Origin of the sequence: Mycobacterium basiliense (genome assembly GCF_900292015.1) — a bacterium.
Classification (GTDB): domain Bacteria; phylum Actinomycetota; class Actinomycetes; order Mycobacteriales; family Mycobacteriaceae; genus Mycobacterium; species Mycobacterium basiliense.
This window is the reverse complement of sequence record NZ_LR130759.1, coordinates 2,879,761-2,935,096: the sequence shown is the minus strand read 5'-3', so window position 1 is coordinate 2,935,096 and position 55,336 is coordinate 2,879,761. Positions and strand designations below refer to the sequence as shown.

The 55,336-nt window shown below is 64.2% G+C and carries 60 protein-coding genes and 1 pseudogene (2 of these 61 running past the window's edge); 33 read left to right on the top strand and 28 right to left on the bottom strand.

Annotated features, from left to right (window positions below; all coding sequences use genetic code 11):
- Positions 1-137, top strand: partial view of an SRPBCC family protein gene (locus tag MB901379_RS12535; RefSeq protein WP_158016991.1) — the final stretch only. 307 nt of this gene lie to the left of the window's left edge; the window shows 137 of its 444 coding nt (coding positions 308-444); the start codon falls outside the window, past its left edge; it ends in the stop codon at positions 135-137.
- Positions 138-232: 95 nt separating this feature from the next.
- Here the strand turns inward: MB901379_RS12535 and MB901379_RS12530 are convergent, their stop codons facing one another.
- Positions 233-1,855 carry a phytoene desaturase family protein gene (locus MB901379_RS12530; RefSeq protein WP_158016990.1) on the bottom strand — a complete coding sequence of 541 codons (1,623 nt, stop codon included), beginning with the start codon at positions 1,853-1,855 and terminating at the stop codon, positions 233-235.
- Positions 1,856-2,201: 346 nt separating this feature from the next.
- Here MB901379_RS12530 and MB901379_RS12525 point away from each other — a divergent pair, with 346 nt between their 5' ends.
- The 4 genes from MB901379_RS12525 (at position 2,202) to MB901379_RS12510 (ending at position 5,413) form a co-directional block, all read left to right on the top strand.
- Positions 2,202-3,161, top strand: coding sequence for an NAD(P)H-dependent flavin oxidoreductase (locus tag MB901379_RS12525; protein ID WP_158016989.1), 960 nt, complete (start codon positions 2,202-2,204; stop codon positions 3,159-3,161).
- 93 nt (positions 3,162-3,254) lie between these two features.
- A complete protein-coding gene (locus MB901379_RS12520; protein ID WP_158016988.1) occupies positions 3,255-3,854 on the top strand; it encodes a TetR/AcrR family transcriptional regulator in 600 nt (199 codons plus the stop codon).
- A 91-nt stretch (positions 3,855-3,945) separates the two neighbouring features.
- The gene (locus MB901379_RS12515; protein WP_158016987.1) at positions 3,946-4,419 is read left to right on the top strand and encodes a hypothetical protein; all 474 of its coding nucleotides are present in this window, start codon (positions 3,946-3,948) and stop codon (positions 4,417-4,419) included.
- A 28-nt stretch (positions 4,420-4,447) separates the two neighbouring features.
- Positions 4,448-5,413, top strand: coding sequence for an FAD-dependent oxidoreductase (locus MB901379_RS12510; protein WP_158016986.1), 966 nt, complete (start codon positions 4,448-4,450; stop codon positions 5,411-5,413).
- Positions 5,414-5,427: 14 nt separating this feature from the next.
- Here MB901379_RS12510 and MB901379_RS12505 read toward each other — a convergent pair whose 3' ends face one another.
- The 3 genes from MB901379_RS12505 to MB901379_RS24590 all read right to left on the bottom strand — a co-directional run bounded on the left by MB901379_RS12505 (position 5,428) and on the right by MB901379_RS24590 (position 7,030).
- Positions 5,428-5,871, bottom strand: a complete 444-nt coding sequence (locus MB901379_RS12505; RefSeq protein ID WP_232021823.1) for an anti-sigma factor antagonist — start codon at positions 5,869-5,871, stop codon at positions 5,428-5,430.
- Between the two features lie 316 nt (positions 5,872-6,187).
- Positions 6,188-6,589: a phage holin family protein gene (locus MB901379_RS12500; protein WP_158016984.1), complete on the bottom strand. Its 402-nt coding sequence runs from the start codon at positions 6,587-6,589 to the stop codon at positions 6,188-6,190.
- A gap of 15 nt (positions 6,590-6,604) precedes the next feature.
- The gene (locus MB901379_RS24590) at positions 6,605-7,030 is read right to left on the bottom strand and encodes an amidohydrolase family protein (RefSeq protein ID WP_232021822.1); all 426 of its coding nucleotides are present in this window, start codon (positions 7,028-7,030) and stop codon (positions 6,605-6,607) included.
- 3 nt (positions 7,031-7,033) lie between these two features.
- On the opposite strand from MB901379_RS24590, the gene MB901379_RS12490 reads away from it, so the two are divergent.
- Positions 7,034-8,344, top strand: coding sequence for an MFS transporter (locus MB901379_RS12490; protein ID WP_158016983.1), 1,311 nt, complete (start codon positions 7,034-7,036; stop codon positions 8,342-8,344).
- A 93-nt stretch (positions 8,345-8,437) separates the two neighbouring features.
- On the opposite strand, the gene MB901379_RS12485 is transcribed toward MB901379_RS12490, so the two are convergent.
- The 3 genes from MB901379_RS12485 to MB901379_RS12475 form a co-directional block, all read right to left on the bottom strand.
- Positions 8,438-8,605: a hypothetical protein gene (locus tag MB901379_RS12485; protein ID WP_232021821.1), complete on the bottom strand. Its 168-nt coding sequence runs from the start codon at positions 8,603-8,605 to the stop codon at positions 8,438-8,440.
- Between the two features lie 183 nt (positions 8,606-8,788).
- The gene (locus MB901379_RS12480; RefSeq protein ID WP_158016981.1) at positions 8,789-10,072 is read right to left on the bottom strand and encodes a competence/damage-inducible protein A; all 1,284 of its coding nucleotides are present in this window, start codon (positions 10,070-10,072) and stop codon (positions 8,789-8,791) included.
- 104 nt (positions 10,073-10,176) lie between these two features.
- On the bottom strand, positions 10,177-10,617 hold the full coding sequence (locus MB901379_RS12475) for a hypothetical protein (protein ID WP_158016980.1): 441 nt from the start codon (positions 10,615-10,617) through the stop codon (positions 10,177-10,179).
- Positions 10,618-11,262: 645 nt separating this feature from the next.
- Between MB901379_RS12475 and MB901379_RS12470 the strand changes: the two genes are divergently transcribed.
- Entirely contained in the window at positions 11,263-11,757 is a 495-nt protein-coding gene (locus MB901379_RS12470) for a macro domain-containing protein (protein WP_158016979.1), read from the top strand.
- Positions 11,758-11,762: 5 nt separating this feature from the next.
- Here MB901379_RS12470 and MB901379_RS12465 read toward each other — a convergent pair whose 3' ends face one another.
- A complete protein-coding gene (locus tag MB901379_RS12465) occupies positions 11,763-12,080 on the bottom strand; it encodes an MTH1187 family thiamine-binding protein (protein ID WP_158016978.1) in 318 nt (105 codons plus the stop codon).
- Between the two features lie 63 nt (positions 12,081-12,143).
- Between MB901379_RS12465 and dtd the strand changes: the two genes are divergently transcribed.
- Entirely contained in the window at positions 12,144-12,575 is a 432-nt protein-coding gene (dtd, locus tag MB901379_RS12460) for a D-aminoacyl-tRNA deacylase (protein WP_158016977.1), read from the top strand.
- Between the two features lie 16 nt (positions 12,576-12,591).
- Positions 12,592-13,500, top strand: a complete 909-nt coding sequence (locus MB901379_RS12455; protein WP_158016976.1) for a class I SAM-dependent methyltransferase — start codon at positions 12,592-12,594, stop codon at positions 13,498-13,500.
- Here MB901379_RS12455 and MB901379_RS12450 read toward each other — a convergent pair.
- Both MB901379_RS12450 and MB901379_RS12445 read right to left on the bottom strand, forming a co-directional pair.
- A complete protein-coding gene (locus MB901379_RS12450; RefSeq protein WP_158016975.1) occupies positions 13,497-14,522 on the bottom strand; it encodes an alcohol dehydrogenase catalytic domain-containing protein in 1,026 nt (341 codons plus the stop codon). The genes MB901379_RS12455 and MB901379_RS12450 overlap by 4 nt on opposite strands.
- A gap of 10 nt (positions 14,523-14,532) precedes the next feature.
- Positions 14,533-16,464: a flavin-containing monooxygenase gene (locus MB901379_RS12445; protein ID WP_158016974.1), complete on the bottom strand. Its 1,932-nt coding sequence runs from the start codon at positions 16,462-16,464 to the stop codon at positions 14,533-14,535.
- 376 nt (positions 16,465-16,840) lie between these two features.
- On the opposite strand from MB901379_RS12445, the gene MB901379_RS12440 reads away from it, so the two are divergent.
- Positions 16,841-17,251 carry a hypothetical protein gene (locus tag MB901379_RS12440; protein WP_158019132.1) on the top strand — a complete coding sequence of 137 codons (411 nt, stop codon included), beginning with the start codon at positions 16,841-16,843 and terminating at the stop codon, positions 17,249-17,251.
- A gap of 140 nt (positions 17,252-17,391) precedes the next feature.
- Positions 17,392-18,519: a nitronate monooxygenase gene (locus tag MB901379_RS12435; protein ID WP_158016973.1), complete on the top strand. Its 1,128-nt coding sequence runs from the start codon at positions 17,392-17,394 to the stop codon at positions 18,517-18,519.
- A gap of 38 nt (positions 18,520-18,557) precedes the next feature.
- On the opposite strand, the gene MB901379_RS12430 is transcribed toward MB901379_RS12435, so the two are convergent.
- The 3 genes from MB901379_RS12430 to MB901379_RS12420 form a co-directional block, all read right to left on the bottom strand.
- Positions 18,558-18,776, bottom strand: coding sequence for an Rv1893 family protein (locus MB901379_RS12430; protein ID WP_158016972.1), 219 nt, complete (start codon positions 18,774-18,776; stop codon positions 18,558-18,560).
- Between the two features lie 93 nt (positions 18,777-18,869).
- Positions 18,870-19,163, bottom strand: coding sequence for a hypothetical protein (locus MB901379_RS12425; protein ID WP_158016971.1), 294 nt, complete (start codon positions 19,161-19,163; stop codon positions 18,870-18,872).
- 18 nt (positions 19,164-19,181) lie between these two features.
- Positions 19,182-19,586: a hypothetical protein gene (locus tag MB901379_RS12420; RefSeq protein ID WP_158019131.1), complete on the bottom strand. Its 405-nt coding sequence runs from the start codon at positions 19,584-19,586 to the stop codon at positions 19,182-19,184.
- Positions 19,587-20,008: 422 nt separating this feature from the next.
- Between MB901379_RS12420 and MB901379_RS12415 the strand changes: the two genes are divergently transcribed.
- Genes MB901379_RS12415 through MB901379_RS12405 form a run of 3 tightly spaced genes read left to right on the top strand, consistent with a single transcriptional unit; the run spans position 20,009 to position 22,911 of the window.
- A complete protein-coding gene (locus MB901379_RS12415) occupies positions 20,009-21,295 on the top strand; it encodes a cytochrome P450 (protein ID WP_158016970.1) in 1,287 nt (428 codons plus the stop codon).
- A 21-nt stretch (positions 21,296-21,316) separates the two neighbouring features.
- Positions 21,317-22,330: an alcohol dehydrogenase catalytic domain-containing protein gene (locus MB901379_RS12410; protein WP_158016969.1), complete on the top strand. Its 1,014-nt coding sequence runs from the start codon at positions 21,317-21,319 to the stop codon at positions 22,328-22,330.
- 29 nt (positions 22,331-22,359) lie between these two features.
- Positions 22,360-22,911 (top strand): YceI family protein, encoded by a 552-nt coding sequence (locus MB901379_RS12405; RefSeq protein ID WP_158016968.1) that lies wholly within the window; start codon positions 22,360-22,362, stop codon positions 22,909-22,911.
- 66 nt (positions 22,912-22,977) lie between these two features.
- Here MB901379_RS12405 and MB901379_RS12400 read toward each other — a convergent pair whose 3' ends face one another.
- Complete coding sequence (locus tag MB901379_RS12400; RefSeq protein WP_158016967.1) at positions 22,978-24,117, bottom strand: DUF7159 family protein; 1,140 nt, start codon at positions 24,115-24,117, stop codon at positions 22,978-22,980.
- 639 nt (positions 24,118-24,756) lie between these two features.
- On the opposite strand from MB901379_RS12400, the gene ag85B reads away from it, so the two are divergent.
- Entirely contained in the window at positions 24,757-25,728 is a 972-nt protein-coding gene (ag85B, locus tag MB901379_RS12395; RefSeq protein WP_158016966.1) for a diacylglycerol acyltransferase/mycolyltransferase Ag85B, read from the top strand.
- 79 nt (positions 25,729-25,807) lie between these two features.
- Here the strand turns inward: ag85B and MB901379_RS12390 are convergent, their stop codons facing one another.
- Positions 25,808-26,365, bottom strand: coding sequence for a hypothetical protein (locus MB901379_RS12390; protein ID WP_232021820.1), 558 nt, complete (start codon positions 26,363-26,365; stop codon positions 25,808-25,810).
- A gap of 249 nt (positions 26,366-26,614) precedes the next feature.
- On the opposite strand from MB901379_RS12390, the gene MB901379_RS12385 reads away from it, so the two are divergent.
- The 8 genes from MB901379_RS12385 to MB901379_RS12350 all read left to right on the top strand — a co-directional run bounded on the left by MB901379_RS12385 (position 26,615) and on the right by MB901379_RS12350 (position 32,379).
- A complete protein-coding gene (locus MB901379_RS12385; RefSeq protein WP_158016965.1) occupies positions 26,615-27,460 on the top strand; it encodes an alpha/beta fold hydrolase in 846 nt (281 codons plus the stop codon).
- 9 nt (positions 27,461-27,469) lie between these two features.
- Positions 27,470-28,099, top strand: coding sequence for a chorismate mutase (locus tag MB901379_RS12380; protein ID WP_158016964.1), 630 nt, complete (start codon positions 27,470-27,472; stop codon positions 28,097-28,099).
- 107 nt (positions 28,100-28,206) lie between these two features.
- Positions 28,207-28,623 (top strand): transglycosylase family protein, encoded by a 417-nt coding sequence (locus tag MB901379_RS12375; RefSeq protein ID WP_158016963.1) that lies wholly within the window; start codon positions 28,207-28,209, stop codon positions 28,621-28,623.
- Between the two features lie 51 nt (positions 28,624-28,674).
- Positions 28,675-29,133, top strand: coding sequence for an SRPBCC family protein (locus MB901379_RS12370; RefSeq protein WP_158016962.1), 459 nt, complete (start codon positions 28,675-28,677; stop codon positions 29,131-29,133).
- A gap of 21 nt (positions 29,134-29,154) precedes the next feature.
- Positions 29,155-29,985 (top strand): SDR family oxidoreductase, encoded by an 831-nt coding sequence (locus MB901379_RS12365; protein WP_158019129.1) that lies wholly within the window; start codon positions 29,155-29,157, stop codon positions 29,983-29,985.
- 42 nt (positions 29,986-30,027) lie between these two features.
- Positions 30,028-30,450 carry a lipoprotein LpqH gene (locus tag MB901379_RS12360; protein WP_158016961.1) on the top strand — a complete coding sequence of 141 codons (423 nt, stop codon included), beginning with the start codon at positions 30,028-30,030 and terminating at the stop codon, positions 30,448-30,450.
- A gap of 97 nt (positions 30,451-30,547) precedes the next feature.
- The gene (locus MB901379_RS12355; RefSeq protein ID WP_158016960.1) at positions 30,548-31,864 is read left to right on the top strand and encodes a cytochrome P450; all 1,317 of its coding nucleotides are present in this window, start codon (positions 30,548-30,550) and stop codon (positions 31,862-31,864) included.
- A gap of 56 nt (positions 31,865-31,920) precedes the next feature.
- Positions 31,921-32,379, top strand: a complete 459-nt coding sequence (locus MB901379_RS12350) for a nuclear transport factor 2 family protein (protein WP_158016959.1) — start codon at positions 31,921-31,923, stop codon at positions 32,377-32,379.
- Positions 32,380-32,586: 207 nt separating this feature from the next.
- Here MB901379_RS12350 and MB901379_RS12345 read toward each other — a convergent pair whose 3' ends face one another.
- The 5 genes from MB901379_RS12345 to bfr form a co-directional block, all read right to left on the bottom strand.
- On the bottom strand, positions 32,587-33,714 hold the full coding sequence (locus tag MB901379_RS12345; protein ID WP_158016958.1) for an amidohydrolase family protein: 1,128 nt from the start codon (positions 33,712-33,714) through the stop codon (positions 32,587-32,589).
- 1 nt (position 33,715) lies between these two features.
- Positions 33,716-35,068, bottom strand: a complete 1,353-nt coding sequence (locus MB901379_RS12340; protein ID WP_158016957.1) for a type I glutamate--ammonia ligase — start codon at positions 35,066-35,068, stop codon at positions 33,716-33,718.
- A 48-nt stretch (positions 35,069-35,116) separates the two neighbouring features.
- Positions 35,117-35,611: a carboxymuconolactone decarboxylase family protein gene (locus tag MB901379_RS12335; RefSeq protein ID WP_158016956.1), complete on the bottom strand. Its 495-nt coding sequence runs from the start codon at positions 35,609-35,611 to the stop codon at positions 35,117-35,119.
- A 56-nt stretch (positions 35,612-35,667) separates the two neighbouring features.
- Positions 35,668-37,740: an MDR family MFS transporter gene (locus tag MB901379_RS12330; protein WP_158016955.1), complete on the bottom strand. Its 2,073-nt coding sequence runs from the start codon at positions 37,738-37,740 to the stop codon at positions 35,668-35,670.
- An 83-nt stretch (positions 37,741-37,823) separates the two neighbouring features.
- On the bottom strand, positions 37,824-38,303 hold the full coding sequence (gene bfr, locus MB901379_RS12325; protein ID WP_158016954.1) for a bacterioferritin: 480 nt from the start codon (positions 38,301-38,303) through the stop codon (positions 37,824-37,826).
- A 335-nt stretch (positions 38,304-38,638) separates the two neighbouring features.
- On the opposite strand from bfr, the gene MB901379_RS12320 reads away from it, so the two are divergent.
- Positions 38,639-38,878, top strand: a complete 240-nt coding sequence (locus tag MB901379_RS12320; protein WP_232021819.1) for a (2Fe-2S)-binding protein — start codon at positions 38,639-38,641, stop codon at positions 38,876-38,878.
- Here MB901379_RS12320 and MB901379_RS12315 read toward each other — a convergent pair.
- Genes MB901379_RS12315 through MB901379_RS12300 form a run of 4 tightly spaced genes read right to left on the bottom strand, consistent with a single transcriptional unit; the run spans position 38,875 to position 41,777 of the window.
- On the bottom strand, positions 38,875-39,633 hold the full coding sequence (locus tag MB901379_RS12315; protein WP_158016953.1) for an enoyl-CoA hydratase/isomerase family protein: 759 nt from the start codon (positions 39,631-39,633) through the stop codon (positions 38,875-38,877). The genes MB901379_RS12320 and MB901379_RS12315 overlap by 4 nt on opposite strands.
- A 9-nt stretch (positions 39,634-39,642) precedes the next feature.
- Positions 39,643-40,086, bottom strand: a complete 444-nt coding sequence (locus MB901379_RS12310) for a TIGR03618 family F420-dependent PPOX class oxidoreductase (RefSeq protein ID WP_158016952.1) — start codon at positions 40,084-40,086, stop codon at positions 39,643-39,645.
- 11 nt (positions 40,087-40,097) lie between these two features.
- On the bottom strand, positions 40,098-40,793 hold the full coding sequence (locus MB901379_RS12305) for an EthD domain-containing protein (RefSeq protein WP_158016951.1): 696 nt from the start codon (positions 40,791-40,793) through the stop codon (positions 40,098-40,100).
- Positions 40,794-40,841: 48 nt separating this feature from the next.
- Positions 40,842-41,777: a hydrogen peroxide-inducible genes activator gene (locus MB901379_RS12300; protein ID WP_174237014.1), complete on the bottom strand. Its 936-nt coding sequence runs from the start codon at positions 41,775-41,777 to the stop codon at positions 40,842-40,844.
- 111 nt (positions 41,778-41,888) lie between these two features.
- Between MB901379_RS12300 and MB901379_RS12295 the strand changes: the two genes are divergently transcribed.
- The 3 genes from MB901379_RS12295 to MB901379_RS12285 are packed head-to-tail and all read left to right on the top strand — an operon-like array spanning position 41,889 to position 44,364.
- Positions 41,889-42,476 carry a peroxiredoxin gene (locus MB901379_RS12295; protein WP_158016950.1) on the top strand — a complete coding sequence of 196 codons (588 nt, stop codon included), beginning with the start codon at positions 41,889-41,891 and terminating at the stop codon, positions 42,474-42,476.
- A gap of 33 nt (positions 42,477-42,509) precedes the next feature.
- A complete protein-coding gene (locus MB901379_RS12290; protein ID WP_158016949.1) occupies positions 42,510-43,046 on the top strand; it encodes an alkyl hydroperoxide reductase in 537 nt (178 codons plus the stop codon).
- Positions 43,047-43,056: 10 nt separating this feature from the next.
- A complete protein-coding gene (locus MB901379_RS12285; protein ID WP_158016948.1) occupies positions 43,057-44,364 on the top strand; it encodes an alpha-amylase family protein in 1,308 nt (435 codons plus the stop codon).
- Here the strand turns inward: MB901379_RS12285 and MB901379_RS12280 are convergent.
- Positions 44,361-44,798 (bottom strand): annotated as a pseudogene (locus MB901379_RS12280) (DUF1810 domain-containing protein). The gene MB901379_RS12285 and the pseudogene MB901379_RS12280 sit on opposite strands and share 4 nt — an antisense overlap.
- Before the next feature lie 60 nt (positions 44,799-44,858).
- Here MB901379_RS12280 and MB901379_RS12275 point away from each other — a divergent pair.
- From MB901379_RS12275 to MB901379_RS12250, 6 genes are all read left to right on the top strand, one after another.
- A complete protein-coding gene (locus MB901379_RS12275; protein WP_158016947.1) occupies positions 44,859-46,094 on the top strand; it encodes an alpha-hydroxy acid oxidase in 1,236 nt (411 codons plus the stop codon).
- A 116-nt stretch (positions 46,095-46,210) separates the two neighbouring features.
- Entirely contained in the window at positions 46,211-48,544 is a 2,334-nt protein-coding gene (lon, locus tag MB901379_RS12270) for an endopeptidase La (RefSeq protein WP_158019127.1), read from the top strand.
- 146 nt (positions 48,545-48,690) lie between these two features.
- Positions 48,691-49,080: a nitroreductase family deazaflavin-dependent oxidoreductase gene (locus MB901379_RS12265; protein WP_158016946.1), complete on the top strand. Its 390-nt coding sequence runs from the start codon at positions 48,691-48,693 to the stop codon at positions 49,078-49,080.
- Positions 49,081-49,086: 6 nt separating this feature from the next.
- Entirely contained in the window at positions 49,087-49,419 is a 333-nt protein-coding gene (locus MB901379_RS12260; RefSeq protein WP_158016945.1) for a TfoX/Sxy family protein, read from the top strand.
- 43 nt (positions 49,420-49,462) lie between these two features.
- Complete coding sequence (locus MB901379_RS12255; RefSeq protein WP_158016944.1) at positions 49,463-50,107, top strand: endonuclease; 645 nt, start codon at positions 49,463-49,465, stop codon at positions 50,105-50,107.
- Positions 50,108-50,177: 70 nt separating this feature from the next.
- Entirely contained in the window at positions 50,178-51,410 is a 1,233-nt protein-coding gene (locus MB901379_RS12250) for an NAD(P)/FAD-dependent oxidoreductase (RefSeq protein ID WP_158016943.1), read from the top strand.
- 3 nt (positions 51,411-51,413) lie between these two features.
- Here the strand turns inward: MB901379_RS12250 and MB901379_RS12245 are convergent, their stop codons facing one another.
- From MB901379_RS12245 to MB901379_RS12235, 3 genes are all read right to left on the bottom strand, one after another.
- Positions 51,414-53,513, bottom strand: coding sequence for an NAD-dependent epimerase/dehydratase family protein (locus tag MB901379_RS12245; protein ID WP_158016942.1), 2,100 nt, complete (start codon positions 53,511-53,513; stop codon positions 51,414-51,416).
- A gap of 100 nt (positions 53,514-53,613) precedes the next feature.
- A complete protein-coding gene (locus MB901379_RS12240; protein WP_158016941.1) occupies positions 53,614-55,098 on the bottom strand; it encodes an acetyl-CoA acetyltransferase in 1,485 nt (494 codons plus the stop codon).
- A gap of 68 nt (positions 55,099-55,166) precedes the next feature.
- A protein-coding gene (locus MB901379_RS12235) for a CoA transferase (protein WP_158016940.1) crosses the window boundary here: on the bottom strand, positions 55,167-55,336 show its final stretch. Its footprint extends 2,248 nt past the window's final position; 170 of the gene's 2,418 nt are visible here — the last part of the coding sequence; its start codon lies off the right edge, out of view — the gene reads right to left on this strand; its stop codon occupies positions 55,167-55,169.

Genomic DNA, 55,336 nt, shown 5'->3' with positions numbered 1-55,336 from the left:
GGGTCCATTTTGAACTGACCGTCGAGCCACTCGTGCCACTCCCGGGATTTTTGGTTAAAAGAGGAGCCAAAGGCATCATGCAAACGGCCACCGACGGCTTGCGTAAGCGGGTGCTGCAGGTCGCTAAGAACACGTAGTACGGCGCACACGGCATGCTGTTTAAGGCGCTGAATCTGATGTGACTAAAGACTTCATTTCTGGGCCAAAGTTGAGGAAACGTTTCCCCATGTAATCAACCGCATGTAGGCCGTGGCACGTCGCGTTGGCCACCGCGGGTGCAACTCTGGTGGTGGCGCTGGCCGTCTTCGAGCACCTGATATGCGGCGTTGTAGCCGGGAATGAATGTGATGCCTGGACCACCATGGCATCCGGCGCCGCAAAGGTATAAGCCGTCAATCGGAATCGGACAGCCGAGAAATCCCTTGGGCCCAGGACGATTGGGTCCCATGAGATCCGGGTGCAACAGCCCGTGGCAGAAGTCGCCCGCGGGTGCCCCAAACATGGTTTGCATGTGGTAGGGCGCAAAGGTGATGTGGCGTATCACGATGTCTTTGAAGTTGGGTGCTAATCGGGCGATCTTGGCGATAACACGCTGTGCCATAACATTTTTCAGGTGTCCGTGCTGGTCTCGGCTGACCTCGACCGGAAACGCGTAGGCGTACGCGCTTGCGGCGTGCTTGCCCGGTGGCGCCATGCCGGGATCGTGCGCGGAAGGGATTTGCATCCCCATCGACGGGTTGTTCGGAACGATCCCACGTCGGCAGGTTTCCCACTGCAATTGCTGCTCCTCGGGCGATCCGAAGATGCCGACCGATTGTTGCATGCCGGCTTCGTTCAAGAATTCATAGGGTGATGCGAATTCGGGCAGTCCGTCCAGCGCAAAGTGGATCTGCACGAAGGAGGCGCGATGATCTCGCCCCGATACACGTGAGATAAATTCTGCCGGAATGTATTCGGGGGCTATGAGCTGGGTGAGCGTGATATCCGGCGCCAGGTTGGAGACCACGATCGGTGCCGTGATGGTGGAACCATCACGGAGCCGGACACCGGCCACAGCTCCGCGGCCGACGAGAATCTGGTCAACCTTGGCGCGGAATCGGATCTCCCCACCGTGGTAGACGAAAAGCTCATGCAGGTGTTCGGTGAGTGCGCCGATGCCCCCCTTGAGTTTGGTCATCATCGCGGTGCTGTCGTCGGGCACGGCGAGGGCGAAGGCTAAGCAGGCGGCGCTGCCCGGCGTGTATGGCCCGCGATAAGTGGAGTTGACCGCCAGGAACGCGAGCATCCCCCGCATCACCGCGTGCTTGTTCTTATCCGGCAAGAAGCGGTCGATCACGTCCATCGCCGAGCCGAACAGCATTTCGTGAATCGCCCGACGTTCGGCCGCGTTGCCGGCACTGGCATACATTTCGTCGAGGGTCTTGGGCGGTTTGCGGACGTCAAAGCGGCCCAGAGCCTTCGCGGGACCCTGACTCCAGCTGATCAGCTCGGCCATGCCGGTAACGGCGTCCATTCCATGCTTCTCGCCGAGGTGCGTCATCAATCGCAGTGGATCACGGTAGAAAATCATTGGTTCTTCGCCGCATTCACCGATGTTGGTCGACATCACTTCGGGTTCGACGGTAGGCAGCGTATCCAACGCTAGTTCCTTCGTGATCTGGCTGGCCGTCGGAAACTGCACCGAACCGGCGATCTCGAACCGGAACCCATCGATCAATTCGACTGTCGCCGCCATGCCTCCCGCATAGGTATTGGCCTCGAGACACAGCGTGCGCAGACCCGCACGTTGCAAAATCGCCGCGGCGGTCAGGCCGTTGTGGCCGGCCCCTACCACAATCACGTCATAGTCCGTCATGGCCCAGACCTCCTCGTCGGGTTGCCTGCGCGACAAGATTATGTCAGTACTGACATGATTGGAAGGGCGGTTGCTGACCGATGTCGCCGGTGCGGGTCCGCACGGGCCGGTCAGCGCAACTCTCCTACCGTCCGGTGGTTGTGGCGGTAGCGATTTGGAACTGCGATCTGTACGCGGCGACGGTGGCGGACTCGGTGCCGGAGCGCCCACGGTGCTCGCCTACCGCGCCGGTGGTGGACGGATCCGATCCTGCTTCGCTTCGGCGCACGTCGCGGGACCAACACCACGTTGGTTGCGATGCCCAGGTGGCCCGGTAGGTTCTGGTGGCAAAAGTCGAGGAGTCGCTGTGTCGTTGAGTACTCGTCTCACCGAATTCTTCGGGATAGCTCACCCGATCCTGCTTGCGCCGATGGCCGGGATTTCGGGTGGTCGGCTCGCGGCGACGGTGAGTAGCGCAGGTGGACTCGGTCTGATTGGTGGTGGCTACGGTGACGCCGACTGGCTACGGCGGGAATTCGACCTTGCTGCCGGTGCACGGGTTGGCTGCGGATTCATCACCTGGAGCCTCAGCCGCAGCCCCGAGCTGCTCGAGCTGGTGTTGTCCTGGCGACCGGCGGCGATCATGTTGTCCTTCGGTGATCTGCGGCCCTTCGCCGGTCGCATCCACCAGGCCGGCATTCCGTTGATCGCCCAGGTGCAGACCCTCGACCAGGCGCGTCAAGCCGTCGCCGTTGGCGCCCAGATCCTCGTGGCGCAGGGTGGTGAGGCCGGCGGGCACGGAATGGGCATCCGCTCGACCTTCACCTTCGTGCCCGACCTGGTGGACTTCGCCGCCGAGCGATCGGCCGAAACGCTTGTGCTGGCTGCCGGCGGTGTGGCCGATGGTCGCGGACTCGCGGCAGCAGTGGCGCTCGGTGCTGACGGCGTGCTCGTCGGCACGCGGTTCTGGGCCAGTACGGAGGCGCTGGTATCACCGCTGGCTCAGCAGCGGGCGATTCAGGCGAGCGGCGACGATACGCTCCGTACCCGAGTCTATGACGTTGTGCGGCAGCTGGATTGGCCAGTCGAATATGACGAACGTGCGTTGCGGAACGCATTCGTGGACACCTGGCACGGCAATGACGCCGCATTGTTGGATGGGTTGCCGGGTGCCATAGACCTCTTCGAAAAGGCCGTCGCAGCCGAGGACTTCGATATCGCCGCAATGTTGGTGGGCGAGGCGGTAGCACTCATTCACCAAGTGCGCCCTGCCTCGGAGATCGTGCACGAGATGGTCGGTGAGGCCGCGCGAATCCTGAATCGGTAGCGCAGCTAGTCGTCTCCAAACACCGCGGCGGCGCCTACCGCACAGCTGTCAGTGCTGACGCATTCTGGCCCGCTGGGATACCATTGGGGCGCCATGACCGCGCCGATCAACCGTCATGAATTGCGTCGACGATCCACCCATGAGGCATTGCGTCAGGCTGCGCTGAAAAGCTTCGCACGCAAGGGATTTACCAATGTTACCGTCACCGAGTTGGCGCGAGACGCCGGCGTTACCGAGCGCACTTTCTTCCGGCACTTTCCGACCAAAGAGGCGGTGCTGTTTCAGGACTATGAGACTCACTTGGAATGGTTCGCCGACGCCCTTGCCCAGCGGCCGGCAGCTGAGTCACTCTTTGATGCGGTCCTGGCTAGTGTTGCCGCATTCCCCCACGATCTTGAAGTGGTGCGCCAGGCCGCAACCGCCCGGACCGAGTTGATCAGCGCGGACCGCGTTGCCAACCACCTGCGAGTGGTGCAGTCATCATTCGCCGCGGTGCTGACCGAGTTTGTCAGACGCCGTCACCCGGACGTGGCGAACCTCGACCTCGTTGCGGAAGTCGCGGGCGCCGCCATCGCGGCGGCCCTGGTCGTGGCGGTTGAGAATTGGGGGCGCAATGGTTGTACCGATGACCTCGGTCAGCTGGTGGCGGCTAGCCTTGCGTTGGTGCGCTCCGGGTTCGCGGCGCTGCCCTAGCAACGGTTTTCCCGTGGGCAGCCCGGCGCCGCTGGGCGGCCCCGGGTTGGCTGGTCGAATTACCGCGTTAACCCCGGTAAGCTGCTGCTCTATGCGCACGATGGAAAGTGGACCGATCGCGGCGCGCTTCGTCGCCGCGGGGCTGCTGCTGGCGGCTTGGTCCGGTGCGGTGGGGGTTGCCGGGGCCGATCCGGAACCCGCTCCTTCACCCGCACCCAAGACAACGATCGACCACGACGGAACCTACGCCGTAGGCACTGACATCGCGCCCGGCACGTACAGCTCCGCAGGGCCCGTGGGCGACGGCACGTGTTATTGGAAGAGAACGGGCAATCCTGACGGCGCCCTCATCGACAACGCCATGACCAAGAAGCCGCAGGTAGTGACGATCGAACCGAGCGACAAGGCTTTCAGGACAAATGGTTGTCAGCCCTGGCAACTCACCCCTGACGCAAGTGCGCCCGGCGAGATGCCAGGTCCGCTAGCGGGAGCGCAACTGCAAGTCGATCTCGGAGTGCTAAACGGTCTGCTCGCCCCGAATGGGCAGCAAGTACCGCGGTCGTAGCTGACGCTGATCGGGGTAACTGTCCGCCGTGGCTGATGGTGTGCGCCAAGTCGTCGTAGTTGGCGCTGGCGTCAGCGGGCTAACGTCGGCTCTGTGCCTCGCCGAGGCGGGCTGGCCGGTGCGCGTGTGGACCGACCGGTTGCCTCAGCAATCCACGTCGGCGGTGGCCGGAGCGGTGTGGCGACCGCGGTCATTAGCACCGGTTGCCCAGACCCTGATGTGGGCCCAACACTCGCTGCGCGAGTTTGGTGAACTCGCCAAGGAGCCGACAACTGGTGTGCGGATGTCACCGGCGCTCAGTGTCGGAGAACTCGCGGACGCCGACGCAACAAGACCGGGTTCAGACCTCATCCCCGAGCTGCGGCCGGCCGACCCCGCCAGCCTCCCCGGTGGTTTTTCCTCTGGTTCTCACTCCACCTTGCCGATGATCGACATGCCCCGCTACCTGGATTACCTGGTAGGGCGGCTGGCCAAGGCCGGCTGCGAAATCGAAATACATCCAGTGCGAACGTTGGCCGAGGCCGCAGACTGCGCACCGGTCGTGATCAATTGCGCCGGCCTAGGCGCCCGACAGCTCGTTGGCGATGACACACTTCGGCCGCTGTTCGGCCAGCACGTTGTCCTTGCGAACCCCGGTTTACAACAACTATTTGTGCAACTGACCGACGACCCGGAATGGATTTGCTACTTCCCCCACCCGCAGCGGGTGGTCTGCGGCGGCATCAAGATCGTCGACCGCTGGGACCTCACCCCAGACCCCGAGGTCACCGATCGCATCCTGCAACGCTGCTACCGGATTGAGCCGAGGTTGGCCGCAGCGGCCGTGGTCGAGACGATCACCGGATTGCGGCCCGATCGGCCGTCGGTCAGGGTAGAGATCGAGGATCTAGGGACGGCCCGATGTGTTCATAACTACGGACACGGTGGCGACGGCGTGACGTTGTCGTGGGGCTGTGCGCGCGAAGTGGCACGGCTGGTCGGAGCCGAGCGCTGACCCGGAAAGCTCGCTTAGTGGCCGCTGGGAGCGGGCGGTGACAATGCGGCCTCGACAGTCGAATACATGGGCAGGAGACGCCGCAGTCCGCAGGCGGCGATGGTGCGCGCCACGATCGGCTGATTGCTAACCAACCGCAGGTTCACGCCGCGACGGCGACACCGGACAGACTCTTGCGCCAAGACGGCATAGGCACAGGACCCCATGAAATCGAGGTCCCGAACGTCGATCACGAACGGACCTGGCGCGATGGCGATGGCGGCGCTTCGGCTCACCAGACGCTGCCAGGCAACCTCGTTGCCGGCGTCAACGTCGCCTCCGACATGAACAACCACCGCCGAGCCGGTGCATTCGGTGACCGCTCGTAGACCGTTATGCGGGTCATTAAGGTGCGAATTCAGCCGCGTGCTAGAAGGACCGGGATTTGATCCGATCGCGACGGTGTTCGTTTTTTGCACTATCCCGTCCTCGTGTGCTGTGAAGTAATGCCGTCCTGTTTGTCCGAGGGTGAGCAAGCCATGGTCGTCATGCCGCAGCGAGGGTCCGTCTTCGAGCATGTTGGCGAGCGGTCCTAGTAAGCATATGTGGAAGAGCCGTGACAACCTAGGATGTCGCCGACGAAAATTTCCCGGTATTGGGCGTGCCGCCGCAGGTCCGTCGTCGTCGATGGGAAGCAAAACCGCCAGAATTGCGCACGGCGTTCGGCTTTACTGCTGACACCGCTCCGGTCCCACGGCGGCCGCGGCCGCAATGGTAAAAACGCTGGTGACACCCCTAGGCGCGGGTGACGCGGCGGAAATCACGCGTCAACAGCGACAAAATCCAGCTCACAATCGACAACAAGATTGCGGCCCAGATCGCGGTCCACCAGAAGTGGTCGATCTGCAATCCCCATCTGGTGGTGTCCTCGGTGATCCGGGCGGTGATCCACAGCATGAACGCGTTGATGACGACGTGAATCAGGCCGAGCGTCAGGATGTACAGCGGGATCGACAGAAATTGCACAATGGGCTTGATGACCGCATTCACCACGCCGAAGATCACCGCTACCACGAAGATGATGCCGATCTTCTGCCACATGGTGTCGCCGCCGACAAAGCGAATGCCTGAAACGCACTGAGTGACGACCCACAACGCAAACCCGGTCAACGCGGCGCGCACCAAAAAAGGTCCCATGCGCAGATCTTGCCATTAATTCAGCGCGTAGAAGCGCTGGGCGTTCAATCCGCCGATCTTTTCCCGCGATTCGTCGCTGATGTCAGATCGGGTGCGCAAGTGCTTGGTGCTATCCGGCCACTCGCCGTCCCAGTGCGGGTAGTCGCTGGCGAACATGATGAGGTCGTCGCCGAGCATGTTGATCGCACCCGGCAGGATCGGCTCGTAGGGCTCACAGGTCACCCAGATATTTCCGGCCTGCAGGTATCGCGGCGCCAGCCGCCCTCGATCCAATCGCCGCGCTTCTCGGGTCCTTCGATCGTCAGCCCGGGCCGACTGTCTGCAGTGATTTTCACGTGTTCTGGCCAGCGCCGAACGGCTTCGATGGCCAGCGTAGGGTTGTCCGCGACGTGTCCATCGGCATCGATGATCCGCATGTAGGCCGAACCTACTCCCGCGCACGCCATGTACCCCAGGTGTGTGCCGCCGCACCCGGTGCGCCACGATGCACACGTGAAGACTCCTTGGCTCAACGCTGACCAGCGGAATTCGTTTATCGCGGCGTTTTTGGGCTGGACGATGGACGCGTTCGACTACTTCATCGTGGTGCTGGTCTATGCCGACATCGCCAAAACCTTCCACCACAGTAAGACCGAAGTTGCGTTCGTGACCACGGCCACGCTGGCCATGCGTCCGGTGGGCGCCCTGATCTTCGGGATGTGGGCCGATCGGGTCGGCCGACGGATTCCGCTGATGGTCGACGTCGTGTTGTACTCGGTCGTCGGTTTCTTGTGTGCGTTCGCGCCCAATTTCACCGTATTGGTCATCCTGCGACTCCTCTATGGCATCGGTATGGGCGGCGAATGGGGGTTGGGCGCGGCGCTGGCGATGGAGAAGGTTCCGGTCGGACGCCGCGGATTCTTCTCGGGTCTCTTACAAGAGGGCTACTCGTTCGGCTATCTGCTAGCCACCGTCGCAAGCCTGGTGGTGATGAACTGGCTTGGCCTGTCCTGGCGCTGGTTGTTCGGGCTGTCCATCATCCCGGCACTGATCAGCCTGATCATCCGGTACCGGGTGAAGGAATCCGAGGTGTGGGAATCCGCGCAAGACCGGATGCGCGTCACCAAGACCCGCATCCGTGACGTACTGCGCAGTGCGACGATCATCCGGCGATTCGTCTATCTGGTGCTGCTGATGACCGCTTTCAACTGGATGAGCCACGGCACCCAGGACGTGTATCCGAGCTTTTTGACCGCGACCAACGACCACGGCGCCGGGTTGTCCAGTACCACCGCCAGGTGGATCGTGGTGGTCTACAACGTCGGTGCCATCATCGGTGGGCTGATCTTCGGCACGCTGTCCCAGCGTTTCAGCCGCCGCTACACCATTGCGTTTTGCGCCGTGTTGGGGCTGCCGATCGTGCCATTGTTTGCCTACTCGCGGACTGCCGCAATGCTGTGTGTCGGTTCGTTTCTGATGCAACTGTGTGTGCAGGGCGCGTGGGGGGTGATCCCTGCCCATCTGACCGAGATGTCACCGGACATTATTCGGGGCTTCTATCCCGGCGTGACTTATCAGTTGGGCAACCTGCTGGCGGCGATGAACCTGCCCATTCAGGAGTACCTGGCTGAGACGCACGGCTATCCGTTCGCGCTGGCGGTCACCGTTGTTCCGGTATTGAGCGTGGTCGCGCTGCTGGCGCTGGCGGGCAAGGATGCTACCGGAGTCCGTTTCGGAACGTCCGAAAGTGCTTTTCTCCCAACGAAAGTGAGATGATCTCGAATGTGCAGCCGCGGTGTTGGAGACGATTCCCTTGCTGCGTAATGCTTGGCTCGCGTTGAGGGCCATCGGCGTTCGCCGGTTGAGCGCTCAGCAAATTGTTCCGTCGTTGCCGCCGGTACCCCCGGCGCCGCCGGTATTGGCGAGGGAACTGTCGCCACCGTCGCCGCCGGTGGCCACACCCGTCCCATTGTGAGTGCCGGTTCCGCCGATCCCGGGTGCTGTCACCAGCAGCGGTTGCGTTGAAGGGGAGGCCACCACCACCGTTCCCGCCGGTGACCGCGCTTTGTCAATTTTCCTCGGCCGTCGAATGACCGTGCTTGGTGCGGGTTTGTAAAGGCATCGATTGTGCTGGTACGCGTCGATTTGTTGCCCCTGCATTATTGTGCCCGAGCTATCGTCCGTTGAAAATGTCGGTGGCGGCTAGGTCACCAGAGTCCGCTACGGGCGTCGCTCGCTGCTCAACGTACGGCGCAGCAGGTGCATCGCCACCGTCGTTGAGCGTTCGCGGATATCCGACCGATTCCCGGGGAGCCGGAGGGTGCGAATGGCCGTGCGGCCATCGTCAATCAGCACCGCAAAGCAGACCGTTCCCACCGGCTTTTCCGGTGTTCCCCCGCCGGGGCCGGCGACCCCGGTGATCGCGACGGCGGTGTCGGCGCCGAAGCGTTGCAGTGCGCCGATGGCCATCGCGTTCGCTACCGGTTCGGAGACCGCCCCGTGCGCCTGGATCAGCGCCGGGTCGACGCCGAGCACTGCCGCTTTGGCCTCATTGGAATAACTCACCACACCGCCCATCACGTAGGCCGATGAGCCTGCCCGGTCGGTGAGCCGTGCCGCCAACAAACCCGCGGTGCACGATTCCGCGGTCGCTATCCTGCGGCCGGTAAGCAACTCGGCAACCTGATCGTCTACCTGCGAGCCGTCTTCGGAGTAAATCTGTTCGCCGTGCCTGTCGCGCAGTACCTCCGTGAGTCGGGCGTATACGTCCGTGGCGTCGGGCTCATAGCGGGTGACCATCTCGATTTCGCCGCGCCGCAGGCAGGTGGTGATCTCCAGGGCGTCAAAGCCGTCGATGGCGCCTTCGGCACCGCGTAGGGTGTCGGCCAACGCGGACTCGGGCAGCCCGAACATGCGCACGGTCTGCTGCTGGTAGATCGTTCGGCCAGCGATCGCCTCTTGCGCCGCAGGTGTCTGAATTGCTTTGCGCCACATGGGCTGAAGTTCGCGCGGCGGCCCGGGAAGCACCATCACCGCCGGCTTTCCCGGTACCACCACTCCCGGCGCGGTGCCCACCGGATCGAGCACCTGCGCACCGGCGGGAATCATCGCTTGCTTGCGGTTGGCGACCCGTATCGAGTCGAAGTTGCCCGGATCAAAGCCGGGGTTGCGCGCCATCAGGGACTTCAAGATATTGGCGATTCTGTTTTCCAGTTCAACATCCAGCAGCAGCTCCCGCCCGCAGAATCGGGCCACCACCTCGACGGTCATGTCATCGGCCGTCGGGCCCAGACCGCCGCTGGTGATGATCAGGTCCACACCCTGGGCCGCCAGGAAACGCAGTTGCGCCTCGATGTCGGCGGGGCGGTCTCCGCAAATGGTGATGTGTCCCAGCTCGATGCCCAGCTCAAGCAGCCGGTCGGCGAGCCACGGACCGTTGCGGTCTTGGACCCGCCCGCTCAAGACCTCGGTTCCGGTGACTACGATGCCCGCGCGTGCGCTCACGGCATGAGCCTACGCATCGGTGGTCCGGGGGCTGTCGCGCAGGCGTCTCGAATCAGCGCACTTGATGCGGTCCGCGCGGGATTTGGCTACCAACGCCGGTGGCGCTACCACAAGATGGCCTGGCCGCCCACGGTCGCGCCCGTCATCGGCCACCGCTGGTGGCCCTGGCGATCCGTGACGATCGGCGCCATGATCTGCTCGATAACGTTGGCGGCCAGAACCTTTCGGAAAGCTGGCGGCGATCGGGAGCTATTAGGCTCCGGTGCCTGAACCGCCCGGTTGTCCGGGCTGTCCCGGTTGTCCCGGTTGTCCGGGTGTTCCTCCGGGGCCGGGCTCTCCGCCGGCACCACCCTCGCCGCCCTGTCCCGGTTGACCGCCGAAGCCGGGCGCCCCACCTGGGCCGCCGTCGCCGCCTCGGCCGCCGGCTCCGCCTCGGCCGCCGTCGCCGCCTCGGCCGCCGGCACCACCTCGACCGCCCGCACCGCCTCGACCTCCTGCGCCGCCGGCGCCGCCCGGGCCGCCAGCTGCGTCGTCGATGGGAGCATCCCCGGTCATGCGGTTCGCCCCGGTGTCAGAGCTGGGCAACGCTTCATCAGTCTTCCTTCCTTCGGCTCGTGTCAAGTTACCGCGATGCGGCGCGCATGCTGATCGGAACTGCCTAGCCCCTGCCGCAGCGTGGAGTTGTCGCTCGTCGCTGCCCGGCCGTCGCCTAGGCGACGAGACCGGCGATCCGCACACGTGGGCGAGGCCCTTCTCCGCGTTCGCCGCCGCGTCGGCACGGTCGGCTCGTCCTGGCTAGGCCGGATCGTGCCGGCAGACTGGCTACAGTACTTGTCCGTCCTGGCCCGGTGAATCGTCGGTGCCGCCCGGGCCGGGGTCATCCCCATCGCCGCCCTGGCCGACGGTGGCAGTACCCGTCGCTGCGGCGACGTTACCGCCGTTGCCGGCGCTGCCAAGGGCACCAAAGCGTTGCCGCCATCGCCGCCGTCGCCACCGGAGCCGCCGTTGCCGCGATCACCGCTGCCCGATCGAGCTGTAGCCAGCGCCACCGTCACCGCCGTTACCGCCACTGGTCGCCGGAGCCCCTTCGGCGCCGTGTTTCACCAATTTTTTTCTACAACGGATCTTGCACCACCACCAGGGCCATGGTTTGACAAAACCGGTCCAAGCGGTGCTGAAAGAATGTGCGCATGATCGACTTAGAGGTGCGCCAGGCTGACGTGACCAAGCTCGAACTCGACGCGATCACCAACGCTGCCAATACACAGCTTCGCCATGCCGGTGGTGTGGCTGCGGCGATCGCTCGTGCCGGCGGGCCCGAGGTACAGCGCGAATCGAATGAGAAGGCGCCGATCGGGCTCGGCGAAGCGGTCGAGACCACGGCCGGCGAGATGCCGGCGCGCTACGTGATTCACGCGGCGACGGTGGAGCTCGGTGGCCCAACCTCCGCGGAAATCATCTCGATGGCCACCGCGGCTACCTTGCGTAAGGCCGATGAACTCGGTTGCCGGTCGTTGGCCCTGGTGGCGTTCGGCACCGGCGTCGGCGGCTTCCCGCTGCAGCACGCGGCACGGCTGATGGTCGGCGCCGTTCGACAGTATCGGCCGAATTCCCTTGAGCGGGTGGTGTTCGCGGTCCACGGCGAGGCCGCCGAGCAAGCGTTCCTGGCTGCGGTCCAGGGGTAACGGATTTAACAGTCGGTTGCCGGCTCGGACAGGTAACGCTCGACGGTCTCTACCTTTTGCGTCATCGCATCGGCGGCTCCGTGCCGCCAGTCGACCTTGATCACGGTACTGACGCGCGGTGCACGCGCAGCCACGGCTTGCACCGCGCGCCGCACGACTGCCATGACTTCGTCCCAGGTATCGCCCTCGATCACGGTGAACATCGAATCCGTCTTGTTGGGCAACCCGGATTCACGGACAACCCGAACCGCGTCGGCGACAATCTCGCCGACGCCCTCCCCCACACCCATGGGCGTGACGGAAAAGGCGACAAGCACCGACATACCGATGAGCGTACCCAGACCACCGACGTGGCGTTCCAGACTGGCCTGGCAGCATCGAGGGCCATGCGGGTTCTGGTGCAGCGGGTTTCATCGGCTTCGGTGTCGGTAGAGAATCGGGTGGTCGGTGCCGTCCGGCCGGATCGGCAGGGCCTGCTCGCCTTCGTCGGTGTCACCCACCACGACGATGTCGGCAAGGCTCAGCGGCTGGCCGAAAAGCTCTGGAACTTGCGTATTCTCACCGACGAGAAATCCGCGTCCGACGTCAACGCGCCGATCTTGGTGGTTAGCCAGTTCACCCTGTACGCCGACACCGCAAAGGGTCGGCGGCCCTCCTGGAACGCGGCCGCGCCGGCCGCGGTGGCCGAGCCATTGGTTGGGAAGTTCGCCGAGGCGTTGCGAGCATTGGGTGCCCGGGTAGAGGCCGGGGTTTTCGGGGCGCACATGCAGGTCGAACTAGTCAACGATGGTCCGGTGACCGTCATGCTGGAGCTATGAGGACAGAGGAGAACCGATGACAACACCGGAATATGGGTCGCTTCGTTCCGACGACGATCAGTGGGACATCATCAGCGGCGTGGGCTACACCGCCCTGTTGGTGGCGGGCTGGCGAGCGCTGCACGCGGCGAGCCCGGAACCGCTGGTTCGCGACGAGTATGCCAAACATTTCATCTCGGCTTCGGCGGACCCGTATTTAACCGGCCTGCTCGTCAACCCCGGAACCTCCGAGGGCGAGACCGCTTTCCCGCGGCTCTACGGTGTCCAGACTCGGTATTTTGACGATTTCTTCGGTTCGGCCGGCGACGCTGGAATCCGGCAAGCCGTCATTGTCGCCGCCGGCCTGGACTCTCGCGCTTACCGGCTCGACTGGCCAGCTGAAACGACGGTTTTCGAGATCGACTTACCGAAAGTCTTGGAATTCAAGGCACGGGTACTGGCCGAGCAGGGCGTGCAGCCCACGGCCCGCCGAGTTGAGGTGGCAGCCGATTTGCGCGCCGACTGGCCCGCCGCCTTGCTGGCCGCCGGGTTTGATCCACAAAGGTCCAGCGCCTGGTCGTTGGAGGGATTGCTGCCGTATTTGACGGGCGAGACCCAAGAAGCCCTGTTCACCCGCATCAGCGAGCTGTGTGCACCGGGCAGCCGGGTTGCCGCGGGTGCTTTGGGATCGCGCTTGGACCACGCGCAGCTAGAGGCTCTGGAATCGACCCACCCAGGGGTCAACATGTCCGGTCACGTGAACTTCTCCACGCTCACCTACGACGACACGACCGATCCGGCAACGTGGCTGGCGGCCCACGGCTGGACCGTCGAACCCGTGCGTAGCACGCTTGACTTACAGGCCGGTTATGGAATGACGCCGCTGGATGTAGATATTCGGATCGATAGTTTCATGCATTCCGAATACATAGCGGCCGCCCGCTAGGGCGTGAGCAAGATCTTCACATCGTCGCCTGACCGCGAGGCCGCAGTCGCATAGCCATTGGCCGCTTGATCCAACGGCAGTGTTGTGGTGAAGATGCCGTCCACGTTGAGTCGGCCGGCCCGCAGCAGCGGGATCAATTCGGGCCAGGTGCGCTGTACCGGCGCGGTGGTCATACGCAGCGTGATGCTGCGAATCAGACAGCTGAGTGCGGGCAGCGGAAACGGCTGCAGATCATGTACGCCAACAACCGAGACGGTGCCGCCGGGCCGCACCGAATTGAGCGCGTCGGTCAGCGACGCATCCGTGGCCACGGCGTCGATCACCGCGTCGGTGCCGCGGCCACCGGTGGCGCCGAGGATGGCCTCGGCGGCAGGGCACCTGATCGGGGTGCCACCCCAGGCGGCGGCACGCTGTAAGCGACCCTCGACGCGATCTACTGCGAAAACCGTTGCTGCGCCATGCATAAACGCGCTGCGGAGCGCGCATAGGCCGACCGCCCCCAGGCCGATCACCGCCACCGAACCGCCGAATGGAATATCGGCCCGCTGCGCGGCGGCCCACCCGGTGGCCAGATTGTCGGTGAGCAGCAGTGCCTGCTCGGTGGTGATGCCGTCGGGAATCTTGAGCACTTGAAAATCGGCGGTCGGTACGGCCAGCAGGTCGGCCTGTGCGCCGCCAAGCGCACCGGAGCCAAAGATCCGCAGACCGGAGAAACACTGGACCGGATCACGGGTTGCACACCCGGGGCAGGCGCCGCATCCGGCGACTGAGGACACCATGACCCGATCGCCGACCTTGACGGTGCGTACCACGGGCCCAGCCTCGACGACCGTGCCGACCGCTTCATGCCCCAGGGCCACCGGGTCGGCGAGCGGATAATCGCCGTCGTAGAAATGAAGGTCCGAGCCGCAGATGCCGGCGGCCTGCACGGCGACGATCACGCCGTCGGGACCGGGTAACGTCGGATCCGGACGGGTGTCGACGCGGACATGGCCTGACCCATTGATGACTACCGCGCGCATATCGGCGTGCTCACTTCCTTTTCCGAAGGACGAATTCGGACCAATCGGGTTCGCGCACCGCGGTCCAATACTGGTCGAGGCGCCACGGACTGACAGTGTGAATCTCTCCGTCGGCGTTTTTGAAGTAGGAGTGTTTGACCGCAGGGTGTGACCACACCATCTTCTTGATCTCGGCTTGAGTGCGTTGATGCCACTGTCTGGCCGCACCCACGGTTGGCTCCAGAGAATGCAAGCCAGTTCTTGCCAAGTGCGCCAAACACAGGCTGATGTAGCGCATTTGGAGTTCGGAATTGAAGATCAGGCTGCCGCCGTGAGCCAGATGAGCACCGGGACCGTAGATGAGGAAGAAATTGGGAAAACCCGGGACCGTGATGCCCAGATGGGCGTAAGGACGTGTGCCCCACGTCGCATGCAGGTCGACACCGCTGCGGCCAACGACTTTCAACGGCCACAACACCTGTGTGTGTCGAAATCCGGTGGCGTAGACGATGACATCGACGTCGTGTGCCGCGCCGTCTGAGGTGACCACACCGTGGGGTGCGATCCGCTCGATCGGCGTGCGCACCAGCTCGACGTTGTCGCGCTGCAGGGTTTGTAGCCAGCTGCCGTTGTCTTGCAGCGTCCTTTTCCCGGTGGCGGGATAGTCGGGCATCACCTTGGCCAACAGATCGTCGTCTTCGCCGACCTGGCTGCTGATCCATTGAGCGAACATCATTCGGGCGGCAGCGTTGATGTCGCTGACGGCGTGATCCTGATCGGCGTAGCTGGGGTCAATCCGCGCCGCATCGAGACCCTTGTCGGCGCCGGGCCACATGACCAGGAACCGGTACCACCGTCCGTAGAAAGGAAGATGGCGCATCGCCCAGTGCACACCCTCACCGACGCGCTCGTGGTACATGGCGTTGGGGAACATCCACTGCGCGGTTCGCTGGAACACGGTGAGGTGCTTGACATCCTGGGCAATCGCGGGCGCGATCTGGAACCCGCTGGCTCCGGCTCCGATCAGGGCGACCCGCTTGCCGGTGAGTTCGACGGAGTGGTCCCACGCCGCGGAGTGAAACGCGGGGCCCGCAAACGTATCTGCCCCGTCGAACTCGGGGATGTTCGGCCGGTTTAGCTGGCCGACCGCGGTAATGATGGCGCGCGCCGGCACGGCGCTCGTCTGGCCATCGGCCGATCGCAGTGAGATATTCCATACGCCGTCGTCGTCGTTCCACTCGGCAGCGACGACTTCGGTGTTCCATCGGACGTGGTCGGCCAGCTCGTGCTTGGCCATCACCCGAGTGAAGTAATCCTGCAGCTCGGGTTGCTCGGCGAAGAAGTGATTCCAGTCGTTGTTGGGTTCGAAGCTGTAGCAATAGAAGTGGTTTGCCACATCGACACGCGCACCGGGATAGGTATTCTCCCACCATGTTCCGCCGGGACCGGCGTTCTTCTCCACGATGGTGAAAGGGATGTTGGCTTGTTTGAGGCGGATTCCGGCCAGGATGCCGGATTCTCCGCAGCCGACGACCAGGACGGGGAGCTGGGCCGCATACCGGGTTGGCACCGGCGCGGTGCGCCGGGGGTCGAGTCCGCCGAGGTCCAATTCCTCCAAGACCAAAGGTAGGTAGTCGTTGGGTACATGCTCACAGGCTGCCCAGTCCAGCATTTCTCTGATGAGTTCTTGCCTCAGCGGTTCGGGTTCGGGGCATCCCCGGTCTCGATACTCGGTGATCACGGTGAGGGCTGCGGCGCGCGCTCGGGCCTTGTCTTCCTCAGACATGAAGCCCTGGACCTCGTTGAGGAAGATGCCCAGCTGTTTGAACTCGCGGATGAAGCGGGGATCGCCAGTAATGTGGACGAGCGACAGCAGCAGGGTCGGGATGCTGACGTCCTCGAGCGCGGCCGCGATATCGGGTGTGGACGTGCTGAACGGCAGGCCGGCGTAGGGGCTGCGCATCGAGCCGTTCCTTTCGGTGAACTCTAATTACGATACTAACCGTTTCGTAATTAGCCAGCACCACGCTACCGTCGGCGGGCGCCCGCGGCAAGGGTCGCACATGTCGGCCGGCGGGAGCCCGAGTCACGCTGGCGGATCAACGTACGGGCGCGCCACCTACGGCCGCCGGCGACGCGGCTGTCGGCGGCGGGCAATGCTCTGGCTCGGCAATTGGCTCCCGCGTAGCCTTCAGCTGGGATGCCAACAGATCGAACGATGTCCCGGCTCCGGTCGAGGTGCGGGTGGCGCCGGGCGGTGCCGGCATACGTGGAATTGGGTGAGCGTTGTAGTGACGATTCTTACCGCCTGCAGCGGCTTCCTGCTCGCCGTCCTCTGGATGGATCTGATTTTCGACTCTCAGATAGTGCGCCAACGACGTTCGGGCGCGTCCCTGCCGGAGCCGGTGTTGGCATCCATCGCAAGCTACTACCACCGCGCGACCACCACGTCGCGGCCGATGAGCCAGTTGATTGCTGTGGTGATGCTGATGTTATTAGGCGCCTGGGGGCTGCGCGCGGTTCAGGGGCAGGATCCGAGTTGGCTCCTGGCGATGTCGGTTGTGCTGGCTGGGGGTCCGATCGCCCTGGCGCTCACACATACGGTGCCCAACGCGATTCGCCTTGGCAAGCGATTGGATAGTCCGGCGGTGCAGACCCGCCTTGCGCGATCCATCCTGCGGGATCATGTGCTCTGCTTCGGGTGCATGCTGACATTCGTCGCGCTATGGGTCATGCACGACATGCCGTAGCCAATCTGGCTATGGTTGCCCATGCTCAGCGCCGGTTCGGACGCCAAAATCGAGGCAAAGCCTGGGCGCCTGGTCGCACCGCCGCACCGGGTACTAAACTAGAACACGTTCCATTTTAACTGGCGTCCCGGGGAGCAGGCATGCACACCGCCATTTGCGACGAGCTTGGTATTGAGTTTCCGATCTTTGCCTTCACGCATTGCCGCGATGTGGTCGTGGCGGTGAGTAAGGCCGGAGGGTTCGGTGTCCTAGGTGCGGTTGGGTTCACCCCCGAGCAGTTGGAAATCGAGCTCAACTGGATCGACGAGCACATCGGCGATCACCCCTACGGCGTCGACATCGTCATCCCGAACAAATACGAGGGTATGGACGCACACCTATCGGCCGAGGAACTGGCCAAGACCTTGCGGTCTATGGTGCCCAAGGAGCATCTGGACTTTGCCCGCAAGATCCTGGCCGACCACGGCGTCCCGGTTGAGGATGCCGACGAGGACAGCCTGCAGCTGTTGGGGTGGACCGAGGCGACTGCCACCCCGCAGGTCGAGGTCGCCCTAAAGCACCCGAAGGTGGCGATGATCGCCAATGCGCTGGGAACCCCACCGGCGGAGATGATCACGCACATCCACGACGCCGGCCGCAAGGTGGCCGCATTATGCGGCTCTCCGTCGCAGGCCCGCAAGCACGCAAACGCCGGCATCGACATCATCATCGCCCAAGGTGGCGAGGCCGGCGGGCATTGCGGCGAGGTGGGCTCGATCGTGTTGTGGCCGCAGGTGGTCAAGGAGGTGGCACCGGTCCCGGTCCTTGCCGCGGGTGGCATCGGCAGCGGCCAGCAAATCGCTGCGGCACTCGCGCTGGGTGCTCAGGGGGCCTGGACCGGCTCACAGTGGCTGATGGTCGAGGAGGCTCAGAACACCCCGGTCCAACAAGCGGCCTATGCGAAGGCGACCAGTCGTGACACCGTCCGGAGCCGTTCGTTCACTGGCAAGCCGGCCCGGATGCTGCGCAACGACTGGACGGAGGCTTGGGAGCAGCCCGACAACCCGAAGCCGCTGGGCATGCCGCTGCAGTACATGGTCTCCGGGATGGCAGTGCGGGCTACCAACAAGTACCCGAACGAGACGGTCGACGTCGCGTTCAATCCGATCGGGCAGGTTGTCGGGCAATTCACCAAGGTGGAGAAGACGGCGGCAGTCATCGAGCGCTGGGTCCAGGAGTACCTGGAATCAACCACCAGGCTGGACGAGCTCAACGCCGCTGCCGTCTGACGACGCCCGCGGACGTCGCGGACGCGGGCTCGCTCGGCCTAGTCCAGTTCTTCGTCGGTGCCCGTGAAGACCTCTTTGACTCTGTCCACGGCGTGGGTGGCGATGTCGATGGAACTCTGCACGATGCCGCTGGTACCGCCGGCGATGTCGCCACGGATGATGTCGCTGGCGTTTTCGACGATGTCGGATGCCTTCTCGACAGCGTTGGTCGCAATGTCCCTGGCCGCGTCGACTGCATCTTTGGGATTGATGGCCATCGAAGGCTCCTATTCGTTGTCGGATGCTTGATACGACTGTAGACCTGGCGAATTCACCATGTGCAGGCCGAAGTCACCAGCGGACCGGTCGTATCAGTAGTCGACCAGCGTGCGCCAGTACTGCTCCGGAATTTCGCCGCCAGACCGCAATACCCGCGCCAGCCCGACGGCCATCGCGATTCCGAGCAGACCCAGCCACAATCCCGCGAGCCCGATAAGCCACCACAGCACTGCGGTAATCGTCGGCCATGGTGAGAGCAGGGCGAGCGCCGGTGCAAAGAAGAAACCGGCGCCTATGTACCAGGCCGAGCCGGCACGATCCGACGCCAGCACAAACCGCAACCACCGCGGGATCGGAGACTGTACTGGCGCACGATCGGTCGTCATCGGCCTAGCTCAACGTGACTACTCGGGTGGGAAGAATCCGGCCCCGGTAAACCACCCCGTTTGCCAACCCTTGGCCCCCAGGCACAGCATCGGCAGGCCGTCTTGGGACTGTGCGGCGGACTGCGGACCCGGGCATGGAGCACCCGGCTGCTGCACGCCGTACAGCGGGTAAGAAATCACCCAATAGCCGACCGTGGCGGCCGGGAACTGGTTGGGCGGCGGGAAATGACAGGCCTCGGCCTGGCCGCTGGGGCCACGTCCGAAGATGAAGCGCTCGTAGTTATCACACGGCGCGCCCAGTGATGCGTCATAGTTCATGCCCGGCACGTCGCCCTCGTAGCGGCCATTATCGGCGGCAACGACCGGTGCAAGACCGATGGCGGCACCCCCGATCGCAGTGGCGGCGAGCAGTTCCCGAATCATGTTCCACCCCTCCGAGGCGCCAGCGACTTTCACAAAGCATAACGATTGTGGCGTGGCCCACAAGATCGCTGGCCGGCCACCGCCCGCCCCGGAGATGCGGGCCCCGGCAAGTTGTTGTGCTATCTGCAGATCGGACGACAACGGCCCGCCCGACGGCCGTTGCGCACCCTGCCGGTCGCCGCCGAGTACGACGGGGTCGATCATCCGGTAGTCGGTTGCCCAACGATGCGCATGACTCGTGTTGGTTCGGGTATCCGTTGCATGGGAGGACTGCCAAGCGGTGACACACTCCAACCGCGGGACCAATGAACACGTTGCAATTTCTCGTTGCAGATCCTGCTTCAATGCTTCCCAACCGCGGTGGAGCAATGGATTATGGGCACTAGACGAAACTAACGGAATTCGCATCGAGGAGTGGGCACATGCCAGCTGCCGAGCCAACCACCAACCCAGTTCCCAATCTGCCTCCCGGTTTTGACTTCACCGACCCGGACATCTACGCCGAGCGGCTGCCGGTTGAAGAGCTGGCAGAGATGCGGCGCAGCGCACCGATCTGGTGGAACGAGCAGCCGATGGGCCGCGGCGGGTTTGACGACGGCGGTTTTTGGGTGGTGACAAAGCACAAAGACGTCAAAGAAATTTCGCTACGCAGCGACGTCTTCTCCAGCCTGCAAAAGACCGCTTTGCCGCGCTACAAGGACGGTACAGTCGCCGAGCAGATCGAGCGGGGCAAATTCGTCCTACTCAATATGGACGCGCCGCAGCACACCCGGCTTCGCAAAATCATCTCCCGGGCCTTCACACCCCGTGCGGTCGAGCGCTTGCGGGCCGACCTCGACGAGCGCGCCCGGCGCATTGTCGAGGCCGCGGCCGCCGAGGGCTCCGGCGACTTTGTCGAACAAGTGTCCTGCGAGCTGCCGCTACAGGCGATCGCAGGGCTGATGGGGGTGCCGCAGGAAGACCGCAAGAAGCTCTTTCATTGGTCCAACGAGATGGTGGGCGACCAGGATCCCGAGTTCGCCAACAACGACGCCATGACCGCATCTGTCGAGTTGATTATGTACGGCATGCAGATGGCCGCGGACCGGGTGAAGAACCCGCGTGAGGACCTTGTCACCAAGCTGGTCGAGGCCGACATCGACGGACACAAGCTCTCCGAAGACGAGTTCGGCTTTTTCGTCATTCTGTTAGCCGTCGCCGGCAATGAGACCACTCGGAACTCGATCACCCAGGGCATGATGGCGTTCACCGATCATCCCGATCAGTGGGAGCTGTTCAAGAAGGACCGTCCCGCGACCGCGGCAGACGAGATCGTGCGGTGGGCCACCCCGGTGACATCCTTCCAACGGACCGCGCTGGAGGACTACGAGCTGTCGGGTGTCCAGATCATGAAGGGACAGCGGGTGGTGATGTTCTACCGTTCCGCCAACTTCGACGAGGAGGTGTTCGACGACCCGTTCACCTTCAACATCTTGCGTAATCCGAACCCGCATGTGGGGTTTGGCGGTACCGGTGCACACTATTGCGTTGGCGCCAATTTGGCGCGGATGACGATCGACTTGATGTTCAACGCAATTGCCGAAGTGATGCCGGATCTGGAATCTATCAGCAGACCCGAGCGGCTGCGGTCGGGCTGGCTCAACGGTATCAAGCATTGGCAGGTCGATTACCACAGCACTGGCGCGGCTAAATGCCCTGTCGCGCATTAGATCCGATCTGACGGAGTTGACATGGCTACCCATAAAGCGATTCAAATACGTTCCGCGGGAGCTTCGTTAGAGCTGGTGGACGTTGAGACAACGTCGCCGGCTCGTGGCGAGGTGCGCATAGCGGTCTCCGCATGCGGCATCTGCGGGACCGACCGTGCCTTAGCCAACGGCGGTTTTCCGAACATGTCGTGGCCATTGACGCTGGGGCACGAGATCGCAGGAACCATAGCCGAACTCGGTGAGGACGTCGATGACTTCGGGGTTGGGGACCGGGTCGCGGTTGGCTGGTTCGGCGGACACTGCAACCGCTGCGACCCGTGCCGCACGGGCACGTTCATCCATTGCGCCAACTTGAAGGTCCCGAGCTGGCACTACCCGGGTGGCTACGCAGCGTCGGTGACAGTCCCGGCCAACGCGCTGGCCCGGATTCCCGCCGAGCTCTCTGATGCCGAGGCCGCACCGATGGGCTGTGCGGGCGTCACGACATACAACGCGTTGCGTCACACCAAGGCGCTGCCCGGCGACCGGGTGGCGGTCCTCGGTGTTGGGGGCCTGGGCCACCTCGGCGTGCAATTCTGCAGAGCGATGGGCTTTGAGACAGTTGCGATCGCACGAGGCGCGGCCAAGGGTGAGGATGCCCGCCAGCTGGGCGCCCACCACTACATCGACTCCACCGCTGGTGATGTTGCCGAAGCGCTCCGACGCCTCGGCGGCGCGGCGGTCGTGCTCGCCACGGCGGCAAATTCCGCGGCGATGGCCGAAACCGTGGGGGGCCTACTCCCGGGCGGTGAACTGGTTGTCATCGGTGTGACGCCGGACCCGTTGCCGATCAGTCCGTCCCAGCTGATCATTCCGGGGATTAGTGTCACCGGTCACCCTGCCGGTACGGCTAAAGACATCGAGGAAACCATGCACTTCGCCGTCTTGTCGGGTGTGCGGGCATGGATCGAAGAGCGACCGCTCGCGCAGGCGGCGGAAGGCTATGCGGCCATGGAGCAAGGCCGGACGCACTATCGCATCGTCTTGACCGGGTGAGCGGCGGCTTGAACAAATAGAGTCGGCACGTGGGTGACGCGCGGTGGACGCTCGACGGTTCCGACGGTGAGTTGCTGGTTCGCACCGGTGTAGCGGGGAGAGCCGCGCGAATGGGTCACCGCCTGAGCATCGTGATGACCCGATGGCAGGCAACGGTGTGCTGGATTGCCGGCGAACCCGACAGCGCAGAGCTTTCCGTCGATGTCGATTCGCTTGAGGTACTGCGCGGCGAGGGTGGCGTCAAAGGCCTATCCGGCCCCGAGAAGGCTCTGGTGCGAAGCAATGCGCTGAGGTCGCTCGGCGCCGACCGCTATCCGAATATTCGCTTCGTCGCGGATGGTATCGACAGGACCGCCGAGGGATACCGCCTCGCCGGGACGCTGTACGTCCGGGGAAAGTCACGTCCGCACGTAATCAACCTGCGCACAACGGATCTCGGCGACTCGTGGAGAATGTGCACCGAAGCGACGGTTCGGCAGTCCGATTACGGCGTCAAGCCATACTCGATGCTGATGGGCGCGCTGCACGTCGCCGATGAGGTGACCGTAACCTTCACCGCGGTTCACACCAAAGACGATTGACCACGCGGAGCGTGCGCAACTGCTGGGCACTCGCCAGCGCCTCGGCTTGGGCTCAGCTGAACCTGACTACTCCGGCGGTGGCGCGTCCTGCTCGCCGTAACTGCCGGGGATGTGCTTGAGCACCCTGGTCAACAGCGGTGACCCAGCGCCGTCCCCTGGGTTTTGCTGGTGCATGACCCCGTTGGGTTGTTCGTCCGGCGCGGGTTCGGTGACCTGCTCGTCGGCGGCCAGCCGCACCGGCTCCCGCTGCGTCGTGGGGTGGGGTGCTGGAGCGGGCGCTTGGGCCTGCACCGGCGTGGGAACCGCCGGCGCCACAGCTTCTGCAATCTGGGGCGTCGACTTGGGCGTTGCGCGTCCGGACGGCTCGGGATGTCTGTCCGGGGTGAGCTGCAGACCTAGCGCCAGCGATACCGAGGCCACAAAGGTCACTGCGGCGGCCCCCAAGGTGGTTGCCGCCCCGGCGTAGCGACGAGATCGTCTGGGCACGACCACAGGGTCATGGGCTGGCGCCACCAGCCGCAGGTCGGTGAACTCGGTGCTCTGCGCCGCGGCCAACGCCGCGCCCCGCGCAATTGTCACTTGCGCCATGGTTTGCGCGAAAACCGGTACCGGCAAGGTCTTTTCGAGCTGCCAGGAGAATCCGCTGACGTTGTCGTCCGAGCCGACCACGACCACGGCGGCCGGGCGCCAGGCGCTCCGGTCAAACATTCCGGTCAGCCAGGACGTCAGCCCGTCGAAACCACCGCGGACATGCTTGATTGCCGTGCGATTCTGCCCATCCTGGGTATCGACCATGACGACGGTTGCCGATTCGTGCTCCAGCAGGCAAACCGCGGTCTGCTCATAGCCGATGACTGGCGCGATGGCCTCCGCCAACGTTTCGACGGCATCCAGCAGCCGAACCGGCACCACGTTGTCGAAGCCCGCGTCGGTCAGTGCCTCCAACAACAGCGCGGCCTGCGCGGATGCGTCGTCATTCCAGGTCACGCCGATGATCCGCAGACGGTGTTCGCCCTGGTTCGCCAGGTCCTGGGCCCGCAGGACCTCTTGTGCCACCTGCGCTGCGGAATGAACCGCGAGCACACCGCGACCTCCGTGCAATTGCGATTCGTGGTGATCCAGGATGGCGCCATCCGCGCCGTGCCCTTCCGCGAGGACCCACCCGACGGTGGTCGGCGTTACTGATAGCCCAAGTACCGTATCCAAAATTTCGCACCTCAATCGTTCCCAGACCGTCGACACCCGCGGCACGCGATCGCGCACCATGGGGCCCTGGTGTGCTGGTTGCGAGCGCCGGAACGGACCGAGATAGCGTGGTCTCCATCGGCTTGTCTCGACAGAGAGTACGCGGTCGACGCAAGTCGGGCTCCCGCGGACCGCAAATCCGCAGGTGACTCACAAGTAAGGCGGCGTTCAGGTTCCGCCGAGGGCGCAATACCGACCGTCGGACGGTATGCCAATATTCCCCGATTTCTCCGGCTCGAGGCCGTCGGTCAACCGTCGGTAAACCGTCGGTAAGCCATTGAAAGGTTGCTCTGCGGTTTATGCCGGGTCGCGTTAGGGCCATATCGGAAATTGGGCGTAGCTGGTGGGCCGCCCATCGTCTGGTCCGAAACGTCGCTGGTCAATAGGTATAGGGCGGGTTCGAACGGGGCCGATCGGTACCGCCGGGAGGTCGGATGGGGAGACGTTGAGCCGCTTGTCGCGCGCCTAGCACAGTTGCTGCTTGTGCGCCGGTAACCGATATCGAAATGAAATGACTTCGCGTCCCGATCGACATTTGGCCGACCAACGCGGTAAGTTCTGCCGGAAGCACACGACTACATACGGACAAGGGGCATAGGTATGACAGACGTGAGCGGGAAGATACGGGTCTGGGGACGCCGACTCATGGTCGGCGCGGCGGTGGCCGTAACCCTTCCCGGCCTGGTCGGATTCGCCGGCGGAGCAGCGACCGCGGGGGCGTTCTCGCGTCCGGGTCTGCCCGTTGAGTACCTGCAGGTGCCTTCCGCCTCGATGGGGCGCAGCATCAAGGTCCAATTTCAGAGCGGCGGAGATAACTCGCCAGCGGTGTACCTGCTCGACGGTCTACGGGCACAGGACGACTACAACGGCTGGGACATCAACACCCCGGCGTTCGAGTGGTACTACCAATCGGGCCTGTCGATCGTCATGCCCGTCGGCGGACAATCCAGCTTCTACAGCGACTGGTACAACCCCGCCTGCGGCAAGGCTGGCTGCTCGACCTACAAGTGGGAGACCTTCCTGACCAGCGAGCTGCCCCAGTGGCTGTCGTCCAATCGGAGCGTCAAGCCCACCGGTAGCGCCGCCGTCGGCCTGTCCATGGCCGGCTCCTCGGCGCTGATTTTGGCCACCTACCACCCACAGCAGTTCATCTACGCCGGCTCGTTGTCGGCCCTGCTGGACCCATCTCAGGGGATGGGGCCCAGCCTGATCGGTCTGGCGATGGGTGACGCCGGCGGCTATAAGGCTGCCGACATGTGGGGGCCCTCCAGTGACCCGGCCTGGGCTCGCAACGACCCCACCCTGCAGATTCCGACGCTGGTTGCCAACAACACCCGCCTCTGGGTCTACTGTGGTAACGGCACCCCGACCGAGCTGGGAGGGGCCAACGTCCCCGCGGAGTTCCTGGAGAACTTTGTGCGCAGCAGCAATCTGAAGTTCCAGGATGCCTACAACGCGGCCGGCGGGCACAACGCCACGTTCAACTTCCCGCCTAACGGCACCCACAGTTGGGAATACTGGGGTGCTCAGCTCAACGCCATGAAGGGTGACCTGCAGGCCACTCTGGGTTAAACGACTACTGCTACTGGGCTTGCCGGCCCCGGTTTCTCCGGGCCGTCAAGCCCAGTAGTTGTCTTCCGGACCGGTCCGTCTAGCGGATGGCAGTGAGCAGGCCGGTGATGTCTTTCCACCCGGTTGTGTCGTGGCGGTGATCGTTGATATTTCGGCACGGCCCAGCTAGGCGTAGGACGCCCACGCTGTTGTCGTCGCTGTGGCGGTGCACGACGGCGGTGACACCGTCTTTGGACAGGGTCCGGCCAAACACATGCTCGGCGGGTGCCAGCCCCTCCGTCCAGCCGTGCCCAACCAGGTCTGCGGCGATCTCGCCAAAATAGGTGTCGCCGTGCGCCTCCCGCGGAAGCACGAAGATCAGGTAAATCGTGCCTTGATACGGCGGATCGTTCAGGTTCTTGCACGACACCGGCAGATAGCCGGCCGTCGTGGTCCGCAGTCGGGCAAGGGCGACGATCTGTTGGGCCGACCCGACAACCTGGCGCTCGGTTTCGGTGTCGGTCAGCGGTTGGGCGGGGTGATCGATGGCATCGCGGGGACCGGAACGAAGCTCGTCCACCAACACCAAGGCTCCGCCCAGCAGCAAACAAGTCAAATACGCCGCGACCAGCACGAGACGAACTCCCGGTGTGCGCAACGATTCAGTGTTCGTCCTAGCGCGCTGGACCATCATCGGACTGGCCTGACATTTCCAGGACAGCGCTAGGTTAATCGAGCAGCAAATGCGCGGTCCGCGCGGCGAAGTGCGTTGCGGTGCGGCTGCTGCAGGCCCTGGGGCTCACAGGTGGCCGCGATTACCACGGCCGGCCCGGTGGCGTTGACTTTCATGCAGAGTGCACGTAACTTCCGTACTGAGAGTTTGTAAGTTACACAAAGGATAGCCGAGATGCCACAAGTCGCGTTGAGCCAGGCAACGATTGCCTACCAAGAGCTGGGACCCCAAGACTCGCCGCACCCTCCAGTGCTGTTTATCCACGGTGTTCTCGCCGACGAACGCTTGTGGTCTCAGGTCGCCGAAGGCCTTGGTGCCCGAGGCTTTCGGTGCATCCTGCCCACCTGGCCGTTGGGTAGCCACACCATTCCGGTCAACGCAGGTGCTGATCTCTCCCCCGCTGGCATCGCCGCACTCATCCACGAATTCATGGTTGCCCTGGACCTCACCGAGGTGACGTTGGTCGGCAACGACACCGGTGGCGGGCTGTGCCAGCTCGTCATCGACTCCTATCCAGACCGGGTCGGCTCCCTGATCTTGACCAATTGCGACGCCTTCGACACCTTCCCGCCCTTTCCGTTCACCTGGGTATTCGCCCTGCTGCGTGGTCCAAGATCGATCAAACTGTTGTTCGAGGCCCTGCGGCCAAAAGTCTTACGGCACTCTCCCCTGGGCTATGGCCTCTTGCTGAACAATCCCGATCCGGCGCTCACGTCATCCTGGCTGGAACCCTGCCGCGCTGACGCCCGCATCCGTCGTGACCTGGCCACGCTATTGCGGCATATCGCGGTCACCGACCTGACCGAGGTGTCGACGCGGTTCGGCCAGTTCACCAAACCAGTGACATTCGTGTGGGGTATGGGTGACCGATGCTTCGTCCCGGATCTGGCTCACCGGATGGCTGCGCTGTTCCCAAACGCCACGATGATCGAGGTGCCCAGGGCCAAAACGTTCGTTGCGCGGAACAATCCGTCGGCCGTGATTGACGCGATCGCGAACGTTGGCGCCCATCCTGGGTGACGTGCTGTGATGGCCGTCGTGGGTAGTCAAGTACGCCGAACCGTGACGGTTACTTCACCTACCTTGGTCGGCCAGCTGGCCGTCGTGGTTGCGGCCCTGATGGGCGCCTCGGTGCCCGCGTGGGCTGACGGACCCAGCGCACTGGTCGAGCTGGTCGACGCCGCAGCGCAGCGGTTGGCAGTGGCCGAGCCGGTGGCCGCCTTCAAGTGGAGTGCGCACCTACCCGTTGAAGATCCCGCGCGGGTCCAGCAGCAACTCGCCGAATTGGCGGACGCCGCCATCCGAGAAGCTGGGCCTGACCCCATCGATCCCGACTACGTCACTCGCGTCTTCGGCGACCAGATCAGTGCCACCGAGGCGATCGAGTACAGCCGCTTCGCGGAATGGAAGCTCAATCCCGCCGACGCGCCTTCCCCGCCTTCGGACTTGTCCGCGGCGCGCTCGGAAATCGACTCGCTGAACGTTAAGATTTTCTCTCAGATTGTGCTCAATTGGAGTTTGCTGCACGCGCCGGAGTGCGCCCGTGAGCTCGCCAACGCGAGCAGTGCAACGATACGGGCTCGTCGCTTTGACAGCCTGTATCAAAAGGCTCTGGCGTCGGCGACCCAGTCGTACTGCCACGCCCGGCCGCCAACCTGATCGACGCGTGGGACCGCCGTTTGCGCCAATCTCAAAGCGGTAGATAACCGATCTCACAACTTTTTCTAATCGGTAACGCTTTGACTACGTCCGTCGAAATGTCGGGCATGACGCACATCACGAAGCCTCTCATCAAGTCCGCCACGGCCGCCGGTTTCATCGTGGCTGCGATGTCTGTGTCCGCAGGTGTGGCGCGCGCCGATCTGATGAACTGGGAAGCCGTTGCCCAGTGCGAGTCCGGCGGTAACTGGACGGCCAACACCGGCAACGGTGCCTACGGAGGTCTGCAGTTCAAGCAAGCCACGTGGGAGGAGTACGGCGGCGTCGGCAACCCCGCAAATGCCTCTAAGCAGCAACAAATCGCCGTGGCTAACCGAGTGTTGGCCGGCCAGGGACCGGCCGCATGGCCGAAGTGCGCCACCGCTGGTGGTCTGCCGCCGGTGCCAGTGGTGCTGCCCAAACCGGTGCGGCAACTGGAGCAGACGGTGAGCCAGATCATCTCGATATTTGTGCCCCGTCAGTGAATATCGGGGGTTCGGTTACGCGCGTTACAGTGAGCGTGTTTGGATCGTCCCATGGAGGGTTCAGCGACGGTTCACATGGCGGCCCCAGCGGAGAAGATCTGGGATCTAATCGCCGATATTCGTAACACCGGACGGTTTTCACCGGAAACGTTCGAAGCCGAGTGGCTTGACGGCGCGAGTGGCCCTGCGCTCGGTGCTCGCTTCCGTGGTCACGTGCGGCGCAACGAGATCGGGCCGGTCTACTGGACTGTCTGCAAGGTGACGGCGTGCCAGCCAGGCCGCGAATTCGGCTTTGCTGTCATGGTTGGCGACAAGCCGGTGAACAACTGGCTCTACCGGTTGGCGCCCTCGGGGGACGGCACCGATGTGACCGAGTCATTTCGACTCACGTCCTCGCCGCTGAGCTCGGTGTACTTCTGGTTGTTCGGTGGCTGGCTGCGGAAGCGCCGCAATATCCGCGACATGACCAAGACGTTGCACCGGATCAAAGATGTGGTCGAAGCGGAGTGAGAGGTGGCCGGACCTGATCGCATGAGATCGATCCTGATCACCGGCGCCGGTAGTGGAATGGGTCGAGAAGGAGTAAAGCTCTTCCACGCCAAGGGATGGCGGGTCGGTGCGGTGGACCGCAACGGCGACGGGCTCGCCGCGCTGAGTGCCCAGCTCGGTTCGCGGCTGTGGACCCGGGCGCTCGACGTGACCGACAAGACCGCATTGGAGTCCGCGCTGGCGGACTTTTGCGCCGACAACGTGGGCGGCGGGCTGGACATGATGTGGAACAACGCCGGCATCGGCGAAGGCGGATGGTTCGAAGACGTGCCGTATGACGCCGCGATGCGCGTGGTCGACGTGAACTTCAAAGCGGTGTTGACCGGTGCTTACGGCGCGCTGCCGTACCTCAGGAAAGCACCCGGAAGCCTGATGTTTTCCACATCATCCTCCTCGGCCACCTATGGCATGCCGCGGTTGGCTGTGTATTCAGCGACCAAACACGCGGTCAAGGGGTTGACCGAAGCGCTGAGCGCCGAATGGCACCGGCACGGGGTGCGAGTGGCCGACGTGCTACCCGGCTTGATCGACACCGCGATTTTGACCTCGACGCGCCAACATTCCGACGAGGGCGCTCCAACGCTCTCCGCGGAGCAGATCCGCGCCGGCGCGCCCAAAAAGGGCATGTTTCGACTGATGCCCGCGACCAGCGTCGCCGAGGCCGCCTGGCAGGCCTACCACCACCCAAAACGACTGCATTGGTACGTCCCCGCCAGCATCCGCTGGATTGATCGACTCAAAGGCATCAGTCCGGAATTCGTTCGTGGTCGAATCACCAAGGCTCTGCCCTCGCTCGAGGGCAGACGGCAGTAAGGTTTTCCTGGACGGCGGCGTTGACCACACTGGAGGTGGCTCGTGCAGAACCGATCGCTCGCGGTGGCAGGAGTTGCATTGGTCGTTGGCGCCGGCGTCTCGGCATGCGGTGGCACTCAGACGGTGCCCCGGCCGGCCGCGCATGTGACCATCGATGGCTACACGCACGTGGCTCGTCCCGCTGCATGCAGCCAAGAGCAGTCCTACCGGACTATCAACATCCCCGACCGAGACGGCGAGCTGCAAGCGACGGTGTTGCTCAGCGGTGAGCGGGTTATCCCCCAGTGGGTGAGAATCCGCAACGTCGACGGGTTCACCGGCAGCTTCTGGCAAGGCGGCGTTGGGCAGGCACACGTGGACCTTTCCCGTGGCCGCTACACAATCATCGGCAGCGCCTACGGAATCAACACCAGCAATCCCAACAAAGTCGTGACAACGGATTTCAAGATCGTCGCCGACTGCTGAACCGGTCTTCCGCCTCCGATCAGCCCTGCGCCGCGAGCCGCAACGAGCCTAGGCTTGGTCACACGCGTCGGTAGCCAGGTCGATCGATGGAGGAGCGGTGAGGGACAAACTGCACTGGTTCGCAATGCACGGGGTTATCCGCGGGATCGCCAAGATTGGGGTTCGGCGCGGCGAACTCCAGGCGCGGCTCATCGCCGATCCGGCCGTCGCAGCCAACCCAGCGCCCTTCTACGACGAGTGGCGTAGACATGGCCGCTTGGTGCGAACCCGGGTCAACTATCTGACCGTGGACCATCAACTCGCCCATGACCTGCTGCGCTCAGACGATTTTCACGTCATCTCATTCGGTGAGAATTTGCCAGCGCCGCTGCGTTGGTTGGAGCGCCACACCCGCGACGAGCAGCTCCATCCGCTGCGGCCACCGTCGTTGCTGGCGGTCGAGCCGCCCGATCACACGCGCTACCGCAAGACGGTGTCGGCGGTGTTCACCTCGCGGGCCGTGACCGCACTGCGCGATCAAGTCGAACAGACTGCAGTCAGCCTGTTGGATCAACTCGCCGAGCGGCCCGGGGTCGTCGATGTCGTTGGCCGGTATTGCGCGCAGCTCCCGATCGCGGTGATCAGCGAGATCTTAGGCGTTCCCGACCATGACCGACGGCGGGTCCTGGAGTTTGGCGAATTGGCGGCGCCGAGTTTGGATATCGGTGTCCCCTACCGGCAATACCAGCAGGTGCAACGGGGTGTAACGGGATTCAACAGCTGGCTCACATCGCATCTTGAGCAACTGCGACGAGCGCCGGGCGAGGACCTGATGAGCCAACTGATTCGGGTCGCCGACAGTGGAGATGCCGAAACGCACCTCGATGACGACGAACTGCACGCGATCGCCGGGTTGGTGTTGGTCGCCGGATTCGAAACCACGGTCAACCTGTTGGGCAATGGGATTCGCATGCTGTTGGATGCTCCCGAGCACCTGGACACCCTGCGCCGACGTCCCGAATTGTGGCCGAACGCGGTGGAAGAAATCCTGCGGCTGGATTCGCCGGTACAGCTCACCGCCCGGGTGGCTCGTAACGACGTCGAATTCGCGGGGATGCCGATCAAACGCGGGGAGATGGTGGTGGTGTATCTGGCCGGGGCCAACCGTGATCCGTCGGTGTTCCCCGACCCGCACCGCTTCGACATCGAACGCCCGAATGCCGGAAAACATCTTGCGTTCTCCACGGGTCGCCATTTCTGCCTGGGCGCGGCGCTTGCCCGAGCCGAAGGCGAAGTTGGTCTGCGCACATTCTTCGAGCACTTCCCCGACGCACGGGCAGCGGGTGCCGGAAGCCGGCGCGACACCCGGGTACTGCGGGGTTGGTCAACGTTGCCGGTGACCCTCGGACCGGCCCGCACGATGGCCGCCTGGTAGCGGATCTTCCCGCGCGGTGTTGACAGTCGTCGGCGGCACCGAGTGTTATGACGGTTATGACAGACCTATCTACGATAGCGGCCAGTGATGTGGTGCTCGGGATGTGGCAGGCGCTCTCGCGGCGTGACTGGGACGGCGTCAAGACGTTTTTGTCGGCGGATTGCCTTTATGTCGATATGCCGGTTCCCGCGGTATCGGCGCGGGGCCCGGAAAACATCGTGACGCGGCTAAAGATCGGGCTGGCGCCGCTGGCCGGCTACGAGAACCACGACGGGTTGCTGTTAGCCAACGGACCCGACGTTATGTACGAGCATTCCGAGACCTGGACCTTCGCAACCGGAGAACACGGGGTGCTCAGGTTCGTCACCGTCCACCGGGTGGTCGACGGCAAAATCACCGTCTGGAAAGACTATTGGGATTTCAACAGTCTCGTGACCTTCGCGCCGCCGCAACACTTCGAGAACTTGGCCAGCGGGGACACCAGCTGGGTTTTTGATGCTTCGGGGCTGGTCTGACGTCCCGACGTGCAGGGGCCGTTCGGGGCATCTAGTCCGGGCGAAAGGACCTGGAGGCCATATCAATCCATCATTTCCCGGTGGGCACTCCGACGGGAACTGCGTCGGCGCGCTAGCGCCTGAACTTGCGCCCACCAGCCGCCCGTTCGCCGCCAGTGCCACCAGACGAACCGGTTCGTGAGCCGGCACACCATGCCGGAACGCGTTCTATTGGTTGCCGAGCCGGTAGATACGGGTGGCGTTGTCATGCGCAATAAGATCAACGACTCGCATCGCATCGGGTGGGCTCCAGTCGCCGCTGTCCACAAAGCCCTGCAATACACGGTGAATGCCATTGCGCCACAACGTCGCACCAAGATAATGAAGTTCCGCCGGACCAAATCCGTCGGACGAATACAGGATCTTGCGGAAGGGCGCCAGCTCCAGTATCCGGGCAATAAACGCCGGTGCCCGAGCTCCCAGGTAGTTCACACTCAACCCGCCGTCGAGGTAGACATTGTTGAATGCTTGAGACAGATATCCGGCTTCGCGCTCGTAGGGATAGCAGTGCAACAAGACGATCGGCGTATCGCCGGACTGACGTAGGAAGTCAAGTAGGTAAAGCGGATTGGTCTTGTGTAGATCGCAGTCCCGGTCACCGAAACCGACGTGGAACTGCAGTGGCCTATCCAGTCTCAGTGCCTGATGCAAGCCAAAACGCAGCAGCACGCGGTCGTGTAGCCGGCTGCCCCCCTCACCGCGCCACCGCTTGGCCGCCTCAGCAACCTGCTGTGCCGAGGGCTCGGTCAGATCGCCGTCGAATCCGCCGCGGTAAGCCAGGATCGACTTGGTGCCGACCGCCGTCGCCATGCGCCGGTGCAGGATTTCCTCGAACGCCGACGCATAGTCGCCGGGCGCTTGGGCGGCCTGCTCGGCCACCTGCTCAAGCCGGACCACTTCGGCCGCTCGGGCTCCGGACAGGTCGGCCAACTCCGCCAATCCAGCGACCTCGGCCGGCATCCCAGTGTCGACCAGCCAATCGGTCACACCGGCGGCCGGCAGGAACAACCTGGCCAGCTCCGCTTCGCTAAACCGAGTGCGTCGTTCCCAATATAGTTGTGGGGCAGCATGCCTCGGCAACCCAATGATGGGGGCGCAGTGGTTTCGCACCGAAAAGCCTAGCTGCGAGTCGAATCCGGAGTCGAAGTTGGCAAGGGGTTGGGTATTGGCCTCGTTGAGTGCGTTCTCAAAGCGGTTCCTGTCCCCCGCCGTCGACCAGCATCCGTGGACGTGTTGGTCGACCAATGGCACTTGGGCGATGTGGTGCGCCAGACTGGGATCGGTGGACGCTGGCACCCTACAGACTCCAGGCCATCCGGAACTTGTCGGCCAGCTGCTCGGGGGCCAAATGGCCGTAGAGGTTTGACTCCAGCCGTCGGACCGCGACCACCAGATCTACTGCTGGATCACCCAGGATGGTGCGCATCAACTGTGAATTGTGTAGGGCTGCAATAGCGTCTGCTTGGGAATCGGGCAGCAGACTTATGCCTGCTCGATTGCGCTCGCCGTCAGAGAGCTTGGCGGGGTCAATCGTGGTCTCCGGCGGCAGCTCCGCTTTGCGGGTGATGCCGTCCAGCGCCATCCCGAGGATCGCCGCCGTCGCGAAGTACGGGTTTGCCGAAGGGTCCACCACCTTGACTTCGACATTCCCACCGCGCGGATTCGCCGGGCCCGCCATGATGAACCGCACTGCGGCCTCGCGATTTTCAGTTCCCCAACAGGCGTACGCCCCGGCCCAGTTGTGCGGCCGCATCCGCAAACCGGACACGATCGATCCGCATAGGATGCCCTGGGCCTGCGGCAGCCCGGCGAGCAGACCGGCCACCGCGGCCTCCCCGGCCGGGCCCATACCGCGGGCTCCTGTCCCCTCGGAAAATAGCGGTCCTTCCGGTGTTGCCAGTGAAAAGTGCTGATGGGCACCGGTTCCGGCGCCGGCGGCGAACGGGGCGGGGGAAAGGCTGACGCGTAGTCCATGCCGGCGGGCGGCGCGGCCGATGATGATCCGGGCCAGCACGAGTTGATCGGCGGCGGCCACCGGCGACAATGGTGCCAGCGAGAGCTCGAACTGGTTGGTCCCGTACTCCGGATGGAACTGCTCGAGCACGACACCGGCCGCGGTGGCTGCGGCCGTGACATCGCGGACGAAAGCCTCGTGCTCGAGCACGCCGGCCAGGCCGTACTGGGCCCACATGGCGGACGGCAGCGAGGCACCCTGGGCGTCCACAAGTAGGAATTCGATCTCGTGGCCGATCACTGCTTCGATGCCGGCCTCGGCGAGTGCGGCCTCGACGCGGCCCAGCGTCCCTCGACTACATCCGGGCACCGGCGTGCCGTCTTGCTCGAAGAACCCGGCTGGCGCCCAGGCCAATCCGTCGCCGATGATGCGCAACGCCGACAGATCGATACGCAGGCGCTGATCGCCCACCGCACTGGCATCATCGGTGAATGCGATGCCGCTCTGGTCAATGGCGAAGGAATGCCAGATCGGGCTAGCCCCCAGGCCGGGATCGGCGAATGTGTTGCTGCGGCGAATCGGTACGGTCTTGGCCAGGGTCAAACCGGCGGGGTTCACCACGGTGCCAATGACTAGGTCGACGCCCTCAGCCTCGAGTTGCGCGATCGCCGCGGCGGCGAGCGGTGTGGCTGTCATGGCAGCCATTCTGCAGTGCGGGCCGGTCCGGGTCGGGCGGAGGCGCGGTCATGCGCGACTGGGCAACGTCAGTTTGCAAGCCTGACCGATGTCGAGGGTCCGCAAGACCCGGCCCATCCCCACCCATAGCGCGCATGACAAGGCCAGGTCGGCCAGTAGTTCGTCGGAGAAGTGCTCACTGCAGCGGTTCCAGAAATCCTCGTCGTCGCGCAGTGCGGTGTGTTCGGTGGCGAACCGATAGGCGAACTCGGCTGCCAGCCGCTCCTGTTCGCTATAGCCCGGCCAGGTGCGCCACTGCGCGGCGTGGTCGTAGAGTTCCTCGTCGACACCGGCGGCGGGACCGTCGGCGTCTCGGGTGTTGGCACACACGACGCATTCGTTGTTGTCGGCGATCACCGCCCGCGCGAGTTCCCGGGTGCGCAGCGGCAGTCTGTTGCTGGTGTACACCGCACGGCTGAAAGCGGCCAGCGCTCCGCCAAGCTCAGGGGATTTGCCGATCCAGCCGGCTACGTCGTCGTCAGCGAATGTTCCGATTCGGCTCATGGCGCGATGTTACGCCCGGGTAGCGACCGAGATGAATCGTGTACGGTTCCTCGTCTTTACCGTGCCGCGGCCAGGCCGGCCGATCCCGCTACCGCATCCAGGTCCCCGTACCAGTCGCGTTGGACCAGGACAGCGTCCGTGACACGTTGCAGAGCGGCTTCGAATTCGTGGTGTTCTGGCGCCTGCTCGGTGCCGGTCGTGACCGCCAGGTGGTCGATCAGCCATTGATGGATCAGGACAGAAAGCGACTCCACCTGGTGCAGCCCGGATGGAGTCAGCGACAAGGTGTCGCCATCGCGCGCTACGTAACCGGTTTGGATCAAGCGGTTGAAGACGGGTTCGAGGACTTGATACGGCAGATGCAGGTGTCGGGCAATATCTGTTAGCCGTGCGGTTTCGAACAACCGCTGGTACTGATAGATCCGCAGTACCCCCCACAGTCCCGCGACATCGAGCGCACAATCAGGTTGTGTCGCAAGATGATTCAGTCGCATTCCGGGTGCGTCGTGCAGTATCCGTTTGACCGCGGCCTCCAACACGTCTTCGGGCGACTCGGTTCTCGGTACAGCGAACCCGTCGGCGAGGTCGCTGGCGTCGTCGTGGATGTCGGTCAGGGGTGCTTCCCGGAGCAGCAGTGCGAGGATGAATCCGACCGCGGCGATGATGGCCGCGCCGAAGAACACCTGCGTGAGTGAATCCGCATATGCCCGCACGACCGGGGCGGCCACCTCCGGGGGCAAGTGATGCAGGGCAGCCGGATTATGCGCGGCGGCGTGGGGCGCGATGCTGGACGCCAGCGCCGGGCCCAACCGCTCTTCGAGGAAGTTCGCGAAGAGCGCGCCGAATGTCGCCGCACCAAACGCAGCGCCGATCACCCGAAAGAACGTCACCCCCGAGGTTGCCACGCCGAGATCCTCGAAGCGTGAAGTGCTCTGCACGATCAGCACAAGGGTCTGCATGGACAAGCCGATACCCGCGCCCAGGATGACCAGGTGAAGTGATTCCAACAACGACGGCGTCAACTCATCCATGCGCGACATCAACAGAAACGCAATAGTCATCAGGGCCATGCCGGTGACCGGGAAAATCTTGTACCGACCGGTTCGGCCGACCAGGATGCCCGCACCAATCGATGTGGTGAGCAGGCCGACCACCATGGGCAGCGTGCGCAGACCCGAAGCGGTTGCCGACGCGCCGTCCACGTACTGCAGATGGATCGGTATGAAAATCAATGCGCCCAGCATCGCGAACCCGACCACGAAGGACAGCACGCAGCACACCGCGAATACTCCGCTGCGAAACAGCCGGGGCGGCAAGACGGCCGCCGCGGCACGCCTTTCCACCCGCACGAAAACCACCAGCGACACCGCGGCGGCAAGCAATAGCCCGACGACCGTCGGCGAGCCCCACCCGTAGGTTGTTCCGCCCAAACTCATCGCCATGATCAACGTGGTCGTACCGAGCGCGATGACCATGATCCCGCCGTAGTCGATGACCGGCTGGGGTTGCCTGGGCAACGCGGGGATCGCCGTTACCGCCACCATCAGGACCACGATCGAGACCGGCACGTTGATCCAGAACGCCCACCGCCAGCTGAGATAGTCGATGAATATGCCCCCCAGCAGTGGGCCGGCGATGGTGGTGACACCGAATACTGCGCCCAGGATGCCTTGGTAGCGGCCGCGTTCTCGCAACGGGAAGATCTCACCGACTAGGGCCGAGGCCGTTACCGAGAAGGCGCCGGCCCCGATGCCTTGCAGCGCGCGGGCGATCGACAGCATGTCCATGGCCGCCGACAGGGCGCACAGCACGGAGCCGCCCAAGAAGATCGCGATGGAGCCCGCGAGCACCCGCTTGCGGCCGAACAGGTCGCCGAATTTGCCCGCCACCGCGACAACAACCGTTCCGCCCAACAGGTAGCTGGTGATGGCCCATGACTCGTGCGCGGCGTCGCCCAGGTCGTCGACGATGGTGGGCAGCGCGGGCGCGATGACCGTCTGGCCGATCGCCGCGGCCAGAACCCCAAGCACCAGCGCGGAGAAGATGACGTTGCATCGCAGCGCGCTGATGGGCGGGTTGCCGGGTCGGGTACCTGCAGCGACAGTCGCCAGTACTTTCGGGCTCGTCATATCCGCACTCCCGTCGGTCTGGAGTCGATGGTAGAGCCCGCGCGCACGGCCCGGAAGGTGTTTGCCGGAACCTGAAGCGGCCGTTAGGAGGGTGGTCGAGAAACACACTGTGCGGAATACAGTTCCACGCCCAGCTTGTCCATGAGCTCCAGCTGCGTCTCGAGGTAGTCGATGTGCTTTTCTTCGTCGGCCACGATCTCTTCGAGAAGCACGGCGCTGGTGCTGTCCTGCTTTTCGCGGCACATGATGATTCCGGGTTTGAGCCGGTCCAACACCTCGTATTCGATCGCCAGATCGGCCTCGAATTGCTCGCGCAGTGTTTGCCCTACCCGCAATGATCCTATGCGCTGGTAGTTCGGCAGGCCGTCCAACAACAAGATGCGATCGGTGATGGCCTCTGCGTGCCGCATTTCGTCAAAGGACTCCGCCCGGGTGTGGGCCGCCAGCTCGGTGAATCCCCAGTTGTCCTGCATTTTGGAGTGCAGGAAGTATTGGTTGATCGCCGTGAGTTCGCTGGTCAACTGCTCGTTGAGCAGGCGCAAAATATCCGGATCACCTTGCATGATCACTCCTACGGTGTACGCCGCTGCTGCGGCGGGCCGCGGCAGGTGGGCTGGGCTGGAGCACACCCGCGGCGAGCTCGTCCTGGGCTGATAACGGCACGTTTGCGTGCCAGGCTTAAATCTAGTGCAGCACCCGGCGTTCAGCGCGATCTTTAGTGCGCCGTCGGCGCGTCACGAGCCGGTGACATTCGGGCCGCAGCTCGGCGACTTAGGTTAGACTTCGCTAATCAACTTAGGTTAGACTCCACTAATATGCGGACGGCGCGTTCGGCTTTTCCACCGGGATCCCCGATGACGCGGGCTGCGTCGAGCGCGCGTGGTGCGGGGGTGCGCTGATGTACGTATGCCTGTGCGTCGGGGCCACCAACCAGACCGTCTGTGACGCCGTCGCTGGTGGGGCGTCGACCTCGAAAGAAGTCGCTGCGGCGTGCGGCGCGGGTAGCGATTGCGGGCGGTGTCGCCGCACGTTGCGGGCGATAATCGCCGCGGCCGCGCAATCCGCTCCGATGTCAGGTTGTGCGCCAATGTCAGCGCCAATGTCGGGTTGTGCGCGGGTCGGCTCGCGGATCGGCTAAGGTCGTCGCCGCTTGGTGAAATCGGCCAGCGCCGCGGCATTGGCCTGAGCCCCCATCAGCTCGGCGAAATGCGCGTTCTCCCGGGCGCTAGCGGCCGCGATTTCGGGCCGTGTCGGTGCGACGATCGTCTGCTTGACCGCTATCAGGCTGGCGAGCGGGCGGGCGGCAAGGATTTCGGCATGACGGCGGGCCTCGGGTAGCAGCTTTTCGGGTTCGCAAACTCGCCAGACCAGCCCCATCCGCAAGGCCTCGTCGGCGCTGATCCATTCCGAGGACATCAGCAACCAGGCCGCATTTTGCCGGCCCACCAGTTGCGGTAGCAGATAGGAGGACGCCGCTTCCGGTGCCACACCCAGGCTGGTGAACGGGCACTTCAGGCGCGCAGCAGAGGACATGAATGCCAGATCGGCGTAGCCCAAAATGGTGGTGCCGATCCCCACACCGACCCCGTTTACGGCACAGATTAGCGGTTTGGGAAAGGCGCTCAACGCCTCGATCAGGCCGCGAAAACCAAACGTGCCCTCCACAAAGTTGGGGTCGGTGATGCGCGCCTGCATCTCGGCCAGATCGGTCCCGGCGCTAAAACCGCGCCCCGACCCGGTCAGCAGCACTACGGCGACGTCCGGATCCTCGGCCGCGTCCAACAGCGCCTGTGTGGTGGCGTCGTATAGGGCTTCGTTGAACGCATTGAGCGCCTCGGGCCGATCCAGCGTGAGGGTGCGCACCCTGTTGTGGTCATCGATTCGCAGCGGCACGGCGGCAGCCTAGCTGTTGCCGTAGACGCGGGTGGGCTCGATCAGCACCACGGCACGTCGCTCGGTGGCCATCACCCGGTCGTAGTCGTCCCAGTTGTCATGGGTGCCGCCGGCCGCGATGAATACGTCGCGAAGGAGCAGCCGAAGTTGGTCGGCGTCGGCTAGCCACGGCTGGGAGTCGTCGGGCCCCGCCAGCTCCGCACGCCCTTCGACGGTGCCCCACCGCCAGCCATTGCGGAATGTGACCGCCAGGGGCGGTCGAGCTCGCAGATTGGCGAGTTTGACCTTCCCGTAGGTGGTAAAGGCCAACACGGACTTTCCGTCGGCCGGATGCGCGAGCACGCCGACATTGACCAGGGATGCCTGCACGGTGCCGTCGGCGCGAACGGTGGACACCACGGCCAGACCCCGGTCGGCCGCGGCCAGGGCAAAAGCCTCGTTGAGTGTCGTCATTGGCGGCCTCCTTAAAACGGCGTTCTTAGCAGGTAACGGCTGGTCGGCACGGTATCGATGCTTTCGTTGGCGCCGAATGCGGCCGTGCTGGCCACCATCCGGTTGACCCGGTTCTGCAAGTCGGTGTCATCGTTGGCTCCAAAGAAGGCCTTCAGGTCAGTCATCGCCTCCGCCGGGAACAATTCTTCGACGATGCCGGTGACGTTCGGCGAATCTGCGGTGAGGGCCCGCACCACCCAGTTTTGGGTATATCCGAACGTGGCCTGGGTTGCGATGGCCACCGGGGTGTGGTCGCGCTGCCATCGGGTCAGCCACCTGGCCTCGTCAAGTCCGGGAGGTCTGCGCAGGAGCGCGATATTGGCTAACCCCGGTGTGCGGCAACCGAGTTCGGACTCTGGCGGGGTCATCGGCACCGATTCCGTCACCAGATAGGCGCCCAGGCATTCGCATTCCTGTCCAAGCAGGCGCAGTGCCTCGGACATCTGGTCGCCGTAGCATTGCTGCGTCCACACGCTCATGACCGCGGCGACCGGCGGGCTCAGAGTGGTCAGGGTCATCAACGAGTGGCGCACGAAGCTATCGCGGACATTCACCGAAAGCCCCGAAACACCCAGATCCAAGAGTGCGTCGGCGACCGGGCCTCGCTGGCGGGCACACCAATCGTCGTCCGGCTCGGCGCGCATGAGGACGACGATCACCTTCTCCATAGGCCGAACTTACCTTCGTCGCCGGCCGCCCCGGCGTGCAGCGCAGCCCTAGTTGACCAGCCGTACCGGTTGTTGGCTGCCGATCAATTCGCCGATGATTCCGGCGAGGCCCCGATACGCTTCGTCACGGCCACTTGATGAGCGAAACACCAGGCCGATCCTTCGTCCAGGGCGCGGAGGGGCAAAGTAGGCAAGTCCGATGCCACTGCGGGTGGCCTCGACGGGTACTGCGCTTTCCGGGATCAGCGTCGCGCCCAATCCGCCAGCGACGCATTGGACGGCGGTAGCCAATGAAGCCGCCCGGGTGTCCGCCAATTCGGCCTGGACACCGGCCGTGTGGCAGACCTCCAGGGCTTGATCGCGCAGGCAATGGCCTTCATCCAGCAGCAGCAACGGCAGCTCCGACAGTGCCGCGGCAGATACCCGACGCTTTCCCCACAGCGGGTGTCCGGGGGGTAGGGCCAGAACGAAATCTTCGTCATAGATGGGTATTTCGGTGATGCCGCCGCAATCAGCGGGCAAGGCGATCAACGCCGCATCCAACGAGCCGTCCCGCAAGACCGCCAGTAGGCGCTCGGTCTGGTCTTCGATGACCTGGACGGTAAGGGAGGGCAGTCGGCGGGTCAGGCCCGCCAATACCGGCGGAAGCACATAGGGGGCGACGGTCGGGATCATGCCCAGTCGGATAGTGCCGTGCAGCGGATCGGAACCCCCAGCGGCCGCGGTGGTGAACGCCTCCACCGCTTCGATCGCGGTCTGCGCCAGGGGCAGCAGTTGCGCGCCTTCAGCCGTCAAGAAGACCCGGCGCGTCGATCGCTCGACGAGATGGACCTCAAGGCCGGACTCCAGCCCGGACAAGGCTTGCGACAACGTCGACTGGCTCACGCCGAGAGCGGTTGCTGCAGCACCGAAATGGTGCTTCTCACCGACTGCGACGAACGCTCGGAGTCCAGCGAGGGTGGGCTGATAAATCTTATCGGTCATTCCGATTAGTCTAGTGGGATATATCACCTTTACTGCAGAGCGAATCCGCGGCAACATGGGACCGAACACTAATCTTGAGTAATTCCAGATAATTCCGGACAAAGGAGTGACATGCCCTTGTTGACCATCGGCGACCAGTTCCCCACCTACCAGCTCACCGCGCTGATTGCCGGTGACCTGTCCAAGGTTGACGCCAAGCAGCCCGGCGACTACTTCACCACCGTCACCGACGAAGACCACGCCGGCAAGTGGCGGGTGGTGTTTTTCTGGCCGAAGGACTTCACCTTTGTGTGCCCGACCGAGATCGCCGCGTTCGGCAAGCTCAACGACGAGTTCGAGGACCGTGATGCTCAGGTTTTGGGTGTCTCGATCGACAGCGAGTTCGTGCACTTCAATTGGCGCGCACAGCATGACGACCTGAAAAAGTTGCCGTTCCCGATGCTGTCCGACATCAAGCGGGAACTGTGCCTAGCCACCGGAGTGCTCAACGAAGACGGCGTTGCCGACCGGGCGACCTTCCTCATCGACCCCAACAACGAGATCCAATTCGTTTCGGTGACTGCCGGCTCCGTTGGCCGCAACGTCGAAGAGGTGTTGCGGGTTCTGGACGCACTGCAATCCGACGAGCTGTGTGCCTGCAACTGGCGCAAGGGCGACCCGACGCTGGACGCCGGTGAGCTGCTCAAAGCTTCGGCCTAATTGGGTCCTGACTGGGAGCGGATTGGAGAACACATGAGCGTGGAGAATCTCAAGGCAGCGTTGCCTGAGTACGCCAAGGACCTCAAGCTCAACCTGGGGTCGATCACTCGCAGTGCGGTGCTGAACGACGAGCAGCTGTGGGGAACCCTGCTGGCGAGTGCCGCGGCGACGCGCAATGAGCGAGTCCTCGGCGAGATCGGCGCGGAGGCGGCGGACAATCTGTCTGCCGAGGCCTATCATGCGGCGCTGGGAGCCGCGTCGATCATGGGCATGAACAACGTGTTCTACCGTGGCCGAGGGTTCCTCCAAGGCCAGTACGACGATCTGCGCGCCGGGCTACGCATGAACATCATTGGCAATCCGGGTGTGGACAAAGCGAATTTCGAGCTTTGGTCGTTCGCGGTGTCGTCGATCAACGGGTGCTCTCATTGCGTCGTCGCCCATGAGCACACGCTGCGTGAGGCTGGCGTTGAACGGGAAGCGATCTTGGAGGCGCTAAAAGCTGCGGCAATCGTTACCGGCGTGGCTCAGGCCATCACGGTCGCCCAGACCCTGGCTCCCGTCGGGTGATACTTGGGTCGTGAGCAAGCCCGGTTGGGTGCAGGACGCGATCTGGTGGCAGGTCTATCCCCTGGGCTTCGTCGGTGCCTTTCCCGGAGATCAGCCACCTGATCCGGGAGAGCACCGGCTACGACGCCTCGTCGGCTGGTTCGACCATGCCATCGAATTGGGCGCCTCGGGGATTGCCCTGGGCCCGATCTTTCAATCGCGCACCCACGGCTACGACACCACCGACCACTTCAGCATCGATCCTCGGCTGGGTGACGACGCTGATTTCGACTACCTCATCGGCGAGGCAAAGCATCGGGGCATGCGCGTGCTGCTCGACGGCGTGTTCAATCACGTCGGTGTGGACTTTCCCGGCTACCGGCAGGCGGCTGACGACAATGCGTGCGCTCGCTGGTTTCGTGGGCGTCCGGGTCACTTCCGAACTTTCGAAGGCCATGCGGAGCTGATCGCCCTCAACCACGCCAATGCCGAAGTCGCCGACTACGTCGTCGATGTGATGACCCACTGGCTGCAACGCGGTGCCGACGGTTGGCGTCTGGATGCGGCTTATGCTGTACCGCAACAATTCTGGGCTGCGACCTTGCCCAGGGTTAGACGCCGGCACCCGGATGCCTGGTTCGTCGGTGAACTCATTCACGGTGATTATGCGGCCACAGTTCGAGATGCTGAATTCGACTCGGCCACCCAATACGAGCTCTGGAAGGCAATCTGGAGCAGCCTCAACGACGGCAACTTTTTTGAGCTGGACTGGGCGCTGCAGCGACACAACGAGTTTCTGGCCAGCTTTTCGCCGCTGACCTTCATCGGTAATCACGACGTCACCCGGATCGCCAGCCGCCTACAGCACCCCGATCACCTGGCGCACGCGCTGGTGATCCTGCTGACGGTCGGTGGTATTCCCAGTGTGTACGCCGGCGACGAGTTCGGCTGGTGCGGAATCAAGGAAGAACGTTTCGGTGGAGACGATGCGGTGCGTCCGGAGTTCGGCACTCCCCCAACGCAGTTGGACGAGGCCGGGGCGTGGGTGTGGGATTTGCACCGGTATTTGGTTGGGCTGCGCCGGCGTCATCCCTGGCTGGTTGCGGCATCCACGACCGCGCTGCGCTTGGAGAACCGGCACTACGTCTACCAGACGTGCTGCGGTGATGACGCGCTGCTGGTGGTGCTCAATGTCGACCGGGCGCCGCTGCACCTGGTGCTATCGGAGGTGGGTGTCGCGAAAGCCGAAGTGGTGGCCGGATCGTCGGCGCCACCGCGGGAGGTCGTCGATGAGCTGGTCGTCGAGGGACACGGCTGGCGGATTCTGCAAGCCGTCTAACTGCTCAGGAGTGCCAGCGTCACCGGATCCTGTTTGCCCCCCCCGTAGTAGCGGGCCAACGACGTGTGGAAGTCCTCGTTGGTCTCGGTGGCGCAGGAAAACAGCGTCATTGACAAGCGCAGCTTGAGAACATCGGGCCAACCGAAGATTTGCTCAATCGAGCGATCTTGCATGCGGTTGACCAGCGCAGTGCACTCCCGTTGGCGTGGTCCGAGCAGGTCATGGTCCAGCTAGACGCGGGTCTCCTCGATCGATGCGATATCGTATCGGACCGCCATAGGGCTCCGACCCAGGCCGCGCAGTTGCGGAAAGATGATCCACATCCAATGGCTGACCTTTCGCCCACCCCGCCGCTCAGCGACAACGTCGCGGTACATCGGCGCCTGCGCATCCACGAAACGCGTTAGGTCAAACGGGTCGCCCACCGATTCCACGGGACCACGTTTGCACACTGGTTAAATGGCGCAGGTGAGTATGGGTTGGAGCGCACGGTGATGGCGATCAAGCGAAGGGTGCCGAGGATCCGTGAGCTGGCACCGCTAATCCAGTTCAAGAGGCCCCAATTCGATCGGATCAAGCGCCGCCTGGATGCCGCGCTGACCATCGAAGATTTGCGCCGCATCGCCAGGCGGCGCACCCCAAAGGCGGCATTTGACTACACCGACGGCGCCGCCGAGGACGAGCTGTCGATCGAGCGTGCCCGGCAGGCATTTCGGGACATCGAATTCCACCCGACCATCCTGCGTGACGTCACGCACGTGTCGACCGGCTGGAATGTTCTCGGCCAACCGGTCGCCATGCCGTTTGGCATCGCGCCTACCGGGTTCACCAGGTTGATGCAGACCGAAGGCGAGATCGCCGGCGCGCGCGCGGCCGCCGCCGCTGGCATCCCGTTCTCCCTGTCTACCCTGGCGACGTGCGCCATCGAAGAGCTGACAACGGCGGTTCCGCAGGGACGCAAGTGGTTCCAGCTGTACATGTGGCGTGACCGCGACCGGTCGATGGCGTTGGTCAAACGAGCGGCCGACGCGGGATTTGACACCATGCTCGTCACCGTTGACGTTCCGGTTGCCGGCGCACGGCTGCGCGATGTCCGCAATGGAATGTCCATCCCGCCGGCGCTGAGGCTGCGAACCGTGCTCGATGCGCTGCCACATCCGCACTGGTGGTTCGACCTGTTGACCACCGAGCCGCTGGCTTTCGCGTCGTTGGATCGCTGGTCGGGTACGGTCGGCGAGTACCTGAACACCATGTTCGATCCCAGCGTCACCTTTGATGATCTGGTCTGGATCAAATCCCAATGGCCGGGCAAGCTGGTGGTCAAGGGAATTCAAACGTTCGACGACGCGCGGGCGGTGGTGGAGCGCGGTGTCGACGGTGTTGTGTTGTCCAATCACGGTGGCCGCCAACTCGATCGCGCACCGGTGCCATTTCACTTGTTGCCGTCCGTCGCCCGCGAACTCGGCAACGACACCGAGATCCTGCTGGATACCGGCATCATGTCGGGCGCCGATATTGTGGCCGCGGTCGCTTTGGGTGCGCGGTGCACGTTGGTCGGGCGGGCCTATCTGTACGGCCTGATGGCCGGCGGCGAGGCCGGAGTCAGGCGGGCAATCGAAATCCTGGCAACCGGAGTGACCCGTACCATGCGGCTGCTGGGCGTGAGCTGCCTGGAAGAACTCTCGCCCAAGCACGTGACGCAACTGCGAAGACTCGGCCCGATGCCTTGACCGTCATGGCTCCGGCGTCTTCGTCGAAGCGTGAGCGGTAACACGCCTGCCTGACCCCGGGAACAAACCGGCCGAGAGCTGAGTTAAGCGCAATAGACTTAGCTATTGGAGGAATGATGGCCCAAGCCATATCAGTGCCGGTGTTGTTCACCGAGACCATCGTGCTGCCCGGGATGGTGGTCCCGATCGCGCTCGACGACACGGCGCAGGCGGCGACCGACGCGGCCCGGGCCAGCGAATCGGGCGAGCTGCTGATTGCCCCCAGGCTCGAGGACCGCTACCCCACCTACGGGGTGTTGGCCACGATCCTGCAGGTTGGGCAGATCCCTGGCGGCGGAGCAGCCGTCGTCGTGCGGGGTGAACGCAGGGCGCAGATCGGGGCCGGAACCAGTGGACCCGGTGCGGCGTTATGGGTGGAGGTGACCGCGGTTGCCGAGCCCCCACAGATGGCGGCCAGCGACCAGGTAAAGACACTGGCCGCCGAGTACAAAAAGTTGTTGCTGGCCATGCTGCAGCGGCGTGAGGCCTGGCAGATCGTCGACTACATCAACGGCCTGATTGATCCGTCCGCGTTGGCTGACACCTCCGGCTACGCGTCCTATCTGACCGATGTGCAGAAGCGCCAACTACTGGAGACCGCCGACGTCGCCGAGCGGCTGCGATTGCTAATCGACTGGACCAGCGATCATCTGGCCGAAGTCGAGGTCAACGACAAGATCGCCGAGGATGTGCGAACCGGCATGGAGAAGACGCAAAAGGAGTTCCTGTTGCGTCAACAGCTAGCCGCGATCCGCAAAGAGTTGGGCGAAACGGACGACGGCGCAAGCGCTTCCGAGGATTACCGGGCTCGCGTAGCGGCCGCCGATCTACCCGACAACGTCCACACGGCCGCGCTGCGGGAGGTCAGCAAGCTGGAGCGCGCCGGTGAGCAAAGCCCGGAAAGCGGCTGGATTCGGACCTGGTTGGACACCGTCCTCGAGCTGCCGTGGAACGTCCGAACCGACGATTCCACGGATTTGGCCGCGACCCGCGAGATCCTGGACGACGACCACCATGGGCTCGACGACGTCAAGGACCGGATCGTGGAGTACCTGGCGGTACGCACCCGCCGCGCCCAGCGGGGTTTGCAGGTGGTTGGTGGTCGAGGATCGGGCGCCGTGATGCTGCTAGCAGGCCCGCCCGGTGTCGGCAAGACATCGCTCGGTGAGAGCGTGGCCAGGGCGTTGGGCCGCAGGTTCGTGCGCGTCGCGTTGGGCGGAGTGCGTGACGAGGCCGAGATCCGTGGCCATCGGCGCACCTACGTGGGCGCCCTGCCTGGCCGCATCGTGCGAGCCATCGGCGAGGCCGGATCAATGAACCCTGTTGTGCTGCTCGATGAAATCGACAAAGTCGGTTCCGATTATCGCGGCGACCCGAGTGCCGCACTGCTCGAGGTGTTGGACCCGGCGCAGAACCACACGTTCCGCGACCACTACCTCGATTTGGAACTGGACCTTTCCGACGTGATGTTCCTGGCCACTGCCAACGTGATTGAGAGCATCCCGTCGGCGCTGCTGGACCGGATGGAACTGGTGCAGATCGACGGGTACACCGAGGACGACAAGGTTGCCATCGCTCGCGACTATCTACTGCCCCGGCAGCGGGAGCGCGCCGCGCTCACCGTCGAGGAGGTCACCCTCACCGACGCGGCCTTGCGCAAGATCGCCGCCGATTACACCCGCGAACCGGGCGTGCGGCAGTTCGAACGGCTGCTGGCCAAGGCGCTGCGCAAGATCGCCACCAGGCTGGTCGACGATCCGCAACCGAAGACCATCGACGAGCCGGATCTGGTCGGCTACCTGGGCCAGCCGCGGTTCACGCCCGAGTCGGCCGAACGCACCGCGGTGCCGGGGGTGGCCACCGGCCTGGCCGTAACGGGTCTGGGCGGCGATGTGCTGTATATCGAAGCGGGAGCCACCGACGGCGAGGCCGGTCTGCAGTTGACCGGACAGTTGGGTGAGGTGATGAAGGAGTCGGCACAGATCGCGCTGTCCTACGTGCGTTCCCACGCCGAGCAGTTGGGCGTGGACCCCACAACGCTGGACCGGCGGATTCACGTGCATGTACCCGCCGGGGCGGTACCTAAAGACGGCCCGTCCGCCGGCGTCACCATGGTGACCGCGTTGGTCTCGATGGCGACCGGGCGTCAAGTCCGGTCCGACGTCGGGATGACCGGTGAGGTCACGCTGAATGGCCGGGTGTTGCCGATTGGCGGGGTCAAGCAAAAGCTGTTGGCTGCCCAACGCGCCGGATTGTCGACGGTCTTCATCCCGGCACGCAACGAACCGGACCTGGACGACGTGCCCGCCGAAGTCCTTGACATGCTCACCGTAAAACCGATGACCGACGTCGCCGAGATCGTGATGCAGGCGCTAGCCGCAACGGCCGACACCGCGACGGTCGCGGCCTGACTTCCCGGGCTGGCCCCGTCTCTCGCCGGGCTTGCGCGTAAGACTGCCCGGCTATCGGGCCACGTCCGGTGTGTGGCGCGAAAGCCCACACAAGTCTCGCCTTGCCTGGCTAGGGCGGCTGTGCGCGATACTGCAGAATCGGATCCATGACCGATTTGCGAGATCTGAAACGGCGCGTGGTCCACCGGGTCCAACGGCTGGTGGTCAATCCGATCGGGCGGCAGTTGCCGGTGACCATGCTGGAGACCACCGGCCGCAAAAGCGGGCAACAGCGTCGCACGGCGGTGGGCGGAAAGGTGGTGGACAACCAGTTCTGGATGGTCTCCGAGCACGGCGAGCACTCGGACTACGTCCGCAATATCAAGGCCAATCCGGCCGTTCGAGTGCGCATCGACGGCCAATGGCGCAACGGGACCGCCCACCTGCTGCCCGACGACGATCCCACGCAGCGACTGGGTACCTTGCCGCGGCTCAACAGCGCGGTCGTGCGGGCCGTGGGTAGTGAGCTGTTGACCATTCGGGTGGATCTGGCCTGACCCGTCGTGGCCTATGACACCGACTTCGCCGAGCGGATCCGTGAGCTACTGGCACCGCTGCCCGGCGTGGACGAAATGCACATGTTCGGTGGCCTGGCGTTCCTGATCGGCGGGCATATGGCGGTTGCGGTCAGCGGGCAGGGCGGACTAATGGTCCGGGTGCCGCCCGAAGAGACCGAGAAACTGCTCGCGCTTGCACATGTCAGCCCAATGGTGATGGCGGGCCGGGAAGCGCGCGGCTGGGTGCGCGTCGCCGCCGAGGCCGTGAAAACCAAACGCCGGCTGAGCAGTTGGGTCACCCGCGGGGTGACCTACGTTGGTGGCCTGCCGCCGAAATGACCGACCGGGTTTGCTGCTGCGGATCGGGGGTACGCCAAGCTCCGTGAGCAAATCGGATACACCCAAGCGGGTGGTTCGACGACTACTCAAGGTCGCCGGGTCCACTTACTCAGCTGACGCTGGTATTCGGCTGGATGACAAACCGATGCCGTTGTTCCAGCTGCTCGTGCTGTGCATGTTGGCCAGCAAGCCCATCGACGCCCAGATCGCGATGGGTGCCGCGCACGAGCTATTCCAGGCGGGTTTGCGGACCCCAAGTGGTGTGCTGGTTGCCGACAGAAAATCCATGATCGCCGCCTTTGGCCGCGCCAGCTACGCACGCTACGACGAGAGTTCGGCCACGCGGCTCACCGATATGGCCCGGAGGGTGCACGACGAATACTCCGGAGATTTGCGACAGCTCGCCCGGCGCAGTGGACACGATGTGGCGACGGCCGCACGAATGCTCAAAAAGTTCAACGGGATTGGTGGCACCGGCGCCGACATTTTCCTGCGTGAGGTGCAAGACGTCTGGACTTGGGTGCGGCCGTATTTCGATGATCGAGCCATCGCCGCGGCCAAACAATTGGGACTGCCCACCAAACCGGGCACGCTCGGTGCCCTCGCGCCACGCGACCATGCTCGGCTGGCCGCTGCGCTAGTCCGGGCCTCTTTGGACGACGACGTGCGCGCTCAGGTGGCCCGGTGAGCACGCCGTTTGTCATGCGTTGTCGCTGCGGGGACAGTTGAGATAGGCCGAAAGAAATGGAGCAGCGATCATGACTAGCTCAACCACGTTCATCATCGTTGGTGGCGGACTAGCCGCGGCCAAAGCGGCAGAAGCATTGCGTGACAATGACTTCGGCGGGCGCATTGTTGTCTTTTCCGAGGAAGAGCATCTTCCCTACGAGCGGCCACCGCTATCCAAGGAATTCCTGGCCGGCAAGAAGTCGCTCGACGAATTCACCGTGCAGGGTTCGGCCTGGTACCGCGACCACAATGTTGATCTGCGGCTCGGAACCAGGGTCTCGTCGCTGAACCCCTCAGCACACACCGTGGGCCTGCCCGACGACACCACCGTGCACTACGACAAGCTGCTGCTGGCGACCGGATCGGCATCACGGCGCCTGCCGATTCCCGGGGCCGACGCGAACGGCGTTCACTACCTGCGCACCTTCGAGGACGCATCGGCGCTAAACTCAGATCTGGCCGAGGGAACTTCGCTCGCGGTGATAGGCGCCGGATGGATCGGCCTGGAGGTGGCCGCCAGCGCCCGGCAGCGCGACATCGATGTCACCGTGGTGGAGGCGGCGAAGCAGCCGCTGCTGGTCGCACTCGGCGAAACCGTAGGCGAGATCTTTGCCGACCTGCACCGCGATCATGGTGTCCGGCTACTGCTGGACACCCAGGTAGAGCGGATCACCAGCGACAACGGCCGGGCCACCGGGTTTGCGATGCGCGACGGGTCCGTGGTTGCCGCCGACGCGGTGTTGGTGGCTGTCGGCGCCAAGCCCAACGTCGAACTTGCCGAACAGGCCGGGTTGGCGATGGGTGACGGTGGTGTGCTGGTCGATGCGTCGCTGCGTACCAGCGATCCAGACATCTATGCGGTCGGTGACATCGCCGCCGCCGAGCACCCGCTGTTCGGCACCCGGATACGCACCGAGCACTGGGCCAACGCGCTCAAGCAACCGGCCGTGGCAGTCGCCGGAATGCTAAACAAGCCAAGCGAATACGCTGAGCTCCCGTACTTCTTCACCGACCAGTACGATCTCGGGATGGAGTATGCCGGACACGCGCCGAGCTTCGACCGGGTGGTTTTCCGCGGCGATGTCGCCGGCCGCGAATTCGTTGCATTCTGGTTGGACGCTGACCACCGGGTGCTGGCCGGCATGAACGTCAACGTCTGGGATGTGCTCGACGACGTCAAGGAGCTGATCAGATCCAGGGCGTCCGTGGATGGTGATCGGTTGGCCGACCCACAATGCCCGTTGGCCGATGTGAAGAGCTGAGGATTAGTCGCTTGGATTCCAGGTGTGGTCGATGACGTCCGGCGGGTGCTGTGCTTGGAGTCGTTCACGCTCGGTGCGTCGGCGTTTGACCCGCAACCGAGTATCGGCCGGCATCGTGGTCAGCTCGTCGCACGTCAGGTAGTACACATCGTCCACGCTGTCGATCAGGTCCGCGGCTACCCGACGAGATCCCAGCTCGCGCAGGGTCATCCGAAGCTCATGGGTGAACCGAAGCGTGGTGTCATGGGCCAGCTCTCGGGAATTGCGCGCGTTGGCGGCGAGGCGCTGGGACAACTTCACCGGTGGTGTCGGCGCTGCGGGTGCGGCAGCGGCGTCGGCGGCCCACTCCAGCAGTAGCCCAGGCTCGTCGCCAAACGTAGGGTTGGCCAGTTCTGCCTCTCCGCGGCCGCGGTAAGCGAGTTCGGCAATCGCGTTGTCGAGCGCCGCCGCGGCTGCTGGCGACAGGGCCCGGATGCTGGCCACGTTGCCTTCGCGGGCCAGCGCGCACAAGGGTTCGTCGGCCCGCAAGAGGTCCGCCAGCGCGGTGGCGTGAGCAGCGATGCGACTGCTCTCCATGATCACGCCGATGCCGGACACGCTGGCACCCGCGCGGGTGTGCTCCAATGTTGCGGCGGTGATCCCGGTGTCGATGACCCACAGCGCGGTGAGGATCCAGCCCTGATGGATCCGATCCCGCAACAAGCCAATCCGGACTTCCAGGCTGGCGTCGGGCAGCGATGCCAGCTGCCCGGCGGAAAGGTGCTCGTCCTTGGCGGCGGCCACGTAGGCATGCGTGTCGGCGCGCAGATGTCGAAGCAACGCCAGCGATCGCGCGGTTACGACTACCTTGGCGACCGAACCCAGCGCTCCCTCGGCCAGGTGCGGTCGCCCGAACGGCAGCATTTCGGTGACCCCTGGGTGCGCGCCCAGCGCCCGCTGGGCGACGGCCTGCTCATCCCAGCCGGGCAACTGGGTGGCCGCCACGATGTTGGCAGAAACCCCCACGTAGGGGCGATGGCCGAAGACCGCGATAGCCCTGCTGCTCCATTCGTCGGCAATCACGTCCCCGAGCGCCAGCACCCGGCCCATGGCTCGACCTGCGGCCCGCAATCCGCTCAGTTGGACGTCGAGGGTGATCGGGGTCAGCGGTCCCGGCAGCGCATCGGCCAGACTGGTTGCGCTGAAGACGGGGAACCGTGGGTCGATTCGGTCGTCGAACTCACCCTCCAGCCCGTCGGGCGCCGCGGAGGTCAAGGTGGCACTGTCGGGGGACGTCAACCGGGGTACAGTCTCCACGGGAAGCGCCAGCGGCCCCGGCCCCAGCGTCGCACCCGCTGGGTCCAACTTGCGGCCGACAAGTCCACGCCCCGTGTCGATAATGGCGTCCATCGCCTGCCACCCGTACTGGAAGTTCCAATCCTCCTGCGCGACAGCAATGTCCATTTTTGGGATCAGTTGCGACCAGCCTCGAACCCGGTGCGGCCGCAGCCTCGGGTCAGCGGATCCGAGCAGCCGCCACGCGGTGATCACGTTGGTGGTGTCCGGGGTCGCCAGGTCCACGACACCGGTGCGGTCGGTGCCCAGCGCCATGACCAAAAACCGCGCCAGGTCGTCAAGGTGCAGTACCCGCATCGGGAGAGCCGAGACCTTGCTGCGCATCAGGGTGGCCACCGTCCGACACACCATCCAGTCGAGCTGGCGGCCGACCGGCGGGGCAATGCGGATGACCAAGCTCGGCGCCCAGGAGGTGGACACCAGGGACTCGGCTTGCTGATAGAGCTCGGTCGCTCCGGCGGCCTGAGAGACGAACAGCAGCCGGGCACCGGCGCGAGCGGCCGCGTTGCTCACATGCGCCACGCCGCTGATGCCGGCGCCGCCGGGCGCGGTGGTGTCGACCGCCGCGAGATGAATTACCGCGTCGGCCTCGCTGGCTAACTCGACCAACACCGGGCTGCGCAACGATGCGCAAACAAATTCCACGTTGGGGTCCAGGCAATCGTGCGGGCGCGAAGCGATACCGCTGACCGTGTGTCCGGCCGCGATCAACTGGCGCGTCACCAGCCGCCCGACGGCCCCAGCGGCGTCGGTAACCAGGACCTGCACCCTGCCCACCTCCCCCAACCCGTTTCCTTGACAATAGGCATGTCGGCCCTACTTGCGCGACCGTTGAGTCTTGAACGTGACCGATGGGCGGGGTCGCCGGTTACCGCAATGTCGCACTGCCATCGGTCGAGATGGCAACTTTGGCCCCGGCGATGTCCTCAAATACCGTCGCTTCGGCCGAGGCAGGATCGGTGATCACGCCCAAGGTACGCGCCCCGCCGGAGGTGCGCACGGCGACGAAGGCCTTCTCGGGTTGTCCCTCCCGGCTAAACGGTGTTGTCCATGCCTCGACGGTGCCGATTCCTTCCCACTGCACCGGGCCATCTCGGGTGGGCTCGCGGTCTACCAGCGGTTGCGCGTCTTCCCAACGGAATGACGACGGTGGCTCGGTGCCGTAGACACCGATGCTGTGCTTGGTCAGATAGCCGCCGTTTGCGGTGATCAGGCCACGTCGGCCGGGGTTAGCCACCAGCAGCTCGGCCATGGTGGCGATCGAATGTGTGACGTAGTTGCTCCACGGCCCGCCGGCGAAGGTCAGGCCGCCGGTGACGGTCAGCGGCCGATCGGCATCGTCGAGCGGGAGGCCCAGCTCGTTGGCGGCGACTTGGACCGCTGAGGGAAAACACGAATACAGGTCGACGTGGTCCACCTCGTCGATCCCCAAGCCGGCAAGTTCCAAAGCTCGTCCACCCGCGATCCGGATGGCCGGTGACTGGTGCAGCTGCGCCCGCTCGGCGATTGCGAAGGTGTCGTGGGCGTCGGCCCCGGCCTGCGGATAAACCCAGCGTTCGGCGGGGACTCGCAGGCGGGACGCCTGCTCGACCGAGGTCAGGATGAGCGCCGCCCCCTGATCGACCATGTTGTTGGAGTTCATCAGTTTGGTGTACGGCCAGCTGATCATCCGGTTTTGCGGGCCAGGCCGGCAGATCTCGTCAGCGGACATCGGCGTTCGGATCCAGGCGTTCGGATTGTTCACCGCCACCGCGTTGAACCGCGACCACAACTCACCGACTCGCCGGCGGTGGTCGTCGACCGATGCACCGCTGGCGATTCGCAGCGCCTGTTCGAACAACGGGTAGACATAGGCCGGGCGATCCAGTTTGATCCTGATTTCGGCGTCCCCGGCCATCGGAACGTCCGCACCCGCGACTTGGGGCATCGGAACGGTTTCGTCCTGAAGGGTCCAGGTGAGCCTGTTGCCGGTAGATTTCAGTGCGATCCGGGTGCGCCAGGTTTCGGCACCCGAAATCAACACGACCCCGGCTCGCCCCTGCTGGATGTCCAGGCATGCCTGGCTGACCAACGACTGCGGTGTGTTGCCGCCGATGCTGCTGTAGCTCGAAGTGAAATCGCGGGCGTTGAGACGCTCGCCGAGCAACTGTCCGGGGTTGCGGTAGTGCGCCGATAGCACGTGCACCACGCGCACCGAGTCGAGGGACTCGAGCACTCGGGCCTCGGTGGCCTGGCGGGCGGCGGCCACCATCAGGTCGACCGGCTCGACTGACGACGTGGCGGGGTCGACGTCGTCACGATGGTTGACCTGGCCGTAGCCGATCAACACCGGCGTCCTGGGGTCAATGGGCATGAATCGAACCTAGTCCGGGGCAGTGTCGAGCGTCACGGCAGCGTGCCGCCGTCGATGGTGTCGCCGGCTCAGCCGGGAAGCCGCGCGGCACCGCTGCTCGGCACGAACAGCACGCCCTGGGCGATCAGCCGGTCCACCTGCTCGGCGTCCATGCCCAGTAGTTGCCGGCAGACCGCATGGGTGTCTTGTCCTGGCAGCGGCGCCGGGCGCTGCGGGGCTGGCGGAATGTGCCGAAACA

Bases quoted from the DNA above. Each gene is read 5' to 3' on its own strand.
- MB901379_RS12530 (WP_158016990.1), bottom strand. From the start codon at position 1,855: ATGACGGACTATGACGTGATTGTGGTAGGGGCCGGCCACAACGGCCTG.
- MB901379_RS12520 (WP_158016988.1), top strand. From the start codon at position 3,255: ATGACCGCGCCGATCAACCGTCATGAATTGCGTCGACGATCCACCCAT.
- MB901379_RS12515 (WP_158016987.1), top strand. From the start codon at position 3,946: ATGCGCACGATGGAAAGTGGACCGATCGCGGCGCGCTTCGTCGCCGCG.
- MB901379_RS12500 (WP_158016984.1), bottom strand. From the start codon at position 6,589: ATGGGACCTTTTTTGGTGCGCGCCGCGTTGACCGGGTTTGCGTTGTGG.
- MB901379_RS12490 (WP_158016983.1), top strand. From the start codon at position 7,034: ATGTACCCCAGGTGTGTGCCGCCGCACCCGGTGCGCCACGATGCACAC.
- MB901379_RS12475 (WP_158016980.1), bottom strand. From the start codon at position 10,617: ATGCTCCCATCGACGACGCAGCTGGCGGCCCGGGCGGCGCCGGCGGCG.
- MB901379_RS12470 (WP_158016979.1), top strand. From the start codon at position 11,263: ATGATCGACTTAGAGGTGCGCCAGGCTGACGTGACCAAGCTCGAACTC.
- MB901379_RS12465 (WP_158016978.1), bottom strand. From the start codon at position 12,080: ATGTCGGTGCTTGTCGCCTTTTCCGTCACGCCCATGGGTGTGGGGGAG.
- dtd (WP_158016977.1), top strand. From the start codon at position 12,144: ATGCGGGTTCTGGTGCAGCGGGTTTCATCGGCTTCGGTGTCGGTAGAG.
- MB901379_RS12455 (WP_158016976.1), top strand. From the start codon at position 12,592: ATGACAACACCGGAATATGGGTCGCTTCGTTCCGACGACGATCAGTGG.
- MB901379_RS12450 (WP_158016975.1), bottom strand. From the start codon at position 14,522: ATGCGCGCGGTAGTCATCAATGGGTCAGGCCATGTCCGCGTCGACACC.
- MB901379_RS12445 (WP_158016974.1), bottom strand. From the start codon at position 16,464: ATGCGCAGCCCCTACGCCGGCCTGCCGTTCAGCACGTCCACACCCGAT.
- MB901379_RS12440 (WP_158019132.1), top strand. From the start codon at position 16,841: ATGGATCTGATTTTCGACTCTCAGATAGTGCGCCAACGACGTTCGGGC.
- MB901379_RS12435 (WP_158016973.1), top strand. From the start codon at position 17,392: ATGCACACCGCCATTTGCGACGAGCTTGGTATTGAGTTTCCGATCTTT.
- MB901379_RS12430 (WP_158016972.1), bottom strand. From the start codon at position 18,776: ATGGCCATCAATCCCAAAGATGCAGTCGACGCGGCCAGGGACATTGCG.
- MB901379_RS12425 (WP_158016971.1), bottom strand. From the start codon at position 19,163: ATGACGACCGATCGTGCGCCAGTACAGTCTCCGATCCCGCGGTGGTTG.
- MB901379_RS12420 (WP_158019131.1), bottom strand. From the start codon at position 19,586: ATGATTCGGGAACTGCTCGCCGCCACTGCGATCGGGGGTGCCGCCATC.
- MB901379_RS12415 (WP_158016970.1), top strand. From the start codon at position 20,009: ATGCCAGCTGCCGAGCCAACCACCAACCCAGTTCCCAATCTGCCTCCC.
- MB901379_RS12410 (WP_158016969.1), top strand. From the start codon at position 21,317: ATGGCTACCCATAAAGCGATTCAAATACGTTCCGCGGGAGCTTCGTTA.
- ag85B (WP_158016966.1), top strand. From the start codon at position 24,757: ATGACAGACGTGAGCGGGAAGATACGGGTCTGGGGACGCCGACTCATG.
- MB901379_RS12385 (WP_158016965.1), top strand. From the start codon at position 26,615: ATGCCACAAGTCGCGTTGAGCCAGGCAACGATTGCCTACCAAGAGCTG.
- MB901379_RS12380 (WP_158016964.1), top strand. From the start codon at position 27,470: ATGGCCGTCGTGGGTAGTCAAGTACGCCGAACCGTGACGGTTACTTCA.
- MB901379_RS12375 (WP_158016963.1), top strand. From the start codon at position 28,207: ATGACGCACATCACGAAGCCTCTCATCAAGTCCGCCACGGCCGCCGGT.
- MB901379_RS12370 (WP_158016962.1), top strand. From the start codon at position 28,675: ATGGAGGGTTCAGCGACGGTTCACATGGCGGCCCCAGCGGAGAAGATC.
- MB901379_RS12365 (WP_158019129.1), top strand. From the start codon at position 29,155: ATGAGATCGATCCTGATCACCGGCGCCGGTAGTGGAATGGGTCGAGAA.
- MB901379_RS12350 (WP_158016959.1), top strand. From the start codon at position 31,921: ATGACAGACCTATCTACGATAGCGGCCAGTGATGTGGTGCTCGGGATG.
- MB901379_RS12340 (WP_158016957.1), bottom strand. From the start codon at position 35,068: ATGACAGCCACACCGCTCGCCGCCGCGGCGATCGCGCAACTCGAGGCT.
- MB901379_RS12335 (WP_158016956.1), bottom strand. From the start codon at position 35,611: ATGAGCCGAATCGGAACATTCGCTGACGACGACGTAGCCGGCTGGATC.
- MB901379_RS12330 (WP_158016955.1), bottom strand. From the start codon at position 37,740: ATGACGAGCCCGAAAGTACTGGCGACTGTCGCTGCAGGTACCCGACCC.
- bfr (WP_158016954.1), bottom strand. From the start codon at position 38,303: ATGCAAGGTGATCCGGATATTTTGCGCCTGCTCAACGAGCAGTTGACC.
- MB901379_RS12320 (WP_232021819.1), top strand. From the start codon at position 38,639: ATGTACGTATGCCTGTGCGTCGGGGCCACCAACCAGACCGTCTGTGAC.
- MB901379_RS12310 (WP_158016952.1), bottom strand. From the start codon at position 40,086: ATGACGACACTCAACGAGGCTTTTGCCCTGGCCGCGGCCGACCGGGGT.
- MB901379_RS12305 (WP_158016951.1), bottom strand. From the start codon at position 40,793: ATGGAGAAGGTGATCGTCGTCCTCATGCGCGCCGAGCCGGACGACGAT.
- MB901379_RS12300 (WP_174237014.1), bottom strand. From the start codon at position 41,777: ATGACCGATAAGATTTATCAGCCCACCCTCGCTGGACTCCGAGCGTTC.
- MB901379_RS12295 (WP_158016950.1), top strand. From the start codon at position 41,889: ATGCCCTTGTTGACCATCGGCGACCAGTTCCCCACCTACCAGCTCACC.
- MB901379_RS12290 (WP_158016949.1), top strand. From the start codon at position 42,510: ATGAGCGTGGAGAATCTCAAGGCAGCGTTGCCTGAGTACGCCAAGGAC.
- MB901379_RS12275 (WP_158016947.1), top strand. From the start codon at position 44,859: ATGGCGATCAAGCGAAGGGTGCCGAGGATCCGTGAGCTGGCACCGCTA.
- lon (WP_158019127.1), top strand. From the start codon at position 46,211: ATGGCCCAAGCCATATCAGTGCCGGTGTTGTTCACCGAGACCATCGTG.
- MB901379_RS12265 (WP_158016946.1), top strand. From the start codon at position 48,691: ATGACCGATTTGCGAGATCTGAAACGGCGCGTGGTCCACCGGGTCCAA.
- MB901379_RS12250 (WP_158016943.1), top strand. From the start codon at position 50,178: ATGACTAGCTCAACCACGTTCATCATCGTTGGTGGCGGACTAGCCGCG.
- MB901379_RS12240 (WP_158016941.1), bottom strand. From the start codon at position 55,098: ATGCCCATTGACCCCAGGACGCCGGTGTTGATCGGCTACGGCCAGGTC.